General features: G+C 60.5%; 47 protein-coding genes and 1 pseudogene (1 of these 48 cut by a window edge). 22 read left to right on the top strand and 26 right to left on the bottom strand.

The window, feature by feature from the left end; all coding sequences use genetic code 11:
* From ALQ04_RS08345 to ALQ04_RS08315, 7 genes are all read right to left on the bottom strand, one after another.
* Nucleotides 1-710, bottom strand: partial view of an alkaline phosphatase family protein gene (locus ALQ04_RS08345; protein ID WP_122315284.1) — the 5' portion only. Its footprint begins 730 nt before the window's first position; only the first 710 of its 1440 coding nucleotides appear in the window; its start codon is at nt 708-710; its stop codon lies beyond the left edge, outside the window.
* Nucleotides 700-1926 carry a metabolite traffic protein EboE gene (gene eboE, locus ALQ04_RS08340; RefSeq protein WP_122315283.1) on the bottom strand — a complete coding sequence of 409 codons (1227 nt, stop codon included), beginning with the start codon at nt 1924-1926 and terminating at the stop codon, nt 700-702. Before eboE ends, ALQ04_RS08345 begins: the two co-directional genes overlap by 11 nt.
* Complete coding sequence (locus tag ALQ04_RS08335; RefSeq protein ID WP_122315282.1) at nt 1923-2807, bottom strand: TatD family hydrolase; 885 nt, start codon at nt 2805-2807, stop codon at nt 1923-1925. Before ALQ04_RS08335 ends, eboE begins: the two co-directional genes overlap by 4 nt.
* A 55-nt stretch (nt 2808-2862) precedes the next feature.
* Entirely contained in the window at nt 2863-3606 is a 744-nt protein-coding gene (locus ALQ04_RS08330; RefSeq protein ID WP_122315281.1) for an EboA domain-containing protein, read from the bottom strand.
* Nucleotides 3603-4487, bottom strand: a complete 885-nt coding sequence (locus ALQ04_RS08325) for a UbiA family prenyltransferase (protein WP_122315280.1) — start codon at nt 4485-4487, stop codon at nt 3603-3605. Before ALQ04_RS08325 ends, ALQ04_RS08330 begins: the two co-directional genes overlap by 4 nt.
* On the bottom strand, nt 4484-6367 hold the full coding sequence (locus ALQ04_RS08320; RefSeq protein ID WP_122315279.1) for a 3-dehydroquinate synthase: 1884 nt from the start codon (nt 6365-6367) through the stop codon (nt 4484-4486). Before ALQ04_RS08320 ends, ALQ04_RS08325 begins: the two co-directional genes overlap by 4 nt.
* A 395-nt stretch (nt 6368-6762) precedes the next feature.
* On the bottom strand, nt 6763-7497 hold the full coding sequence (locus ALQ04_RS08315; protein WP_122315278.1) for a nitroreductase family protein: 735 nt from the start codon (nt 7495-7497) through the stop codon (nt 6763-6765).
* 100 nt (nt 7498-7597) lie between these two features.
* On the opposite strand from ALQ04_RS08315, the gene ALQ04_RS08310 reads away from it, so the two are divergent.
* Nucleotides 7598-8230, top strand: a complete 633-nt coding sequence (locus ALQ04_RS08310; RefSeq protein ID WP_122315277.1) for a TetR/AcrR family transcriptional regulator — start codon at nt 7598-7600, stop codon at nt 8228-8230.
* Here the strand turns inward: ALQ04_RS08310 and ALQ04_RS08305 are convergent.
* The 3 genes from ALQ04_RS08305 to ALQ04_RS08295 form a co-directional block, all read right to left on the bottom strand.
* Entirely contained in the window at nt 8223-9143 is a 921-nt protein-coding gene (locus ALQ04_RS08305) for a sugar ABC transporter substrate-binding protein (protein ID WP_122315276.1), read from the bottom strand. The genes ALQ04_RS08310 and ALQ04_RS08305 overlap by 8 nt on opposite strands.
* A gap of 105 nt (nt 9144-9248) precedes the next feature.
* Nucleotides 9249-10040: a TIM barrel protein gene (locus tag ALQ04_RS08300; protein WP_122315275.1), complete on the bottom strand. Its 792-nt coding sequence runs from the start codon at nt 10038-10040 to the stop codon at nt 9249-9251.
* On the bottom strand, nt 10037-11059 hold the full coding sequence (locus ALQ04_RS08295; RefSeq protein WP_122315274.1) for a Gfo/Idh/MocA family oxidoreductase: 1023 nt from the start codon (nt 11057-11059) through the stop codon (nt 10037-10039). Before ALQ04_RS08295 ends, ALQ04_RS08300 begins: the two co-directional genes overlap by 4 nt.
* A gap of 191 nt (nt 11060-11250) precedes the next feature.
* On the opposite strand from ALQ04_RS08295, the gene ALQ04_RS08290 reads away from it, so the two are divergent.
* A complete protein-coding gene (locus ALQ04_RS08290; protein WP_122315273.1) occupies nt 11251-13242 on the top strand; it encodes a sigma-54-dependent Fis family transcriptional regulator in 1992 nt (663 codons plus the stop codon).
* Here ALQ04_RS08290 and ALQ04_RS08285 read toward each other — a convergent pair.
* Entirely contained in the window at nt 13220-14152 is a 933-nt protein-coding gene (locus tag ALQ04_RS08285) for a LysR family transcriptional regulator (protein WP_122315272.1), read from the bottom strand. The two genes, ALQ04_RS08290 and ALQ04_RS08285, sit on opposite strands and share 23 nt — an antisense overlap.
* Nucleotides 14153-14336: 184 nt before the next feature.
* On the opposite strand from ALQ04_RS08285, the gene ALQ04_RS08280 reads away from it, so the two are divergent.
* Nucleotides 14337-15674 (top strand): VCBS repeat-containing protein, encoded by a 1338-nt coding sequence (locus tag ALQ04_RS08280; RefSeq protein ID WP_122315271.1) that lies wholly within the window; start codon nt 14337-14339, stop codon nt 15672-15674.
* 26 nt (nt 15675-15700) lie between these two features.
* Here ALQ04_RS08280 and ALQ04_RS08275 read toward each other — a convergent pair whose 3' ends face one another.
* From ALQ04_RS08275 to ALQ04_RS08245, 7 genes are all read right to left on the bottom strand, one after another.
* The gene (locus ALQ04_RS08275; protein WP_122315270.1) at nt 15701-16324 is read right to left on the bottom strand and encodes a glutathione S-transferase family protein; all 624 of its coding nucleotides are present in this window, start codon (nt 16322-16324) and stop codon (nt 15701-15703) included.
* Between the two features lie 92 nt (nt 16325-16416).
* Nucleotides 16417-18072, bottom strand: a complete 1656-nt coding sequence (locus tag ALQ04_RS08270; RefSeq protein ID WP_122315269.1) for an ABC transporter ATP-binding protein — start codon at nt 18070-18072, stop codon at nt 16417-16419.
* The gene (locus ALQ04_RS08265; protein WP_122315268.1) at nt 18069-18977 is read right to left on the bottom strand and encodes an ABC transporter permease; all 909 of its coding nucleotides are present in this window, start codon (nt 18975-18977) and stop codon (nt 18069-18071) included. Before ALQ04_RS08265 ends, ALQ04_RS08270 begins: the two co-directional genes overlap by 4 nt.
* A gap of 4 nt (nt 18978-18981) precedes the next feature.
* The gene (locus ALQ04_RS08260) at nt 18982-19932 is read right to left on the bottom strand and encodes an ABC transporter permease (RefSeq protein ID WP_122315267.1); all 951 of its coding nucleotides are present in this window, start codon (nt 19930-19932) and stop codon (nt 18982-18984) included.
* The gene (locus ALQ04_RS08255) at nt 19929-21557 is read right to left on the bottom strand and encodes an ABC transporter substrate-binding protein (RefSeq protein ID WP_122315266.1); all 1629 of its coding nucleotides are present in this window, start codon (nt 21555-21557) and stop codon (nt 19929-19931) included. The genes ALQ04_RS08260 and ALQ04_RS08255 overlap by 4 nt, the downstream gene beginning before the upstream one ends.
* 290 nt (nt 21558-21847) lie before the next feature.
* Nucleotides 21848-24010 carry a TonB-dependent siderophore receptor gene (locus ALQ04_RS08250; RefSeq protein ID WP_122315265.1) on the bottom strand — a complete coding sequence of 721 codons (2163 nt, stop codon included), beginning with the start codon at nt 24008-24010 and terminating at the stop codon, nt 21848-21850.
* Between the two features lie 65 nt (nt 24011-24075).
* Nucleotides 24076-24486 (bottom strand): DUF2946 domain-containing protein, encoded by a 411-nt coding sequence (locus ALQ04_RS08245; protein ID WP_122315264.1) that lies wholly within the window; start codon nt 24484-24486, stop codon nt 24076-24078.
* Between the two features lie 243 nt (nt 24487-24729).
* Here ALQ04_RS08245 and ALQ04_RS08240 point away from each other — a divergent pair, with 243 nt between their 5' ends.
* The 7 genes from ALQ04_RS08240 to ALQ04_RS08210 all read left to right on the top strand — a co-directional run bounded on the left by ALQ04_RS08240 (nt 24730) and on the right by ALQ04_RS08210 (nt 35312).
* Nucleotides 24730-25254 carry a hypothetical protein gene (locus tag ALQ04_RS08240; protein ID WP_122315263.1) on the top strand — a complete coding sequence of 175 codons (525 nt, stop codon included), beginning with the start codon at nt 24730-24732 and terminating at the stop codon, nt 25252-25254.
* Between the two features lie 242 nt (nt 25255-25496).
* Nucleotides 25497-26288: a YfaP family protein gene (locus ALQ04_RS08235; protein WP_409077243.1), complete on the top strand. Its 792-nt coding sequence runs from the start codon at nt 25497-25499 to the stop codon at nt 26286-26288.
* Nucleotides 26289-26323: 35 nt separating this feature from the next.
* Entirely contained in the window at nt 26324-28090 is a 1767-nt protein-coding gene (locus ALQ04_RS08230) for a DUF2138 domain-containing protein (protein WP_122315262.1), read from the top strand.
* Between the two features lie 20 nt (nt 28091-28110).
* Complete coding sequence (locus tag ALQ04_RS08225) at nt 28111-28725, top strand: DUF1175 domain-containing protein (protein WP_259644973.1); 615 nt, start codon at nt 28111-28113, stop codon at nt 28723-28725.
* Nucleotides 28722-33296 carry an alpha-2-macroglobulin gene (locus ALQ04_RS08220; RefSeq protein WP_122315260.1) on the top strand — a complete coding sequence of 1525 codons (4575 nt, stop codon included), beginning with the start codon at nt 28722-28724 and terminating at the stop codon, nt 33294-33296. The genes ALQ04_RS08225 and ALQ04_RS08220 overlap by 4 nt, the downstream gene beginning before the upstream one ends.
* On the top strand, nt 33296-34912 hold the full coding sequence (locus ALQ04_RS08215; protein WP_122315259.1) for a DUF2300 domain-containing protein: 1617 nt from the start codon (nt 33296-33298) through the stop codon (nt 34910-34912). The genes ALQ04_RS08220 and ALQ04_RS08215 overlap by 1 nt, the downstream gene beginning before the upstream one ends.
* Before the next feature lie 19 nt (nt 34913-34931).
* Nucleotides 34932-35312 (top strand): hypothetical protein, encoded by a 381-nt coding sequence (locus tag ALQ04_RS08210; RefSeq protein WP_122315258.1) that lies wholly within the window; start codon nt 34932-34934, stop codon nt 35310-35312.
* A 21-nt stretch (nt 35313-35333) separates the two neighbouring features.
* Here ALQ04_RS08210 and ALQ04_RS08205 read toward each other — a convergent pair whose 3' ends face one another.
* From ALQ04_RS08205 to ALQ04_RS08185, 5 genes and pseudogenes are all read right to left on the bottom strand, one after another.
* Entirely contained in the window at nt 35334-35771 is a 438-nt protein-coding gene (locus ALQ04_RS08205) for a hypothetical protein (protein WP_122315257.1), read from the bottom strand.
* On the bottom strand, nt 35768-36166 hold the full coding sequence (locus ALQ04_RS08200) for a hypothetical protein (RefSeq protein WP_122315256.1): 399 nt from the start codon (nt 36164-36166) through the stop codon (nt 35768-35770). The genes ALQ04_RS08205 and ALQ04_RS08200 overlap by 4 nt, the downstream gene beginning before the upstream one ends.
* Nucleotides 36167-36214: 48 nt before the next feature.
* Complete coding sequence (locus tag ALQ04_RS08195) at nt 36215-36949, bottom strand: hypothetical protein (protein ID WP_122315255.1); 735 nt, start codon at nt 36947-36949, stop codon at nt 36215-36217.
* Nucleotides 36950-37505: 556 nt separating this feature from the next.
* Nucleotides 37506-38876 (bottom strand): annotated as a pseudogene (locus tag ALQ04_RS08190) (DUF3999 domain-containing protein); the annotation flags it as partial.
* Entirely contained in the window at nt 38873-41731 is a 2859-nt protein-coding gene (locus ALQ04_RS08185) for a DUF2339 domain-containing protein (protein WP_259644968.1), read from the bottom strand. The gene ALQ04_RS08185 and the pseudogene ALQ04_RS08190, both read right to left, overlap by 4 nt.
* A gap of 235 nt (nt 41732-41966) precedes the next feature.
* On the opposite strand from ALQ04_RS08185, the gene ALQ04_RS08180 reads away from it, so the two are divergent.
* From ALQ04_RS08180 to ALQ04_RS08135, 10 genes are all read left to right on the top strand, one after another.
* Nucleotides 41967-42353, top strand: a complete 387-nt coding sequence (locus tag ALQ04_RS08180; RefSeq protein ID WP_122315253.1) for a hypothetical protein — start codon at nt 41967-41969, stop codon at nt 42351-42353.
* Nucleotides 42354-42470: 117 nt separating this feature from the next.
* Entirely contained in the window at nt 42471-43502 is a 1032-nt protein-coding gene (locus tag ALQ04_RS08175) for a 3-oxoacyl-[acyl-carrier-protein] synthase III C-terminal domain-containing protein (protein WP_122315252.1), read from the top strand.
* Complete coding sequence (locus ALQ04_RS08170) at nt 43502-44509, top strand: NAD(P)-dependent oxidoreductase (protein ID WP_122315251.1); 1008 nt, start codon at nt 43502-43504, stop codon at nt 44507-44509. The genes ALQ04_RS08175 and ALQ04_RS08170 overlap by 1 nt, the downstream gene beginning before the upstream one ends.
* The gene (locus ALQ04_RS08165; RefSeq protein WP_122315250.1) at nt 44506-45360 is read left to right on the top strand and encodes an MBL fold metallo-hydrolase; all 855 of its coding nucleotides are present in this window, start codon (nt 44506-44508) and stop codon (nt 45358-45360) included. Before ALQ04_RS08170 ends, ALQ04_RS08165 begins: the two co-directional genes overlap by 4 nt.
* Nucleotides 45350-46708, top strand: coding sequence for a F390 synthetase-related protein (locus ALQ04_RS08160; RefSeq protein ID WP_122315249.1), 1359 nt, complete (start codon nt 45350-45352; stop codon nt 46706-46708). The genes ALQ04_RS08165 and ALQ04_RS08160 overlap by 11 nt, the downstream gene beginning before the upstream one ends.
* The gene (locus tag ALQ04_RS08155; protein WP_122315248.1) at nt 46696-47850 is read left to right on the top strand and encodes an ATP-grasp domain-containing protein; all 1155 of its coding nucleotides are present in this window, start codon (nt 46696-46698) and stop codon (nt 47848-47850) included. Before ALQ04_RS08160 ends, ALQ04_RS08155 begins: the two co-directional genes overlap by 13 nt.
* A complete protein-coding gene (locus ALQ04_RS08150) occupies nt 47847-48986 on the top strand; it encodes a hypothetical protein (RefSeq protein ID WP_122315247.1) in 1140 nt (379 codons plus the stop codon). Before ALQ04_RS08155 ends, ALQ04_RS08150 begins: the two co-directional genes overlap by 4 nt.
* The gene (locus ALQ04_RS08145; RefSeq protein WP_122315246.1) at nt 48983-49984 is read left to right on the top strand and encodes an aromatic ring-hydroxylating dioxygenase subunit alpha; all 1002 of its coding nucleotides are present in this window, start codon (nt 48983-48985) and stop codon (nt 49982-49984) included. Before ALQ04_RS08150 ends, ALQ04_RS08145 begins: the two co-directional genes overlap by 4 nt.
* A gap of 182 nt (nt 49985-50166) precedes the next feature.
* The gene (locus ALQ04_RS08140) at nt 50167-50751 is read left to right on the top strand and encodes a hypothetical protein (protein WP_122315245.1); all 585 of its coding nucleotides are present in this window, start codon (nt 50167-50169) and stop codon (nt 50749-50751) included.
* Between the two features lie 40 nt (nt 50752-50791).
* Nucleotides 50792-51199: a hypothetical protein gene (locus ALQ04_RS08135; protein WP_122315244.1), complete on the top strand. Its 408-nt coding sequence runs from the start codon at nt 50792-50794 to the stop codon at nt 51197-51199.
* A gap of 15 nt (nt 51200-51214) precedes the next feature.
* Here the strand turns inward: ALQ04_RS08135 and ALQ04_RS08130 are convergent, their stop codons facing one another.
* Complete coding sequence (locus ALQ04_RS08130) at nt 51215-51658, bottom strand: hypothetical protein (RefSeq protein WP_122315243.1); 444 nt, start codon at nt 51656-51658, stop codon at nt 51215-51217.
* Between the two features lie 146 nt (nt 51659-51804).
* On the opposite strand from ALQ04_RS08130, the gene ALQ04_RS08125 reads away from it, so the two are divergent.
* Together ALQ04_RS08125 and ALQ04_RS08120 are read left to right on the top strand one after the other, a co-directional pair.
* On the top strand, nt 51805-52185 hold the full coding sequence (locus ALQ04_RS08125) for a hypothetical protein (protein WP_122315242.1): 381 nt from the start codon (nt 51805-51807) through the stop codon (nt 52183-52185).
* Between the two features lie 540 nt (nt 52186-52725).
* On the top strand, nt 52726-53751 hold the full coding sequence (locus ALQ04_RS08120; RefSeq protein ID WP_122315241.1) for a hypothetical protein: 1026 nt from the start codon (nt 52726-52728) through the stop codon (nt 53749-53751).
* Between the two features lie 42 nt (nt 53752-53793).
* Here ALQ04_RS08120 and ALQ04_RS08115 read toward each other — a convergent pair whose 3' ends face one another.
* Together ALQ04_RS08115 and ALQ04_RS08110 are read right to left on the bottom strand one after the other, a co-directional pair.
* Nucleotides 53794-54177: a cupin domain-containing protein gene (locus ALQ04_RS08115; protein ID WP_122315240.1), complete on the bottom strand. Its 384-nt coding sequence runs from the start codon at nt 54175-54177 to the stop codon at nt 53794-53796.
* Nucleotides 54178-54251: 74 nt separating this feature from the next.
* Nucleotides 54252-57671: condensation domain-containing protein (locus ALQ04_RS08110; RefSeq protein ID WP_147466576.1), on the bottom strand; the 3420-nt coding region annotated here is incomplete at its 5' end.

Genomic DNA, 57671 nt, shown 5'->3' with positions numbered 1-57671 from the left:
CTGGCGCCTTGCTGTTCGGCGAACTCCAGCAGACGTCCGACTTCATGGTCGATGGCCCGCACTTCATCGGCAATCGACGGATGCTCCGGCCCCAGGCGTTGCAGGCTGTAGTCCAGATGTGGCAGGTAGACCAGTTGCAGGTTGGGCCGGTTGATGCGGAACTCGGCCATGGCGCAATCCACGATCCAGCGGCTGGAAGCGATGCCGGCAGCCGGTCCCCAGAAACCCGGAAAGGGGAACTCGCCAATCTGCTGCTCGATGACTTCGTGCAGGGATGCCGGCGAAGAGTACAGGCCGAACATCTTGCGCCCGTCAGCCGGATAGTGGGGGCGCGGGGTAATCGCGGCATCAACGTCGGCGTACATGTTGAACCACCAGAACAACTGGCTGCTGCGAAACTCCGGATGCTCGCGCTTGAGGGCATGCCAGACCTTGTCACCTTGTATCAGGTCATTGGGCTGCAGCCAGAAGCGCACTTCGGCCTGATCGCGGAAATACCAGCCATTGCCGACGATGCCATGCTTCGAGGGCGGTTGGCCGGTGAGAATGGAAGCCTGCACCGTCGAAGTCACCGCCGGAAACACCGGCTGCAGGCTGGCCATCTGCGCCTTTTCAAGCAAGGCATTGATCCGTGGCGTGGCCTCGCCAAGCAGGCCTGGCGTCAGCCCCACCACATTGATCAGCAGCACGGGTGGCAGGTCAGATCGCATCCGCATACGCCTTCTGTTGGTGGGCCTCGGCAAGCAGCAATCCTCGCTGGCGCAGTTGCGCTTCGACCCATTGCAGCTCCGCGGCAATGCCCAGCAGCAAGGCTTGCTCGGTCTGCGGGCGCAGGGCGGCAGGCAGGACGTTCCAGCTATAGGTTTCTGCTTCCAGCACCGGCCGGAAGTCGCTGTGGTCGGCCAGGAAGTCGAAAGTCTGGGACAGGGCAAGCTGGCTGCCGCTCAGTTCCGGCAGCAGCAACTGCTCGCTGAACAGCGGCACATGGAAATGAATCCGCAGTTCTTTGCTGTGCCCGGGGTTTTCAAGGGCCGCGGGCAGGTCGGCCCAGGCATGCAGTTGGCCTTGCTGATCCAGGCTTTTGACCTGATGCAGATAAGTGGCTTCGGCAAAGCCGCCCAGCGCTTCAAGCACCTGTTCGCGGTGCCTGGCGTCGTCGCTGGGCAGACGACAGATCATCGCGTTGGACAGCTGGATCTTGCCGACCGGTACGCCAGCCTTGTGCAGCCTTTCCAGGGATTCATAGCAATGCTCGAAGACCACCGCCTGATGGCAGACATCGAAACACAGCGCCAGATGTTCATGGTGCGGATCACGGGCTTGCAGCCGTTCAAAGAAGGCGATGGCCTGGGTGGTGTTTTCCAGCACGCAGTCCGGTTCCATTTCCAGGCAGATCACGATCTTCTTGCCGGTTTTCTGTTGCAGCCTGTCCAGCGCTGAGGTCAGTTGCGCCAGATACTCTTCGGCCCGTTGTTGCTTGTCGGCACTCCAGTGCGCGGCGTAACCCAGCGGCACACTGGAAATCACCCCCTGCTGGCAGTCGGCAGGCAGCGCCTCGGCCAGAATTTCCGCCAGTTGCAGGCTGTAGGCCAGGCGCTCGGGGTCGGCCCAGCTGGGCAGGTACACCTCGGCCTTGACCGCGCCCTTGTGAAACTGGCCGTACGGAAAGCCATTGAGTGAGGTCAGGCGCACCCCGCAGCGTTTCAGCAGCGCCACAAAGGCCTGGCGCGCCGGCTTGTCCTGCAGTTCCTGGGCCGCCTGGGCGCTGATCCACAGCCCGCTGTCCTGCTCGTTCAGCTTGCGCTGCTGGCGTACGCCACGAAAATGCTGTTCGATCGAAGCGCACAGCTCGCTCAGGCCGGGAGCCGGATGCACATTGCTGCAATAGCCGATCTGGGCGGCGCTCCAGCCAGTGGCGGCGCTCATTTGACCACCGGTTCCTGGCCGCGCAAGGCCGAGTTTTCCTGCCATTGCTTGCGTTGATCGATGGGCAGCGGGGTGCTCACCAGATCCTTGTCCAGTTGACCGCTCTGGGCGAAGAAGTCCACCGGATTATGGAACAGCACTTGTTCGACCTGAGCCTCGGTGAATCCGGCATCCAGCATTGCCTGACCGGTCTTGGGCACCTTGAGCGGGTCGCTGATGCCCCAGTCGGCAGCACTGTTGACCACCATTTTCTCGGTGCCATATTCCTTGAGCAGCGCCACCATGCGTTGCTCCGACATCTTGGTATTGGGATAGATCGAGTGGCCGCGCCAGCAGTCGCTGTCCAGCACCAGCGGCAGGGTCAGCTCGTTGAGGTGGTCGATGATCACCAGATTCTCGGCGATGCCGACTTCACGGATCACCGCCAGGGTGCGCTTGGTGCCACCAATCTTGTCGCGATGCGGGGTATGGACCAGCACCGGCAGGTTGAACTGTTTGGCCAGATCCAGTTGGGCGGCAAGGAAACGGTCTTCTTCGGGAGTGATGTCGTCGTAGCCGATCTCCCCGACGGCCACTACGCCGTCCTTGACCAAGTAGCGGGGCAGAATATCCAGCACTTCGAGGGCAATCGACAGGTTATTGGCTTCCTTGGGGTTGAGGCCGATGGTGCAGAAGTGATGAATGCCGAACATGCTGGCGCGAAAGCGTTCCCAGCCGAGCAGGGTGTCGAAGTAATCGACAAAGCTGCCGACGCTGGTACGCGCCTGGCCCTGCCAGAACGCCGGCTCAATGACCCCGGTGATCCCGGCGGCGGCCATGTTCTGATAGTCGTCGGTGGTACGGCTGACCATGTGGATGTGCGGATCGAAGTACTTGAGCATGAAGCATCCTCGCAGTGCAGAAAGTGGCGATCATTTGGGGAAAGCGTGTTTCGGGTTAACGAAAGTGTTCAGCCCATTCGGCGGGCAGGCGCTGTGCCTGATGCAGTTGCGCAAGCCGCTGGTGTTGCGTCTTGCTCAACAGGGCAAAGACAATGACGTGCACCAGTCCGATGGACACCGCACGTTCGGCGGCTAGCTGCTCTTCCAGCAGGTCCAGGGCCAATTGGTTGAGTGCGCTGCTGCGGCGCTCCGCAAGACCGAGCAGGCGCTGTACCTCAAGGCCCATTCCCAGCGCCTTGAGGACCAGTTGATGGAAAGCCCGTTCGTTGTAATGACTGGACGGATAAGGGTTATCCAGGGCAAGGGCGGCAAACACCTGGATGTTGTGGGTGCGACCGGCCTGCTGAGCCAGATCCAGGAGTTTTCCGCTGGCGTCGAACCAGTCCAGGGCCTTGAGAACGGCAACCTTTTCCTGATCGTCTCCCCAGGCAAAGAACTGGCGCAGCAGGGTCGCTCTGTCACCTGGGGCCTGATGCTTCAGCGCCTCGGCCAAAAGCAGCACGCGGGCTTTCTGCGCCTGTGCCCAACGCTCATGGCCAGTGTCCGGCAACTCGCTTAGCGAGCGTTTGCACTGGCTGCTCAGCAGCACCAGAGTGTTGGCGTCCGGCTTTTGCGCGACCTGTTGCAGCGCGCCTTGCCACCATTGCAGTTCGGCGATTGGCAGGTGTCGGGTGAAACGCTGCAACAGGTCGGCCAGCAGCTCTTCCCGGAGTTCAAGCAGGGCGATATCCATATTCATGTCGGCTTGATCCAGCGTTGGAAACGAGGCAGCAGGAAAAACACCAGCACACACAACAGGCTGCCCCAGGGTTGATCCGCCAGCGCCAGAACCATGGCATCGAACAGCGGCAGGGCGGCCAGGCCGGCGCCGATGAAGGCGCGTACCTGACGCTGCTGCGGGTTGGCCAGATGTCGCAAGTAATTGCGCCCCAGCCAGACCAGCCAGATCAGCAGCACCAGCCAGAACATGACGTTGCTGGCGTAGCTGACCAGCAGCAGCGGACTGAGCATCAGCAGCAGCGGGAAACGGCTGAGCAACTGGTTGCGGTGTTCCTGGCGAGCCAGGTAGGTCAGGCCGCTGATGTAGGCGCCCAGCAGCGCTGCGCAGAGCCAGATGGGTTCCGGTGGCACACTCAGGCTGGCCGCTGCTGTCAGGTAAAGGGCCGAGCGACAGGCGCCCATCAGCCAGACGCTGTGCGGGTATTTCTTGTGCAGAAGGTTGTAGGCCAGGATAAAACCGAGCAACAGGGCTGCGCTGCCCAGCAGCCAGTCCGGTTCTTCGATCAATTGGCTGAGCCCCAGTATCGAGACACCGGCTATCAGGATCAGCGCGCCGACTGCCAGGGCGACCTGTTGGCGGCTGACCAGCCCGAGAGTGATGGGGCGTGGATTGTCGTGTTTCTGGTCCCAGTCGGCATCCAGCAGATCGTTCAAGAGCATACCGAACAGATACAGCAGCGACAGCACCACCAGCAGCAGTCCCCATACCAGCAGCGAGGGCGGGGCCAGGGCGCCGGCGCTACTGGCCAGCAAGGCTGCGGCCAGGGTATTGGTCCACACCGTCGGTAGATTGGAGACACGGCCCAGGGTCATCCAGGTTTTCAGGGAAGTCTGGTTCATTCAGGGCAACTCTTGGTCCAGCCGAGGGGCGCTGCGCTGTAGCTCGACAAGCGCTGCAAGGCTTGCTCCATCAGGGCGAAATCGATCTCGTGGACATCCACGGATTCACCCAGGCTATTGAGCATCGGAATGGACAACTGGCCACCCAGGTGCTGCCTGAACTCTTCCAGGCCCTGCACGATCCGCGAGCGACCCTGGGCATCCCTGAGCAACAGTTCCGGCGGGTTGAGGCTGAAGCCGAGTTGCAGCAGCAGGTGCAACAGACGCTCGGTATCGGTCTCGGACAGCAGCCCGATGGCATTGGCGTACAACGCATCCAGTGCCATGCCCACGGCCACCGCTTCACCATGGCGCAAGCGGTGTTTGCTGAGATTTTCCAGCTTGTGGGCGGACCAGTGACCGTAATCCAGCGGTCGACCGTTGCCGCGCTCGAACGGGTCGCCCGCGCCGGTGATGTGCCCCAGATGCAACTCTGCGCAACGGCGGATCGCGTAGCGGCTGGCGTCGTGGTCAAACCCGGCCAAGGCCTGGGCGTGCTGCTCCATCCACTGGAAAAACGCGGAATCCTTGATGGCCGCCACTTTCACCGCTTCGGCCAACCCGGCGATACAGTCGCGGTGCGACAGGCTGAGCAGCATCTGGAAGTCGTTGATCACTGCATTGGCCGGGCAGAATGCGCCGAGCAGGTTTTTCTGGCCAAAGGCATTGATGCCGTTCTTGACCCCGATGCCCGCATCGTTTTGCGCCAGCACGGTGGTCGGGATGCGAATCAGGCGCATGCCACGATGGAAGGTGGCACAGGCATAACCCACCGCATCCAGCACGGCGCCTCCGCCCATTGCCAGGACATAACAATGCCTGTCCAACCCATGTTCCAGCATGTGTGCATAGAGTTGCTGCAGGACTTGCGGATCCTTGCTCAATTCACCTGCCGGCACCGCAATCGGCGCGGCCTGCAAACGCAAATCCCGACTATGGGCAGCAAAGTAGCCATCGATCTGCGGCAGCAGATGTGGCGCCGATTTCAGCAGTTGTTCGTCGGCGAAGATCAGCACGGTGACCTGGCCGGTCTGCTGAGCGGTGAGCTGTTTGCGCAGGCAGTCATTGCCCGGCTCGAACAGGTGATCGGTGAACACCACCGGATAGTTGTAACTGACCTCGAAGCGGCCTTGCAGAGGCGCAGCACTGTCTTTCGCCGTGCGGTTCCTTACGACCTTGAGCAGGCTGCGCCCGGCAATGAACAGACCGGGCAGCACCATACTGGCCAGGACAGTCGCCAGCAGTGCGTTCTGCTCCATCAGGTAAGTGCCGATGGCGCTGTAGGTCAGGGCCAGCCCGGCGTTGGCCAGGGTGGTGACCAGCAGGAACTGACGTAGCGGATAGCGCTGCATGCCCGCCGCGACTACCGAGGTTTCGGCCAGCACCGGGATGCCACGCAGACAGATCAGCGACAGGGTATTGAGCTGATAGGCCAGTTGCCCCGGTCGCCGGTTATTGACCGAGAGCCGCCGGGAGAGCAGCCGAAAGTAGCCAGCGCCGAGCGCATAGCCGATACCGGCTCCCAGGCACAGGCCAATGAAGATCACCAGATAGCCACCCAGGCTGCCCAGCAAAGCCACGGCCAACAGCGCTACTACGCTGGAAGGCACCGGCAGCACGACATCGAATGCCAGCAGCGCAATCAGCAGGAGGGCGAGATTGAATTGTTGTACCGGGTCTGAAGGAATACTCAGGCTCAAGCCTGTGAGAAATTGTTCGATCTGTTGACCAAACAACAGGAAACTGGCGATTACCAGAATCGAAAAACACAATAACGACAGCCACCAACTTCCTGCCGCTCCGGTTTTCGAGAGCGCACGATACAACTGGCCATGCTTCATTCAAGCATCCCTCTTGGTTGTTATGACTCAATGTCCTTGTCAGATATTTCAAACAGCATCCGGGGCGGGCATTACTCCTGTCGAGACAACCAAACGCAAGCGGGCAGGGCGCCTGAGACATATTCTCTGAGGGCTCAGGTCGCAATGAATAGCAATGTAGTTCAGTGCTAGCGTTTTGCAAGTATGTGAAATGACAGAATTTGCCGGGCAACTTGCGAGGTAGGGAAAGTGGTTTTTCGAGGTTGATAATCTTCATTAATAGAATGGTTTTTCATTTATCAATGAGACTTGTTATCGATTGTTTGTGAGGGCTAGCAGCCGATAGTGGGGAGGCTCGGCTGCTATTCAGCCAACCTTTCAGGCTCTGTACGAAAAGTCGGAGAGCAAAGGACTGTTTAAACCTGGTGGGTGACTACCAGCTCGCTCATGGGCTGGCGCCAGCGCTCTTCGATCCGGGCGTCCCCGGCGCGATAGCCCAGAGCAACAATCAGTGGAATCACCGAGCCGCGTGGTAATGCGAGAAGGCTGGCAACCCTGGAAGCCGAGAAGCCTTCCATAGGACAGGAATCGATTCCCTTGGCGGCAGCACCCAGCATGAGGGTCTGGGCGGCGAAAATGGCGTTGCGCGCCGCCCACTGACGACTGCCGATATGCCCGATGGGGATCAGCGACAAGCCAGGACGAACCAGTGCGGCAAGCAGCACAAGCGGTGACCATAGTGCGCAGGAACCAACCTGGAGGATTTTCCGGAACATCCCGATCTGCTTGCGGTAATAAGCTTTTGAGTCCTGTCCCAGCTTCGATGAGTTTTCAACGTATGTCAGTTGCGCCCTGGCGGTACGCAACCCCAGAGCTGGACTGGCGACAAACACGATGAAGTCTGCCGCCGATGCTGCGGCTTTCTGCCCATTGCAGGCTTTTGCCAGGCGGGCTTTCAAGGCCGGCTCGCGAATCCAGTGCAACTGGTAAGGCTGCATGTTGCCGCTGGAAGGTGCATAGATCGCCTCCGTTAGCAGTGCGTTGATCTCATCTTCGGCAATCGGCGTCGGGTTGAATTTGCGAATGGCCCGACGAAAGCGATTCGCCGCCTGGAAGCTGTCCCAGGCGCGCACAGTGTCTAGTGTTTTCATGGTTGAAATGTTCTCAAGGACATGAAGAACGTTGTGTTCTCACGCCTCAAAATCGTAAGTTAAAGCTTATATTTTAAAAACTCATGTTCTGGAGCTGCCCGTGAGCAGAAGCCGACCCTCCGTCAAGCCCCGCAAAGTCCCGGCTCAGGCGCGTTCCCGGGCAACGGTGGATGCGATTGTCCAGGCGGCAACTTACATTTTGACCCGAGTGGGCTGGGAAGGGCTGACGACCAACGCCATTGCCGAGCGTGCCGGCGTCAATATCGGCTCGCTGTACCAGTTCTTTCCGAACAAGGAGGCCGTGATTGCCGAATTGCAGCGGCGGCACGCGACGGCAACCCGCAGCGACTTGCTCAAGGCGCTGGTAATCGTGCCGCAACAGGCTTCCCTGCGCGAAGCCCTGACCTTGCTGGTCGAGATGGTTGTCAATGAGCACCGCATCGTGCCAGCGCTGCACAAGGCCATTTATGAAGAGCTGCCACGCACGGTGCGGCACATGGCAGACGATCAGGATCAATTGCGCAGACAGTTCTCGCAGGTGCTGACGCCGTTCATGCACAACGTCCCCGACCCGGAGCTTTCGATCTACCTGGTGAGTGTCGCGGCCCACGCAATCATCCATAACGTGACGGCCGACCGGCCCGAGGTGCTGGAGCATCCGGGCTTTGTTGTCGAGGTTGTCACGTTGCTTGAAAACTATCTTTATCGTGAGCCGCGTCCAGACGCTATTTGAAGTGCTGGGCGAACGTCGAAACCTGATCCGGTTTGATCAACTGATAGGGCACCCAGATATCGGACTCCACGGGTTCACCCTTGATCATCCGCACGGCCGCAGTCATGGCGCTGCTGGCTTGGGCCTGTGGGTCCTGAAACACCGAGGCTGCCAGCAGGCCGCGCTTGATGGCCGCCAGACCATCGGGCAGGCCGTCGATACCCACCACGGGTGTCGAACCTTGTCCGGCCTGTTTCAAGGCCATTGCGGCACCGATTGCCATTTCATCGTTGTTGGCGACTACGGCATCGATCTTGACGCCGGCCAGCAGCCAGTTGCTGGTCAGGTCCATGCCTTTGTCACGTTGCCACATGGCGCTCTGCTCACCGACCACCTTGATATCGGGGTAGTTCTTGAGAATTTGCTTGACCCCTTCGGTCCGGCCCTGAGTAGCGTTTTGCACCAGGTCGCCCATGATGATCGCCAGATTGCCCTTGCCCCCCATCTTCTCCGCCAGGTACTGCATTTGCAGCTGGCCGGCCTGGATGTCTTCCGAGGCTACGGCAACCACACCGGCGGGCAGGGTGCGCTGATCGGGGCGGCGATTGACGTAGACCAGCGGTATCCTGGCCGTAGTAGCGGCGCGGGTGATATTCACGGCGGCAGCGGTATCGACCGGCAGGACAATGATCGCATCCACTTTCTGGCTGATGAAACCTTCGACCTGGCTGAGCTGGCGCACTACGTCGCCCTGGGCATCCTCGAACTGGATCTGCAGGTTTTCTTTCTTCGCGGCATCGTTCAGACCGCTGCGCACATAGGTCATGAAGTTATCGTCGACCTTGGCGATACTCACGCCAATCCGGTAATCGGCAAAAACGCTGTGGCTGAACAGCAGGGCCAGAGAGGCTATTGCAAACAAGTAGCGACGCATGATGGTTTTCCTCTTGTTGTTATGAGTTGAAATTCATCAGGGGATCGATGCTCCCGGCTCTGTTCCGGACTCAACCGGTTACAGAGCCAGAAGGCTTTCGTACAGTCACGCCTGCAGAGTAAAAGCCTGGCGAAAGCGCTGCAGTGCAAGTTCGGAGTCGCCGGAAGCCCAGCCCTCCAGGCCCACGACGCCCGTATAACCCACCTGTTGCAGGGCCCGGGCGATTGCCGGGTAATGGATCTCGCCGGTGCCTGGCTCCATGCGCCCCGGCACATCGGCTACCTGGATTTCTCCGATGGCCGTTCCGGCACGCTGGATCAGTTCGATCAGGTTTCCTTCGCCGATCTGCGCGTGATAGAGGTCGAGGTTCATTTTCAGGTGCGGGCTGTCCACAGCTTCGATCAAGGCCAGTGTATCTTCGGCGCGGGCGAAGGGTGTGCCGGGATGATCGACCTGGGTATTGAGATTTTCCAGCAGGAACACTTTTCCATGTTCCTCGCCCAGGCGAGCAATTTTCTCCAGGGTCTTGCAGGCACTCAGCCACATCCGGCCATTGGCGTGGCTGACGGGTTTGACCGGCAGCCCCTTGTCGCCCAGGCCGGTGCCATGCAGGTTGAGGCTCGGGCAGTTCAGGCGCTCGGCCACCGCCAGCGATTCCCGCGCACTCTCCAGCAGGCGCTGAATATCCTCGGCATCGGTCAGGTTGCCGGAAATGTAGCCGGTCATGGACGTAAAGCTGGCGCCGGTGGCAATCAGCGCGGCGATATCCTTGCTGGTCCAGTCCCAGATTTCGGCACTGAACCCCAGTTGATGAATGCGCTGGACGCGCTCCACGAAAGGCAGTTCGAGAAATACCATTTCGGCACTGATGGCCAGGGTGAAAGGGCAGGCGCTCATGCCGATTCTCCTGATACCCGCACCGTCTTGCCCTGCTGGACCGACTCGATACAGGCGCGGGCAATCGCCAGTGCTGCGCGGGCATCCTCGCCACTGGCCAGTGGTTGTTCGCCTGTGCGCAGGCAGTCGACAAAATGGTTGAGTTCGGCCACGTAAGCGTCGCGCAACAGGTCGGTGTCCATGCGCTGGGTGTCGGCCTGGATGCCATCGGCCAGATAGCGCACCAGCTCGGACTGCGCCACGTTGCCCATGGTCAGCATGCCCGCACTGCCGAACACTTCGCCGCGCACATCGTAGCCATAGACCGCCTGGAAATTGGCCTCGGCAGTGGCGATTGCGCCGTTGTCGAAACGAATCGTCACCACGGCGGTGTCGAGCAGGCCCTTGTCCTTGTAGGCCGGGGCTACCAGGGCGTCAGCCATGACATTGACTTCCACGGCCCTGGCGCTCGGATTCAGGTAGCGCAGGGCGTCGAAATCGTGGATCAGCGTTTCCAGGAATATGACCCACTGGCCAATGCCTGCCGGGTTGTTCAGCGCCGGATCGCGAGTGACCGAGCGCAGCAGTTGCGGTGTGCCAATCCGGCCGCCAACCACATCCAGATGCGCCTGGCGAAAGCTTCTGGCAAAGCGCCGGTTGAAGCCTACCTGCAACGGCACCTGGGCATCGGCGGCTGCGGCGATGGCGCGGTCCGCTTCATCCAGGGTGATCGCCATGGGCTTTTCGCAAAAGATGCCTTTGCCGGCACGGGCCGCGGCGATCACCAGTTCGGCATGACTGCGGGCCGGAGCGGCAATCAGTACACCATCGATTTCGGGATCATCCAGCAATTGCTGCGGATCGGTGTAGACCCGTGGCACGTTGAGCTTTTCCGCCAGGCGAGCGGCCTGGCCGGGTGTCGGGTCGGCAATGGCTGCCAGGCAGGCTCCCGGAATGTGCAGCGCCGCAGTCTGACCGTGAAAACTGCCCATGCGGCCTGCACCGATGAGTCCCAGGCGAATGATCTTGCTCATATGCATGCGTTCCTTGTTGTTGTAGTCGAACGAGCGAGTGAGGTAGTGCGCTCTATCAGAGCAAGAGCAATCCCTGTGCCATTTGTTAACTTGTTGATATTTAATGAAAATTCGTTTTATTCAAAAAGCCGGAGTGTCTATTTTAAAGACATGTCTACAATGACATGTCAAAGATATGAACACTCTGTGAGCGTGACATGGCTGATCATTCGTTCCTGACCTTGCCTCAGGATGAGCTGGACTACATCACGGCCATTGGCCCGCTGGCCTTGAGCGCAGGACCGATGGTCGAGTTGTTGCAGGCCTGGCAGGAGTGCCAGCAGGGCCGCAGCGAGCCTCATCCCCTGGTCAGGCCGGTGATCTGGGCGTCATGGCGGCGCAGTATCGAAGCGGGCATTGACCCGGAAGATGCCGAATACCGCTTCGTCACGCCGACGGTCCTGGCTGAAAAACTGTCCCGTAACGCTTTATTGATCGACACTGCCGCAGAAGTGATGCGCGGTCTGCTTGCCTATAACCCCCGGGGCCATATCAACCTCACCGATCCTCATGGCACCACCTTGAGCTTCTGTGGGTTGGACATCACGCCGGTGGGCAGTCGCCTGTCAGAGTCGGTGCAGGGCACCAACTGCACCGGCCTGGCGATTGCCGAGGACCGGCTGGTCTACGTACTGGCCGAAGAGAACTTTGCCAATGGCCTGCGGCAACGGCGCATGCATTGCGCCGCAGCGCCGATCCGCAATGCCAATGGCGAGACGCTGGCGATCCTGACCCTGACCGCAGAGCCGGGATGGTTCCATTTTCATACCTTGGGCACCGTGCAGGCGGCTGCCGAAGCCGTCGCGCGGCAGATGGCGCTGCAAACCCTGCTCGACGAGCAACGCAGCGTGCTGGAGGTACTCAATGAAGGACTGGTGGTGCTGGACGCCAATGGCTGCATCAAGGCCCTCAATCGCTATGCCCGGCAACTGTTCCGGGTCGGCCCCGAACTGCTGGAATGTCCGTTCCAGCAACTGGGCCACAGTGACCTGAACGAGGCCATCATGCAGCGTCAGGGTGAAGCGCTGCGTGATCTGGACTGCACCTTTCAATTGCACGATGGCAGCCAGTTGGCATGCCTGGTTTCGGTATGCATGACCGGGCAGGGCGGGCGTATCGTGTCGCTGCGGGAAAACCGCCGCATCCGCGAAATTACCCGGCGCATCATGGGCACCCAGGCTCGCTATACCTTCGACAGCATCCAGGGCAACTCGCGGGTCATTCAGGACGCATTGCGCCTTGGCAGGATCGCGAGTCGCAGCGACTCCACCACCTTGATCCTCGGCGAAAGCGGCACCGGCAAGGAGCTGTTCGCTCAGGCCATCCATAACGCCAGCGCCCGTAGCAGCGGCCCTTTCGTGGCGGTCAACTGCGGTGCCATTCCCCGGGAACTGGTGCAGAGCGAACTGTTCGGCCACGTTGAGGGCGCGTTCACCGGCTCGGCTCGCGGGGGCTCGGCGGGCAAGTTCGAGCTGGCCGATGGCGGCACCATCTTTCTCGATGAGATTGGCGACATGTCGTTTGATGCCCAAGTCAGCCTGTTGCGGGTTTTGCAGGAGGGCGAGCTGACCCGGGTCGGTGCGAGCAAATCCCGGCAGGTCGATGTGCGCATCATCGCCGCCACCCACCGCAACCTGAGCCAGGCCGTGGCTGAAGGCGCGTTCCGGGAAGACCTCTATTACCGGCTCAATGTCCTCAACCTTACCGTACCGCCGTTGAGAATGCGCAGGGAAGACATTTCCTTGCTGGCGCAGCACTTCCTCGAACGCTGCGCACAGTCGCTGCGCAAGGCGGTGACGGGCATCTCCTCTGCGGCGCTGGAACTGCTTGTGGCCTATTCATGGCCGGGAAATGTGCGCGAACTGGAGAACACGCTTGAGCGGGCAACCAATCTGGCTTCGACCGGGTTGATCCAGCCGGGCGACCTGCCGCTGGAAATCATGCAGCTTGTGCACCGGCCACAGACGGCTTCACGCCCTGAATACAGCGACGCTCCAGACCTGCTGACTCAGGAAATGAATGCCATCATCGCCGCCCTTAAGCACACAAATGGAAACATTCGCCTGGCCGCTAGGCAGTTGAAGGTTTCGCGTGGCGGTTTGTATAACAAGATGGACAGGCTAGGGCTCAGCGCCGATGCCTTTCGCTAGGCTTTGCACGCAATGTATCCTCCCGATAACGCAGCGCCTCCACCAGAAGCTGGAAGGCCGGCGTATTCTGGCGGCGGCTGGGGTAGTACAGGTAATAGCCCGGAAACTGCGGGCTCCAGTCTTCCAGCACGCTGACCAGTGTTCCCTCCTTTAGATGATCGATCACCTGGGATTGCAGCAGGCAGCCCAGCCCGAAACCGGCAAGCGCGGCTTCACGGATCATTTCCGGGCGGTTGAACGCTAACTGCCCCGAGACGCGGACCTGCGTCTGACGGCCATCCTTCACGAATTGCCAGGGTGTGATCCCGCCAAGGGTTGGAAACTGGCGATTGATGCACTGATGCGCTGCGAGTTGTTCCGGTGTGACGGGGGCTGGATGGGTTGCCAGATAAACAGGTGAACCGACGACCACGCTGCGTTCGGCCGGGCCTATGGGGACAGCGATCATGTCCTTGTCCAGGTTGTTGCCCAGGCGGATACCCGCGTCATAGCGTTCGGCGACGATATCCACGAAACCGTTGTCGACATTCACCTCGATCTGAATATCCGGATAGTCGGGCAACAGCCGGTGCAGGGCAGGCCAGAGAATGCTTTCGGCAGCATGGTCCGCAGTGGTGATGCGCAGGCTTCCGGCAGGCTTGTCGCGTATGTCCGTCAGGGCGCCCAGTTGCGCCTCGATCTCTGCCAGCGCCGGGCGCAAGGTTGCCAGCAGTTTTTCACCGGCAACTGTCGGAGCGACACTGCGCGTTGTGCGCGTCAGGAGGCGAACTCCGAGACGGGCCTCCAGCCTGCGAATCTTGTGGCTCAGCGCCGACTGGGAAGTGCCGAGTCGCCCTGCTGCACGGGTAAAGCTGCAGGCCTCTGCGACAGCGGCGAAGGCGGCCAGGCTGCCCATTTCATCCTGAAGCATCAACGAATCCCCATCATCAGAGCCCGGCGGCGAATAGCCAGAGAGCTTATCTGCGTGATGGCAAGGCTGCGGACACAGATTGTTTCATGACGTTGCGTCATAAGCGCATGCACGACCGTGTGGCTAATCAAGCTCGATATCACGGCTGATAATGCCGACTCCGGCTTCGATAAAGGAAAGGTTCATGCCTCGTTACTTCAAGACGCAACTTGCCCTGGCCACTTCAGGCTTTGTGAGCGCTCTGATGGCAGGCGCACACGCCGCTGCTCAGGATGATGCGTTCAGTATCATTGCCGAAAAGCCGTCAAATGCCTTTGTAGACGCGACGGCTACTCATGTCCCGGTCGCTCCGGCCCTGCATGCAACCGACTCGTTCTTTATCGACGTCGACAAGGATGGTGATCTCGATGTGGTCGTATCGGTCGAGCACGGTGTCAATCGTCTTTACCTGAACGATGGCAAGGGCCGGCTCACCAGCAAACCGGGCGCTTTCGGCAGCGTGATGCACGACAGCGAACATGTTCGCGCAGCGGACTTCAATGCCGATGGCAACATGGATGTGGTGTTTGTCGCGGAGGCCGACGAAGTCCATCAATTATTCCTTGGCGACGGCAAGGGTGGTTTTACCGATGCAAGCCAGCGCTTGCCGGCCATGAGTCAGGGCAACGCCCTGGCCATCGCTGATGTCAACGGCGACCGGCTTGCGGACATCGTCGTCGGTAGCACCGGTGAACGGGATCATGCGCCGGATGCAGAGATTGTCCCGGCCCGAAACCTGCTGTTCCTGAATGATCCCAAACGCCCCGGCCACTTCATTGATGCGACACAGACCCACCTGCCACAGACCGACGACCAGACCGAAAGCATTGCCCTGGCGGATATGGACGCGGATGGGGATCTGGACATGGTTCTGGCAAGCCCGGCGCATCCCAATCGCCTGCTGATCAACGACGGCAAGGGACGATTCACCGATGCATCGGATCGGCTCGACCTGCGCGTGCCCATGGAAACCAGAGAAGTTCAGGTTGTCGATGTGAACCGGGATGGCTTCAATGACATCGTGTTTTTCAATATCACCAGCAATAACTTTGGCTGGGACAAGGACCCTCAGACCCGGCTGCTGATCAATGACCAGAAAGGCCGGTTCCGGGATGAAACAGCAGAGCGCTTGCCATCCCACACCTTTTCCAGCTGGGCAGGCACTGTCGTCGACTTCAACGGCGACGGTCACCCGGACCTGCTGGTGGGCGCCATTCAGGTGCCGGGCTTCGTCCCCCTGCAACTGCGCGCCTGGCAAAACGATGGGCAAGGTCATTTCAAGGACGTCACCCTCGATATAGTCCCCGGTATCACGGTGGGTCGTAGCTGGAACATGGGGCAGGGCGATCTGGACGGTGATGGCAAGGCGGATGTCTTGATCGGTGGCTGGGGAACGCAAGCCCGGCTGCTGCTCAGCGACAGGCAAGGCTACAAGGCTTCGCTCCCGCCTTTCAAACCCCTGACGCCAGTGCGCCGGAACTGAGGGGCCGGCGTTCCTGATGTGGCCGCTCAGGAAATCCTGGCGAACTCCACTTCACGGGCCTGGGCCTTTTTCCAGCTTTCGAGGTTTTTCAGGGTGGCCAGATAGCGCTGGATATTGGCGTAGGCTTCGGGCTTTTCCAGGCGCTCGACCAGCTCAGCGACGAACAGCATCATGAAGTCGGCACCGCTCAACCTGTCGCCGACCAGGAACGTCCGGTTTTCCAGTTGGCTGTCCAGATAGCCAAAGACTTTTCGGCATTCGACCTGCGCGTAACCGGGCAGAAAGGTCAGGGTAGCGGTTTCGCGCTGGGCAAAGATCTTCAGTAGCGGTGGGAGCATGGCGGAGCTTTCGGAGAAGTGCATCCACTGCAGATATTCCAGATACTCATCGCTGTTTCTTGCCGGGGCCAGATGCGGCGCGAAGCGTTCTACAAGGATTTCGGTGATGGCGCCCGACTCGGCAACGACTTTTCCATCAAGCTCGATGACCGGGGATTTGCCCAGCGGATGGATGGCTTTCAAGGATTCAGGCGCAAAATGGGTCTTGCTGTCGCGACGGTACAGCTCAATCTCGTACGGTACGCCGATTTCTTCCAGCAACCAGAGAACGCGGATGGAGCGAGACTGGTTCAGGTGATGCAGCCTTATCATTGTCTTTCCTTGCGGTCATGGGCGATGAGGCATCCTAGATGCCTCATCGCCCTGCGGCCAACAATGATATTTGCAGCGACTCATAAAATATTTTATGAGGCCTGATGCTGCGCTACTGCCTGCAGACCCAGGCGCTGCCCCGGAATCGCTGCGATCAGTTCTTGTGTGTAAGCCGCTTCCGGCCGCTCGAAGACGTCGTTGGCAAGGCCTTGCTCAACGGTTTTGCCGTGCTTGAGCACCAGCACCTGATGGGCGACGCTGGCGACCACCGCAAGGTCATGGGACACCAGCACGTAGGCGATGCCCAATTCGCCTTGCAGCTCGACCAGCAGGTCGAGGATCTGCGCCTGTACCGAAACATCGAGTGCCGAAACCGGTTCGTCGAGCAGCAGTAAGTCCGGTTGCAGGGCCAGCGCTCTGGCAATCGCCACCCGTTGCCGCTGGCCGCCCGAGAGTTCACGCGGCAGGCGGTCCAGATACGCGGTTGGCAAGTGCACCCGCTCAATCAACTGGCGTGCGGCCCGTTCCAGCTCGCGGCCCTTGAGCAAGCCGAATGAAACCAGCGGTTCGACGATACTTTCAAACAGGGTGAAGCGTGGGTCGAGAGCGGCGAACGGGTTCTGCTGGACCAGCTGGATACGCCGCCGCAGTGGCCTGAACTCGCGCCAGCCGAGGTCAGTGACATCGCGGTCTTCAAACAGCACCCGTCCGTGGCTCGGTTTCTCCAGGCCGAGGGCGATTCTTAGCGCGGTACTTTTACCCGAGCCGGACTCGCCGACAATCGCCAGCGTCTGCCCCGGATAAACCTTGAAATTGACGTCCTGCAAGGCCTGGAAGTCGGCGTCCTCGCCTTTTACGTAAGGCAGGCGATAAGTCTTGCCGATATTGCTCAGGGTCAGCAGGGGCGTGTCGTCCGGCAGAATCGGGCGCGGCGCTGCCGGGCTTTGCTGCTGGCCGAAAGCCGGTGCTGCGGCAATCAACGCACGGGTATAGCTGTGTGCCGGATGAATGAGAATCTGCTGTGGCGGGCCTTGCTCGACCAGTTCGCCGCTTTTCATCACCAGCACCCGGTCGGCGCGATCGGCTGCCACGCCAAGGTCGTGGGTGATGATCAGCAACGAAATATCACGTTCGCTCACCAGACGTTGCAAGTGGTCGAGAATCTTGCGCTGGACCGTGACATCCAGCGCGCTGGTCGGCTCGTCAGCAATGATCAGCCGTGGATTGCCCGCCAGGGCGATGGCGATCAGTACACGCTGGCGCATGCCGCCAGACAGTTCGTGTGGATATTGCCGGGCGCGCAGCACGGGCTTGTCCAGCCCGACCTGCTGCAGCAGTTCCAGCACATCGGCATCGATGGCCGGGTAGCGTCGGCCATGGGCCTGGATCAATGCTTCGGCAATCTGTTGACCGATGCGCAGGGTCGGATTGAGGCTGACCATCGGGTCCTGAGGCACCAGACCGATGGTGCTGCCGCGAATCCGGCGTTTTTCTCGCTCCGAAGCACGGCTCAGCTCGCTGCCGTTGACCCGCAGTTCACCTCGGGTAATGGTCGCGTTGTCCGGCAGCAGGCCGAGGATTGCGTTGGCGATGGTCGACTTGCCCGAACCGGACTCGCCAACAATCGCCACGGTTTCGCCCCTGGCTACCTGAAACGAAACGTCGCGCACGGCCTGATTGAGCTGTCCGTCGAAGCGATAGGTGACGGCCAGATGGCGGATATCGATCAATTGCGGCGTGTCGCTCATCGTTGAGTCTCTTCCAGAGTGCGGGCGATATGGTTGAAGCTGAACACCACAGCGACCACGAACAGGCCGGGCAACAGCGACACCCAGGGCGCGGTCATCAGGAAGTGTCGACCGTTGGCAATCAGCGTGCCCCATTCGGCGGCTGGTGGTTCGGCACCGAAGCCGAGAAAGCTCAGGCCGGCGGTGGCCAGAATCGCCGCGCCGAAGTCCAGGGTGGCGAGCACTGCAACCGGTCCCCAGGCGTTGGGCAGAATGTGTCGCAGCAGGGTTCGGGTCCAGCTGGCGCCGCCCAGCCGTGCCGCTTCGACGTAGGGCAGAGTCTTGACGCGCAACACTTCGGCGCGGGTGGTGCGGGCAAAGCCGGGAATGATGCCGACACCCACTGCGATGGCCACCGGAATGGTCCCGAAGCCGATGGCGGTCACGATTGCCAGGGCCAGCAACAGACCGGGCAAGGCCAGCAAAACGTCGATGAAGCGCATGATAACGGCATCGATGCGCCCGCCCGCGAAGCCGGAAATCACTCCCAGACTGAGGCCTCCGGCCATGGCGATGCCGACCGCCAGCAAGGCGGCCTGCACCGACAGGCTGGAGCCATGTACGACCCGGGTATAGAGATCACGGCCCAGTTCATCAGTGCCGAACCAGTGCACGGCATTGGGCGCAGTGAGCTTGTCGGCCGGTGAAGTGGCGTAGGGCGCGAAGCTGCTGAGCAGGCTGGGTGCCACGGCGGACAACAGCGCGAATGCGACGATGGCCACTGCCAGCAGGAAACCCGGCCGCCGCAGCAGCGGTTTGACGGCATCCACTGCGCGGCTCAGGCGGCTGCGCCGTTGCCATTGCGACACGGACGGGGTGCTGACAGCACGCGCCAGGCGCGCAAGACGGTTATCGAAGATAGTCATGGCGTCAGGAAACCTTTGGCGTGTGGGCGATGCGCGGATCCAGCGCAGGGTAGAGCAGGTCGACAATCAGGTTGACGACCACAAAGGCGGCAGCCGAGACGGCGACGATGGCCAGCACTACCGGAATGTCCTGGCGCAGCACCGCTTCCTGGGCAAGGCGGCCGACGCCGGCCCGGGCGAAGATGGTCTCCACCAGCACCGCACCGGAAACGGTGTTGCCCACCTGCAGGCCGATCAGGGTCAGCAATGGCAGGGCCGCATTCTTGAAGGCATGCCGTGCCTGGACTTGCGCGCGGCTCAGGCCCTTGGCGTAGGCGGTAACGATGTAGGGCTCTTTCCATACGCCCTGAAAGCCGCGTTGCAGGACCTGGGCGTAAACCGCTGCACTGGGAATCGCCAGCGTGACCGCAGGCAATATCAGGCTGGAAAAACCGTTATTGCCGGTTGCCGGAAACCAGCCGAGGCTGAAGGCAAACAGCTGGATCAGCAGCAGGCCCATCCAGAACACCGGCACCGAGAAGCCCAGCGAAGGCAGTCGTGACAGCGCCACCTTCAACGGCTGCCAGCGCACGTAAGCCGTGAGGTACGCCAGGCCGATCCCGCCGATCAGCGACAGGACAATCGCCAGACCCGCCAGCGCCAGGGTTTGCGGCAGCCGTTCGACCAGCAACTCGGAGACGGGCCGGTTGAGGGTCAGCGAATTGCCGAAGTCGCCATGGATCGCGCCCCATAACAGCTTGAGGTACTGCTCGAAAACGTTGCCCTCCAGTCCGTAATACTGCCGGGCCTGAGCGATGTCCTGTGCGGACAGGGCATCGATCTCGATGCCCGAAGCGCTGAGCATGATCGACAAGGTGTCGCCGGGCAGCATGTACAGAATGAAATAAGTGATGCTGTAGGCACCCCAGAGCACCAGCAACGCCTGGGCGATCCGGCCGAGGACGTAGCGGCTCATGGCGCAACGATCTCGATGTCGTTGAATAGCGCGAAACCTTCGGCAGTCCAGTGGAAGTTGCGCACCTTCCTGGCGGTGGCGGCCTGCCAGACTCGTTCATAGACCGGGAATGCCGAGCCTTCGTCGATCAGCAGGTCCTGCAGGTCACCATAGGCTTGCGCCCGTTGCTCGGCACGGGTTGCGGTCAGCCCGGCATCGAACAGCTCCAGGGCGCGGGGCAGGGTTTGCGGGGCGTAGAGGTTGGTCGCCAGGGTCGAACTGTTGGCGCTGCGCGGATCGATGATGGTCTGCAGGACGATCGGATCGGCGCGAGTCATGTAGGTGGACGTCAGGTCATAGTTGCCCGAGGCATTGGCTGCCGCCCATTCGGCGGTGGTCACGACATTGAGCTTGAACTCGATACCGATCTTGCGCAGTTGATCCTGGATCAGCACATCGCCAGCGCTTTCGGCGGGCGACAGGTTGTACACCAGCTTCAGGCGTTTACCGTCCTTGTAGCGATAGCCGTCGGCATTCTTCTGCCAGCCGGATTCTTCAAGCAGGCGCTCGGCGCCCTGTGGATCATAGGCCAGCTTGTCGCCCTGACTCTTGTAGTAGGGCGTAGTGACGTCGTAGACGCCGGAAACCACCGGGAGTTGCGGGTTATAGACGGTGGCGGCGTAAGTCTTGCGGTCGATGCCTTTCTGCAGGGCCAGACGCACGTTGCGGTCGGCGAGGATGCGCGTGCCGCGGGTGTTGGGGTACATGTTCAGGGCAGGACCGGGCAGGGAACGGCTCTGAATGGTGGCGCCCCTGGATTTGAACAGGTTCAGGTCGACTTCGGCGAACGGGTTGCGCGGCCAGAGAATATCCACCTGGCCCTGGACGAACTGGCCGTTGCGCACGCTTTCTTCCGGCACATAGCTGACTTCGACTGCATCCAGATGGGCTTCGCCCTTGTTCTGCGCATTGGCCGATGGCCAGGCATAACCCTTGCGCTTGCCCAGGCGCAGACCGCTTTCCGGGGTATAGCGCTCCAGAACGAAAGGCCCGGTGCCAATGATCGCGCCCAGCGAACGCTCCTTGACGCTGAGCTTGTAGGACTCTGGCGCAAGAATCGCGAGGTTGGTGGTGGAAGTGGCTTGCAGGAAACCGGCATTGGGTCTGGCCAGCACCAGCTTGACGGTGAAGTCGTCCAGCACTTCGGCGTGATCGTAGCCAGCCAGATAGGTCGCGCCAAAGGTGGTCGGCAACTGGGCAGCAAAGGATTTGTTGGCGTCGTAGGCGGTCTTGACCGCCTGGGCGTCGAAGCGCGTGCCGTTGCTGAAGGTCACATCCTTGCGCAGGTGGAAAGTGTATTCCAGTGCGTTGTCACTGACTTCCCAGCGCTCGGCCAGCCAGGGAATGATATTGCCGGTCTGCGGGTCCTGATCGGTCAAGGATTCGGCGACATTGCGCAGGACCACCCGATGTTCCAGCCAGTAGACCTGAAACGGATCAAGGCTGACCAGCGTGGTGTTGTCCCGGAAAAAAGCCACCTTGAGGGTCTTGTCCTGAGTGTCCTGACCCGCAGGCGAGCAGCCGAGCAGGGTGGCGGCAGTGGCTGCGGCGAACAGCAGGCGCGATAGCAGAGGGCGTTTGTTCATCGATGCATTCCCTGAGCTGCGGGGATGCCTGGCAATGCCGAGGGGAGGGTGGAGTGCATGAGGAATCCTTTTCAGTCGAACAGCGCTTCAGGCCGGTTTTTAAGACCTTATTCGTCTGAATGAACCCTGTAAAAGTCTTTTTGGTTTTAAGCTAATATTCGTTTTTATAATTTATTTTATTTTTATTATGCCTTATAGGCATTTTTATGGCGGCCCAGGCTACTGCCAACAGATTGCGCATTGCCAGAGTGAAAAAGCCCTCTAAAAGAGGGCTTTTTATCCAGCCTGGCCTAGAAACTTGTATCCAGGGCCACTTCCAGCGTACGTGGCGCGCCCATGTAATACAGCGTTCCATAGGCCTGCTGGGCGTAGATTTCATCGGTCAGGTTGCGCACTCTTGCCGTCACCGACGTAGCTTCGCTCACCCGATAACGGGCAAAGGCACCATATAGCGTGTAAGCCGGCGCCTTGAGGGTATTGGCGTTGTCGGCATACACCGACGCGACATGACGCGCATCCATACCGGCCTGCCAGTTGTGGGTAATATCGTAGGTCAGCCAGAGATTGGTCACGCTGTCTGGCACGTTGGTCGGCGTGTTGCCCTTGCGTGATACCGAAACGCCGTTTACCGCCTCGTTGAACTCATCGTATTCGGCCTTTACGTAGGCATGGTTGGCCTCGACCAGCAGCCTTGGCGTGACATGCAGCTTGCCAGCCAGTTCCAGGCCGCGCGAAGTCTGCTGCCCGGCCTGGACTGTCAGGTTGGGATTGACCGAGTCGCGCACGGTAAAGTCCCGGCGCACGATCTGGTACAACGCAACTGTTGCCGAGCCACGTCCGTCGAGGAAATCGAACTTGCTGCCCACTTCAACCTGTTCGCCGGTTGTCAGGTCATACAGGCCAACCTGCGAATAGGTCGCCGAGGCCAGCGAGCCTGCAGGCGGGTCAGCCGCGGTGCTGTATTGCACATAGACGTTGGCGGCTGGCGTCAGCGCATAGACCAGGCTCACCCGGCCGGTAACCGGCGTCCATGTTCTCTCGAAGCGTGCCGGGCTGGTCGGGGTTATCGCGCCGTAGTTGGTGACCTCCATATGCAAGCGGTCGTAGCGCAGCCCGGTCAGCAGGGAAAGCCGATCGGTCAGTTCCAGGCGGTTTTCCAGAAATGCGGCAAGCGTGGTGACTTCATGCTTGCGCATCTTTTGCAGGCCTCCATTCACACCGGGGATGTCGCTGAAACTGCCAGCGGTGAAGTTGTCCGGATCAATCGTATCGTAGGGGCTGGAAGTGAACTGGCTGGCGGGATGCAGTACCTGCCGGTTAAGCGAGTAATCCAGCCCTGCCGACCATTGGCTGGCGAACCCTGCAATCCGGGTATCGTGGCGCAACTCGAAACGATTGCCATCAACGCGCTGATCGTGACGTTGCAGGAACGCAGCAGAACGGTTCACCTGGCTGTTATCGGCGTTATAAACGTAGTTTTCCATGTTGCGGTAGTCACGCTGAGCATCGTAGTGATACAGCGTGTTCTGCAGGCTGGTGTTGTCATCGACCTGATAGTCAATGATCGAGCGTACCCAGCGGACGCGCTGTTCATAGCGCCCGTCGGTCATGTTGTAGTTTTCAAAGCGGCGACTTTTGTCGATTTTCATCGTATCGCCGACAGGGTTGAGGATCGGCGAACCCCAGTAAGGGCTGTCCTCCTGGTCTTCCTGATATTCCAGTGCCAGCGTATGGCTGAGGTTTGGTGTCAGGTCGCTGAGGATTGAAAACGCGGTGCTGGTCGATTCTCGCCGGTTGCGGTCCATGTAGCCGTCGCCAGCGGTGCGGCTTACGTCGAGCCTGGCGAAATGCCGGGCATCCGGGCCGCCCAGCGCTTGATTACCGCCTATGGATACTTCCGAGTTGTCGTAGCTGCCGTAACGCACTCGCCCTTGCAGGGCCTGCTCTTCGCGAGTGGCCAGTTTGGTGATGTAGTTGATCGAGCCGCCGACAGCGCCAGCGCCATACAGAAAGGTCGAAGGTCCGCCAATCAACTCCACCCGGTCATAGATCCAGGAATCGACCGGGCGATTGGCGCTGCTGTAGCTCATGCCGATACCGTTGTAGAGCTGGGTGATCTGTCCTGCAGTAAACCCCCGATACGAGACATAGCCGCCGTAGCCGGGGTTGGCCGAGGCATTGACGCCGGCCATGCTGTTGATCACGTCCTGGGTATTTTTGGCGCCACGCGACTCGATGATCGAACGATCGGCAACGCTTACCGAGGCGGGGGTCTCACGGGCTGTCAGGCCCAGTCGCGAGCCGGTCTTGATCGGTTGATCGAGAATCAGCCCCGATGGCTCTTCCCGGCCTGCGGTAATGCTGGTGCCTGGTAATTCAAGGGTGCCATCTTGCGCCCACACGCTGTTGCAGGCGCTGATCAGCAGCACCAGAGAGGTGTTTGTAGCTTTCATGAAAACAGTTTCCACGCGAAAAGTGACGGCTGAGCCCGCCTACGACAATCAGGTCGTGGCGCGGATCAGACTGATGAATTCACTGCGAGGACGTTGTGCGGAGGGGCGCGAGGATTCAGCGAGGGCCACACATAGCGTGGCGGCGGTTGGGCGCGGTACGGCGCGTTGAGCACTGCGCTCGCACTGACCGGTAGATAGTCCAGGCTCCATGCGTCGGCGTTGAGTGCCACCGCGACACCGAACAGGGAACACAGCGAACAACTGAACTGGGCGGCGGCTTGTCCGGTCTGGTCCGAACTGCCCAGATCGATACCGGCACCGCCCTGATTGCCCTCGGCGCAGAAACCGCCATTGAGCCCGCTGAGGTTCAGGCCGCTCATCTGCCCGTGATGAATACCGCAGCCGAACAGACTGAACAGGACGCTGAAATACAGCACCCAGGCAATCATCGAACGGTCATCACGAGACATTTTCATGGCCGCGATTCTAGCACCGGCCGTCGGGCCAATAGTGGATTTACTTGGCCACGGGAGCCTTGCGCCAGCCCTGGCCGGTTTTTGCCTTGCCTGACCTTCGCTTGCCGGCTTTTCTCGTACACTCGCTGGTCAGCGGCTGTGTACTGAGTTCAAGCCTTGTCCCACAGCGGCTAGTACATGCGTACTATTGGCGCAGACCTTTCCTGCCGTTAGATTCCACGCAATATCAATCAGGTAAATGCCATGAAGTGCTTGTTTCTGGGTGCCGTTCTGGGGGCGCTGTCCTGGAGTGCGTTTGCAATGAGCCCGGTCGAGAATTCATCGCCGCCGGGATCGCTTGAGGCCTATATCGGCAAGTATCCCTGGGAAAAGGTCAATGGCACGGCTTTTATCGAAGACCCTCGCGTGCAGGCTGCGGTCGCCAGGGCGGCGCCCACCGATACGATCAGGGAGGCAGTGCTGGGTGAAGACATGATCAGCCCGATCCTCAAGGTGGGTAACCGTTTGCTCGCCGCGGGCTGGGACAGCCGCAGTGGTGGTTCTACCAACTGGGCCATCCTGGCGACGCTTGACGGCCGCATCATGGCGCTGTGTTACTACCAGGAATTCGAGGACGAAAGGGCCTACTGGTATATCAATCGCGAGATCGTCGCGAGGTTTCCGGCCAGCGGTGGTTGCCCGTCGGAAGAGGGTGATATCAAGGACATGGGCACGTTCCCGGTCGACCCGATACCGGGTGAAGATACAGGCGGTGTTGTGCCGGGCTAGATACTTCCATTGCCCTTCGCGAAAAAGCCCGTATAAGGCTTCCTGCAAGGCTCATCCCTGAATATGGCAAACGGGATGATTTTGCGGATTTTTCGTCTATGTTTCAGACGTCATTTACTTTGATCGGTATGGATATCGTGCCTGACTTGCATGAAAACCAGGGTACCTCAATGCGTTTTATCAATGACAGGCAGGGTGAAAATCGAGGTGCCTTCAGGCGCCGCTCGAAAGGAAATGGTCCTGTGCGCTGTTTGCTCACTCTGCTGGCCACGTTTGCCTGGGCCAGCACGGCCTGGGCCGAGTCGTCGGCAGCGCTTTCCGAGCCGGTGGGTGGCTGGCGCTATAACGGCCTTCTGGATCGCAGTGAGCATCCGCAAGTCGCCTATCCGACACCGCCTATCGACCGTGGCGTACAGCGTAACCGCACAATGATCGAAGGCCAGATCAAGGCTATCGGCAACCGGCGCGGGCCGCACGTGCTGTCGGTAAACGGCAATCCACTGAATCTGTACACCGACAAGGAAGGGCGGTTTGCCCGGCCATATGCGTTTGGCGCGGGCTCCAACAGTGTCGAAGTGCGCAGTGTGGAAGGTAAATCCCTCAAGCGCGTGCAGTTCTATGAAGCCAACAGCCAGCGCACTCCGGCACAGATTCGGGTGGTGCTGGGCTGGGACGATCCGCAGGCCGAAATCGATCTGCATATCGTGACCCCGGACGGGCAGCATGCGTTTTTCGGCAATACCGCCTTGAGCAACGGTGGCGGCCTGGACCCCGATGGCGTCGATGGTCCCGGGCCGGAGATGTTCACCATGACCGCGCCCATGCATGGCACCTATCTGGTCTACGTGAACTACTGGGGCAATTTCGGCAACGGCGGCTACAACTTCGAGGAAACCAGCAACAGTCAGGAAGTGATCACTTCCCAGATCAATCTGGTGCTCAACGAAAATACCGTCAACGAAAAACGCGAGACATTCATCGTGCCCCTGCGCTCTATCGGTGACTTGCTGCTGGTCAAGACTTTCAACTATTGATAACTCGTAACACGGATGAGTGAGTGCTTGTAAACATGAGCGAGAAGTCCACATCAACAGCGGCTCCCCAGGCGCCGGTTGCCCAATCTCCCCGTCGCTGGCCAGTGCTTCTGGCCGGACTGTGCCTGGTGGCTGGCGGGGCGGTCGGGCTGGGCTGGTTCATGCACAAGCCCAAGGCGCCAATGGCCGAGATCGCCAGTGACAGGCTGGGCATGAGTCGTCCGGACGGTCTGCTGGAAACCAGCTCCTTGAGCCAGTTGCCCAAGGACATGCTGGCAGTGCCGTTCCTCAAGGAAACCCTGACCGAAGACTTCGTGTTCTATTACCAGACCCACGCTGATCGTCTTGGCCTGATCGGCAGTCTGCGCAGGATCATCTACGAATACGACCTCAAGTTGCAGGACAACCTGATCGAGCAGCTTTTCGATCAACCGGCAGACATCGCCTTGTGGCGCGGCAAGGACGGCCGGCTCAAGGACTTCCTGCTGGTCATGGATCGCGCAGGCCTGGCCAAGGTCCTGGAACCACTGCTGAAAGTGCTGTACGACAAGCAGTTGAACAGGATCGGTGAGCTGAAAGTCGGCAGCGATGAAGTACCGCTCTATCAACTGAGTTACAACGCCAGCAAGTCGCTGGTGTTCGCTTCCCATGGCGACAAACTGGTCGTGCTGTCCAACCCGGCCAAGCTCTCCGGCCCGGACACCGCGACCCACGAGATGGCCGATGCCAGCGCGAGCCAGCCTGACGACGCGCAAGACGAAACCTCGCAAGTTCCAGGCAGCGTCTCGACCCAGGCGATTGCCGCACTGCTGGGTGGTGAAAAGCTGTTTACCGAAGCCTTCGGCCTGCAAGCGCGAGCATCCGCCGTGAAGCATCGGCTGTCGGTCAATTCCAGCGTCCTGGCCATGGGATATCAGCGTTTCATCCCCAACTTCTCCGGGCTGCGTTTCGACATGGACGACAAGGGCTGGCACAGCTTTCTTGCCATGGACGAGCTGGAGAACCAGCCGGATTTCGATTTCAAGCCGATCTGGCAGGCCATGCCAATGGGCGCCAGCGCCTGTGTGACGTTGCCGCTGGCGGCAGCCCAGCAGAAGCCGTTGCTGGTGAAGCTCGGTGCTGAAGAGTCCGTGGCCCAGGGCCTGACCGAACACATCGCCGGTGCTGCAGGTTTGTGCTGGTATGCCGGCTCGCGGCTGTACACACCGCTGCTGGTCGCCAGCCTGAAACCGAACAGCAGCGCCACACTCGACGCCGAGCTGGGCAGCCTGTTTGGCTCGATGGTCGGTGCCTATGAAGGCAACGTCGCCGGGAAGATATTTCCGGTGGTCGAGAAGCAGGAGGGTGAAAGCCGCCAGTGGCAGCGCCAGGTCAGCAGCAACTTCGGTCCGTATCCGGCCAGGGATGCCGAGAATCCGGACGCAATCACCGGCAAGGCATTCATGAAAGTCAGCCTGGCGCGCCACGGCTCGACGCTGCTGTTTTCCCTCGACGACAAGCTGGTGGACAAGGCACTTGGCACCCTGGATAAACGCTTCCCTCCGTTGGCCGACGTATTGCCCGGGGACGTGCTGGTGCCGATCTACTTCAGTCCGGACTCCATGGCGCAGTTGATGCAACAGGAAACCCTCGGCAGCCTGCCCAGGGATATGGAACCGGTGTTCTATAACGCCGCGCAGACTCACCTGATTCCCAAATTGCGCAAGCTCGGCAGCTACGGCAAATATGCCCTCACGCTGCCGCAAGGCACTGAGCCCGATGGCCACTGGCAATGGTTGCCGCTGGAGTGGAAGGCCCTGTGAGAACGCTGGCCAGAAGCTTGATGGTGTTGGCGATGTTGCTGGGCAGTCGTGTATCGGTTGCCGAGACGCCGCCGCTCGACGCCCAGCAATCCCAGGTGTTTCGTGCCTGGTTCGTGCGTATCGCCCAGGAACAGCTGTCCCAGGGGCCCAGCCCGCGCTGGTACCAACAGGATTGTGCCGGGCTGGTGCGCTTTGCCAGCAACGAGGCGCTGAAGGTTCACGATGAAAAATGGCTGCGCAGCAATGGCCTGTCGAACCGTTACCTGCCACCGGAACTGCAACTGAGCGAGGCCCAGCGCGGGTTCGCCCAGCAATGGCAGCAAGGTGGTGGCAAGGTCGGGCCGTATGTCAACGCGATCAAGCTGATTCAGTTCAACAGCCATCTGGTGGGTCGCGACATGGCCCAGGCCAGGCCCGGCGACCTGATGTTCTTCGATCAGGGCGACGACCAGCACCTGATGATCTGGATGGGCCGCTACATCGCCTATCACACCGGCACCACCACCCCGACCGACAACGGCATGCGCTCCGCGAGCCTGCAGCAACTCATGACATGGAAGGACACCCGATGGATACCCGACGCTGCCAACCCCAACTTCATCGGCGTCTATCGACTCAACTTTCTCACCCAATGACCGGTGCCCGCATGCCGCGTATCTGCTCTCTGATTTCCTTGCTGGCGACGTTGCTGATCCCGTTGGCCCCCGTCAATGCCGAAGACAGCGTCGCGCCGAGCGGCTACAGCCCGGTGTCCGGCGAAAGCTTTTTCCTGCTGGCCGACAGCAGCTTTTCCAGCAATGAACAGGCGTTGGTACGCCTGGAGGCGCCTGGGCGCGACTATCGCCGCTTTCGCATGGAGCCTTATGGCGGCGCGGATATTCGCGTGTACCGTATCGACAAGCCGCTGGACTTCCTCAAGCGCCAGAAGAACCTGCACCGAGTCGTCAGTGAAGGGCAGTTCAAGGGCGAAGGCTTGTCCAATACCCTCGCTTACCTGTGGGACAACTGGTATCGCACCTCGCGCCGGGTCATGCAGCGGGCGTTTTCCTACGAGTCGCGCAAACAGGTGACTGAAGAGGTACCTGAACTGAAAATGGGCAACGCCATGGTTGCGCCGACTCCCTACGACGCTCAGCCCCAGTTCGCACTGATTCCGGGCTTGCCGGTGGTCAGCCAGTTCCGTTATCCGCTGTGGGAGGCAAAACCGATCCAGCCGCCGGCAGGGGTAGACCTGAGCGGTTCGTCCAGCAAGTTCGTCACCGTGGTGCCGGGCAATGTCTACATCCCGTTGGGCCAGTTGAAGCCGGGCCTGTATCTGGTGGAAGCGTTGATCGGCAAGTACCGCGCCACGACCATGGTTTTCGTCTCCAACACCGTTGCGGTAAGCAAGATCGCCGGTGACGAGCTGCTGGTCTGGGCTGCGGGTAAAAACGAAGGCCGCTCGGTGCCCAAGGCCAATGTGTTGTGGACCGATGGCCTGGGTGTGATGAGCAGCGGCCAGACGGATGAACAGGGTTTGCTGCGCCTGAAACACGTCAGCCCCGAGCGCTCGTTCGTGATCGGTGAAGACCAGGAAGGCGGCGTCTTCGTTTCGGAGAACTTCTATTACGACAGCGAAATCTACGACACCAAGCTGTATGCCTTTACCGACCGGCCGCTGTACCGGCCAGGGGATTGGGTGTCGCTGAAAATCGTCGGTCGCGAGTTCAAGAATGCCCGGGATTCAGTGGCGCCGGGTACTGCCGACGTCGAAGTGACGGTGCTCGACGCCACCGGCACCGCGCTGCAATCGCTGCCGTTGAAATTCGATGCCCAGTCGGGTGCCCAGGGCCGTTTCCAGTTGCCGGACAATGCGGTGGCGGGCGGTTATGAATTGCGTTTCAGCTACAAGGACCAGGCCTACAGCAGCGCCTTTCGTGTCGCCGAATATATCAAGCCGCACTTCGAGATTTCGCTGAATCTGGCCAAACAGGATTACGGCACCGGCGAACCGGTGAAGGGTAATCTGCTGCTGTTGTACCCGGACGGCAAACCGGTGGCCAATGCCAGGTTAAGCCTGAGCCTGCGTGCCCAGCAGCTGTCGACGGTCGACAACGAGCTGCAATACCTCGGGCAATTCCCGGTAGAGCTGACCAGCACTGAACTGACCACCGATGCCAAGGGCAGCGCGACCCTCGACCTGCCTGCCGCCGACAAGCCGAGCCGCTACATGCTCAGCGTGTTTGCCAGTGACGGCGCGGCGTATCGGGTCAAGACCACCAAGGAAATCCTCATCGACCGTGGCGCCGCCAGTTTCCGCCTGAGTGCTGTGCAGCGTTTCAGTGCGGTGGGCGAGAAAGTTGTATTCAGCTATCTGAATGAAGGTGGCAGCGAACAGGGCAAGACGCTTACGCCGAGCAGCTACAAGTGGTTGCGCCTGGAAGATCAGAGCAGTGGCGGCGGCAAGCTCGGTGCAGCAGACAAGGACTTCAGTCTGAGTTTCGAGCGTCCGGGTACCTACAACCTGACCTTGATGGACGAGCATGGGCGCCTGATCGGCGCCACCGGCCATTCGGTCACCGGAGATGGCGTCAAGGCCGTGCCGGGCACGGTGGAAATCGTCTTCGACAAGCCCGAATACCGGGTCGGCGACGAGGCCCTGGCGTTGATCACGTTCCCGGAGCCGGTCGGCGATGCCTTGCTGTCGCTGGAACGCGACAAGGTCGAGGCCACCGCCCTGCTGTCCAAAGGCGGCGACTGGCTGAACATGGAAAAGCTCAATGACACCCAATACCGTGCGCGGATTGCCGTCAAGGACAGCTTTGCGCCGAACCTGACTTTCTCGGTCCTCTACACCAAGGGCGGCCAATACAGCTTCCAGAACGCCGGGATCAAGGTCGTGGCGCCGCAGATCGATGTGGCCATCACTACCGACAAACAGGACTATCGGCCCGGTGACACCGTATCGGTGGACCTGAGCACCCAGTTCGCCGGCAAACCTGTGCCGGCGCACCTGACGGTCAGCGTGGTGGACGAGATGGTCTACGCACTGCAACCGGAAATTGCCCCGACCATCGACCAGTTCTTCTATCACCCACGGCGCAACAACGTGCGCACCAGCGCCAGCCTGTCGTTCATCAGCTATGACGTGGCGTTGCCGGGCAGCCCGACGGCGCCGGGCAAGGCCAACCGCAGCGAGCGCGGGGTCAAGGTGCTGGAGCGGCCGCGCCGTGAAGACGTGGACACTGCTGCCTGGGAGCCGGAACTGGTGACCGATGCCAATGGCAAGGTGCGCTTTACCTTCAAGATGCCGGACTCGCTGACCCGCTGGCGGATCACCGCCCGGGCCATCGATCAGAACGGACAGGTCGGCCAGAAGAAGCAGTTCGTGCGCTCGGAAAAACCGTTGTACCTGAAGTGGAGTGGCCCGACCCGTTTCCGTGCAGGCGACCAGCCTGATCTGGGGATATTCGCCTTCAGCCAGGCCGACAAGCCGCTCAAGGCCGAACTGCTGGTGCATTACGGCGGCGCCGAGCAACGTGTGCCGGTCACCCTGAACAACGGCATCAACTACATCGCGCTGCCGGCGTTTGCCCTGGCCAGTGGCGAGTGGCGTGCCGAGCTGCTTCAGGACGGAAAAGTCGCAGATGCCCTGGCCGTGAGCCTGAGCGCGACCGGGGAAGGCTGGCAGGTGACGCAAAGCCAGAGCCTGGACGCCGTCAGTGGCGAAAACCCGCTGACCTTGCCAGCGGATGCAACGGCTATCCGCCTGCGTCTGGATGACAGTCCGCAAGCGCTGTTCCGTTCGGCACTCGACGATTTGCTCAGCTATCCATATGGCGGGGTCGAACAGACTGCCAGCCGGCTGTTGCCGCTGGGCATTGCCTATCCGGTCCTGGCATCCAGCCCGCAAGTCCGTGATCGCCTGCGTCTGATCATGCAGAACAGCCGTTTGCGGCTGGTGCAGATGGCCGGTCCTTCGGCGAGCTTTACCTGGTGGGGGCAGGATCTGAAACCGGATGCGTTCCTCACCGCGTATGCCTATTACGCCGACTGGCATGCCAGCAAGGCACTGGAGCTGAGCCTGCCGCCGGAGCACTGGCAACGGGTGCTGGATGTGTATGCGACGCAGGCGAAAGACACGCCGCTGTTGCAGCGGGCGCTGATCCTGTCGTTCGCCAGACAGATGCAGTTGCCGGTCAATACATTGCTCAGTGGCTTGATGGAGGATTTGGCCAAGGCAGGCGAGGGTGCCCAGGCCAACCTGATGGACAGTGGCGAAGACAGTCTGGTCATGAGCGATCCGGATTCGGCCTTGGGACTGGCGGCGGCGCGTGCCTTGACCGCTTCCCTGGCTCGACAGTCGAAGGTGCCACTGACGGATGGGTTCAGTCGTCAATTGCCAGAAGCGCAACAGCGTCTGGCGGTCAGTTCCCAACCGTTTGCCGAAGCCCTGAACCTGTCGCTGCAAGGCTTCGATCAGGCCCGTGCGCAAGCGCTGCTGCAACGCCTGTTGCCCCAGCAATCGACCCTGGAACGCGCGCTGGCCTTGAGCTGGTTGCAGAACAGTATCCAGCAGGCTTCGCCGACCATCGCGCTGGCACCGGGTGAGGGCTGGAAGAAACGATACGGCGATAGCGGTGAAATGTACTGGATCTGGCAGGGCGCTGGCCCGGTACCTGCCGTGTTGTCGCTGTCGGGAACCCAGGAGCGCCCGTTGCGCGCCTTGCTCAGCTACCAGACCCGGCAGCCGCCAGTCGATCCGCTGCCCGTGACTGTCACGCGGCGTCTGTCGCGACTGGTGCCTGGAACCGAAGCGTTCACGTTCAGCCTTGAAGCGGTCGATGGCAAGGCCTTGTCCAGCGACAGCCTGTACCTCGACGAAGTGATCATCACCAGCAAGGCGGCCAGGCCGCTGCGCTACGGGATGATCGAAGTTCCGCTGCCAGCCGGCGCCGATGTCGAACGCACCACCTGGGGCATCAAGTTGACGGGCAAGGCCGGTACCCAACCGAGCGCGCTGGAGAAAGCCCGCTTCGAGCCGGGACAAATGGCCTATGCGATTCCGGTGGATACCCTCAATGGCGAACTGCGTGTACGGCATCTGGTGCGCTTCTCGCAGAAAGGCCAGTTCAAACTGCCGCCGGTGCGCTTCACCCAGGTCTACGCGCCACAGCATCAGGCCCTGGAAACCAAACCCGCCTTTGGCCAGATCAAGGTCAACTGATGCTCCGTGCTCTGGGGTTGCTCCTGCTGTTACTTCCTGCGCTGGTTACGGCGCAGGAGGAACCGCTGCATCTGGGGTTCAAGGGCGAACTGCTGTCCTTGAACCGCATTGGCCTGCAGGCGCGCGAGCCATTGCCGACTGATCTGCAGGCCCCTCTGGGCAGCCTGTGGAAGTTGTTTGTCTATGCATGGCTGGTGGACACCGGTGCCCGCGAACCGGCATATCAATGTCGGGGTCAGTCCAGGGAAGAGGTGTATTGCTGCACGGCGGGCGGCAGCATCGAGCGCGATCAGGCGTTGGTGAAGTCCTGTGGACTGTACTTCGAGCCTCAGCGCCTGGCGATTTCCGAGCCAGAGTGGCGTGGCTACTGGCAGGCGCGCAACGCGCCGCAATGGTTGCTTGGCCTGGCGTCGCTGCAACCTTCTACACAAGTTTCCGTGGCTGAACTGCTCAAGGTGCTGGCCACGCTGCCCGCCCAGGATCAGGCGCGCCGGGTATTGCTGGATGTGCTGTTGAATGCGGCTGACGGCAATGTCGTCGGTGAGCTTGGCGGCCGGTTACGGGTAAAAACCTGGAGCTGGTTCGAGGGGCAGGATAGCGAGGCGCGTCAGGGCGGTTTCGCTGGCTGGACGGCAGACGGCACGCCTGTCTGGGCGCAAGGGCGCGGAACCAGCCAGACGGTGCTGCGCAATTACAGCGAAGCACTGGCAGCGGTGTTGCCCGTGAGCTGGCCAGCGGAGCAGGGGCGTTGCGTCGAGGTGAATCTGTTTTCCCGTTACCCGCTCGAACGGGTGCTTGCCGGGGAACGAATCGTGGAATCCGGCCCCTTGTCAGGCAACTATCGCGTCGAGTTCACCAATGGCAATCAACTGGATATACACAGCGACGGCGAACTGTTTCTGCACAAGAACCAACTGATCGCCCGCCTGGACCGGGAAGAGTACGTTGCTCGTGTGTTGCAGCGCGAAGCCAGCGCCAATCCGCCGGAAGCCGCCAAGGCCCTGGCCGTCGCCATTCGCACTTACCTGCTGCAGAATGCCAGCCGAAAAGGTGACTGCCTGAGCATTGATGACAGCAGCAATCGCCAGCGCGTGGCTCCGCGTCCGGCCAGCACCGAGTCACGCAATATCGCGGCCTGGACCAGTGATCTGGTGCTGGCGGGCAGTACTGTCACCTACCATTCCAGCCAGTCCGGCACGGACAAACTGTCCTGGCAGCAGGCGGTGGAACAGGCCGAAACCGGCCTGCGCTATGACGCAATCCTGCTCCATGCCTACCCACGCGCCAGCCTCAGTCGCTGGGACAATCCGGTGGCGTCCTGCACCGCCTTGCCCGCCGCCCAGAAGTGGCTGCTGAACCAGCGCCGCGCTTGGCGGCAACGGCTCGAAGGAGAAGTCGGGTATAACGAAGTCAGCACCTTTGGCGTCTGCCAGCTGGCATTCGGCAACCCTTACGTCGATCGCGAACGCAAACGGATCTACGTGCGTGGCGTTCTATCGCTCCAGGATCGTCTCGACCTGACCCATGAATACCTGCATCTGGCTTTTGAGGCACACCCCAATGGTCAGGATGAAAACTATATCGAAGATCTTGCCCGGCGTTTGATGCTGGAATAGACCCTGTTTGAGTACGGCAATGAATAAAACCATCCCGTTGTTGATGTGTCTGTCTGTGTTGTTGGTGGCATGCGGCCCTGACACAAGCCTCTCCAGCCTGCCTTCGCCTAACGGCCAGTATCATGTCGAAGTGCGCAAGTGTCCCGAAGCGGGATCGATTGCCTGGAGCGAAAAACTGCAGGTTTCCGTGCTTGCCTCAGGCGTATCGGCCAAATGCCAGGACGCCACCCATGCCCTGGTGCAATTCGACGCACTGGTGCAGGAAGATCAACTGCAACTGGCCTGGATGACGGACACCCAGCTCAGGGCCTGGTATCCGGGTATCAATCCCGACTACGGGCCGGATCGTATAACTCGCAAGGCCAATGTCCCGGTCGAAGTGGTCTTTACCGAGCATTGAGCGAGTGCAGCGAGCGGCCTGTTACAGGGAATCGTCCTGAATCCGGTACAGCATCCAGCAAGCCTCGCGCTTGAAGAACAATGACAGCTGATAGCCGGTGTCGGCCTTGCGCAGGGTAATCGATGCGTGTTTCGGGTCTTGCAGCGTTTTATTGAGGGTCAGTCCTTGATTGCGCTGCTGTTGTTCGCTGGGCATCAGCGGAAAATCGAGCTGTGCCTTGTCCAGTCGGCGGGAAACCTGACGAGGTTCCGGCTCGGCTTCGGGGTCGATGAAATCGCTTTGCAGGGGTGTGCTGACAAAGGCTTTCTGCACTGAGATATCGTTGGCGAAGTGCTGCAGAAAGTTTTCAAAATCCTGAGAGGGACAAACCGCTGTGGTGCTTGCGGCGGCTTGCAAGGGCTGGATGGCCCCTAAGGCTGCACACAGAGCCAGGGCATGGAAGGTTACGAAAGTCTTCATTGCAATGCTTCTGCCCATTGTCTGTGAATGGCTTCGATGCGCGCCGTGTAGGCCGCCGACAGGCAGGCTACCTCGCTGCACTTGCCGGCTTGCTCGTTACGCCACTGGTTCTGTTGTTGACCGATCGGGTTTATCTGCTCGCCGGTCTCGCCATCGACGCCACCGGTTTCCAGGCTGACCGCCTGCACCAGATCGAGCATGGCTCGCTCCTGTGTCCGCAGTTTTTCGTTGGCACAGGCAATGATTTCGAGACGGGTCAAGGTTGTATTCGGTTCATCACAGCGCTCGGCAAAACCATAACCTGGTGCACCGCCTTCGGCCATGACCGACATAGGCAGCAGCGTTGCAGAAAGCAGCAGGGTGGCTGCGGTGTAGAGGGCAATTCCATGTTTCATTCGAGGATCCGGCGAGCAATCTACGCATGGTGGTGAGTAGCGGGGCGGCTACAAGGGTGATAGTTCCTTCGGCACGTTGTACTGGCTGCCGTCATAGTCGAGAGTGAATCTGGCGCTGGCAGGCTTGCCCTTGATTCTCTGGCAATCCTCGCCCTTGCGCAGGTTTTGCGTGCCGATGATCTTCTGATCGATAGTGAGGCTGGCAAAGCCATGCTGGCCTTTGTCTGCAATGGACAGGGTGCGCTCTGATCTGCTGAAGTCTCCGGCGCACATGCCATCCCATTCACCGCTGCTACTGATGACTTCCAGGGCTTTGAGCACCGGACGCAATGTCGAACCCTCGAGTACGTAAAGATTCAAGGCCGTACTGCCGAAAGGGTTGACCCTCGATGATCCTTCATGGCTGATCCGTACGCCAAACGCGCGGATTTTCGCTGCAAGCTGATAGCGTGCGGTGTCCAGGCTGAGGCTTTCAAAGCGGAAGGCATCCGAACTGATCGCTGCACGCTGATACTGCCGGGCAATAATCTCACCGTTGGCTGCGCTGGCCACCAGCACGCCGAGTCCATAGTCACCTTGGCCGTCGGCGTCGACTGTCTCGGCAAACGGCAGCGCTGCCAGCACTTGACCGGGGTTGGCCGGGTTGACCTTGCATACGGCGCGTGCGCTGTCGAACTTCAGGTCGGGTTGCAGGGTGCTGGCCCAGGTCTGCAAATGTTCCGTGCAATCGGCAAAGGCGATAAGCGGGAAGAACAGCAGCGGCAGAACGGCGATTTTATGCATGGAGGAGTCGTATTCCCTTGCGATTCAATTGTCTGGTTGTTGACGGATCAATACGAACAGGCGATATGTCACGATACCTGCGAATAACTTGATCAAGGCGCCAATGATAGAGATCAACAGCATCATGTGCAGGCGATTTTCCTGATCCTCCGCAAGAAGTTCTGCACCATGGTCGGGCTGCAGAAAAACGACCTCACGGCCCCCAGCGATTTGAAATCGTGTTTTCTATAGTCGGATCAAAAAGCACGACAACAGCGTCCGGCTCATCGTGGGCCCGGAAAAAAGCCTCGAGCAGGGTCGCGCAGGTTTGGTTGCCCAGTATCGTGTGGCCTGCCGCAGGATCTGCGCCAAGCGTCCAGGTGTATGTGATAGTTCCGGCTTCATGGCTTCTCTCGGACCAGGCGTAGAACGATGCTGCAGGCTTGCCTTGTACGTGAAGGGTAACGCTCTGTCCGGTACGTCTGCCCTCAAGGGTTACGCTGTACTGCCCATCGGGCGTTTCCCAGGCGCCTGACGGGGTTTTCCTGAATTGCAGCGAGCTGCGAGGCTTGGGGGGCGAGGCGCGCAGGGTGCCCAGGGCCATCCAGCCGAGCAGCGCCACTCCCAGCACCAGCACGGCCCACAAACCGATACGTTTCCAGTCCATGCTGCTGGCCGCGGTTTGGGTGGGTGACGCGATTCTGAGCGGTTCGCTGGCCGGTTCGGCGCGACTCAGGCTATCCATTTTCTGTGCGCTGTAATCCGGTATCAGCGTCGCCAGTGGCAGGTTGGCGGGCCGCGCGCCGGGGTTGCCGATAGCCAGTGAAAACGGGCCAGTGCCACGTGCCAGGAACACTAGCTGAGGGGCGTGCACGGCAAAGCGCAAGGTGGGTGCCTGAGTGCCCAGGCCGCCACCGCGTTCATCCACTTCCAGTTTCAGTTCGCGCACGATACTGCCGGAGGCCGGTATTTCATCCTGCACCACGTCCTGGCCGTTTTGCGTCAGACGGTACAGCAGACCGCTGCCGAGGCGCTGCCATGGCGACTTGTTGTCCATGCGGCCGTACAAGGTGCCGGGGGCCAGGCTGTTGGGCTGGGCAAGGTCGACTTTCAGGCGTTGGACGGGCAGGCCGGTCGGCAATTGCCAGAGGTAGCTGCCCGGTTTTTCCAGGTTGCCATCCAGCGGCTGCGACCAGCTCAACGGTCGTTGCGGCTTGTCGCCAGGGGCGCTGAACAGTTGCGCCGAGGTCAGCTCTGGCGCGGTGTGTGGCGTATTCCACAGCAGCCGCAGATAACGCGCCGGGCGACCGGGCAGGGCGACTTCGCGTTGCTGCACCACGTCGTTGGCAAATGACACCCGCGCTACCTGGCCTTCGCCCCAGGCCTGCCAGTGCTGCAAGTCATCACTGGCTTCGATGCTGAAACGCTGGAAGCCTTCCTGCTCGTTGCTCCAGTCGATGACCAGTTGTTCAAGAGGCTGTTTGATTGCGCTGGTGTCCAGCAGCCAGCCGCGCAGTACCTTGTCGCCAGCCTCGCTGGCAGTTTGTGGCTGCACCTCAATCAGCGTGCCATTGGCGCTACGCTCGACGCGAATGCCCGGTGCGCTGTCGGGCGCATCGGCGTTGGTGTAGAGCGGAAACCATTTGACTGCAATCGGTGCCTGTTGCGTCTTGGACTGGATCGGTTCATTGGCCAGGGCATATGCCTGAGCCTGGCCTTCGGCATTGAACACGCGCAAGTCGCCAAGATCCTGCTGACGCGAATTGAGCTGTACGGCCAGTGGCAGTTCGAGGCGATACCAGGGACCGTCGCCCGTGAGTTTCAAGGGGGTCTGGCTGGCAAAATCGGCAGGGTTGTCCTGGGCTGCGGCAAACGGCGAGCCCAGCAGGGCCAGGCTGTACAGGACCATTCCGAATAGCGGCTGATGATTCAAGAATACGTTCCTCATAGACTTTGTGTTTCGCGGGTTGCTGCCGTTTTTTTCGGCGGCAGCGGAGCGAAATACCCCACGACCAGCAGCAATATGCCGACCCCGATGAACGAGACGATGCGTGCCAGGCCGCCGTGGTTGCTCAGTTCGACCAGGAACAGTTTGGCGACCACCACGCCGATCAGTACGGCGCCGGCAATCCAGGCTTTACGCCAGGCGCGAACGTGGCCGCCGATCATCAAGGCCAGTGCCATCAGCGTCCAGACGATGGACAGTGCAGCCTGAGTCAGCATGGAATCGAGCGGAGCCCGTTCGTACCATTCGAGTCCCATCCAGTGGCGGGTACTGCGCACGACCATGGCGGTGATCAGGGCAAACAGCGACGAGCCGCCGATGATCAGCGCCATGCGCTGGGCATTGCGCAGGCTCATACCCAGTTGTGGCAGACCATTGCGGGTCCAGCTGACGATGCCCAGCAGGGCGAACAGCAAGCCCAGCTCCACAGGGTTGAGCACGGGAAGGTAAGGCAAGGGTTCTGCGTTGCCTGTGCTGTCGATGTTGGTCGTCCAGAACCACGTCAGCAGCCACATCCAGACCGGCGCTGCGGCCCAGCCGCGATAGGCGACGGGATAAGCGGCCACCGGCCATTTCCATTGCCGCGACGAGGCCATTGCCCACAGATACAGACTTGGCAGCAATGCCCCTGCCAGTGAAGCCCAGGTATTGCGCGGCGTCATCTGGACGACCAGCTCGCTTGCGCCGTAGAACAGCTCAAGGCTCAGCACGACAAGAGCCAGCCAGCAGCCCGATACGTGGGCGAACGTCAGCGCCCTGGCGGGTAGCATTCCTGCCAGGCGTTGCAGTGACCACAGGTGCACGATCAACAACGCGGCCCAACTCAACCATGCCCAGTGGGAAAACAGGTGTTGATAGTCGAACATTGTAAGGGCCAGCGCGATCCAGCTGGCAGGCGTCAGCCCCACGCACAAACGCGCCAGGCCTGGCCAGTTCAAGCGCAAAGCCAGCACGCTCCACAGCGCAACGCTGAGGGCAATCGACAGCAATAGCAGGGTTGCCAGAATTGTCGGGGGTGTCAGGCGCATGAGCGCGATGATCAAGGCCAGTGCCCACCACAGGCCGCCCCAGGCCAGCAGCACGCCAGACAGCAGCGTATCGCTGACGTAACGCAGAACCTTGATGCGCTGCACCATCAAGGCACTGAGCAAGCCGGCGAGGGCGATGATCATCGGTGTCCAGAAATCACCCACTTCGCGCAGCCGGAAATACCAGTCATCCATCTGCTCAATGAACGCCAGCCCCGCCGCGGCCTGTAGCAGCAAGCCAAAGCCGCGGGCCAGCAAGCGGTTCTGACGCATACCCAGCCAGAAGATCGCGGCCCCTTCGATGGCCCAGGCGCTGGTGGTCCATTGCGCACCCAGTCCCAGCGGGATCGCCAGGGTGGCGAACATTACGCCCAGTGCCAGGCAGGTTTCCACCAGCAACAAGGCGCGTCCCGGTGCGCGCCCGGCCAGCAGACGGGCGATGCCCATGTACAGCAGGCCCAGCGCCAGCGCACTGAAGGCTGCGCCAAATTCGGTATTTGCAGTAAGCGCATATTGCAAGCCGAAGCCCGCGATGGGTGTGCCGAACAACAGGGTGCCGTCGACATAATCTCCCTGGCGACCGGACCAGCGCAGCATCGCTTCGCGGCTGCCATGGTCGGGCGCGTCGCTGGGTTGCTGCAGTTTCTTGCGGGCGAACAACAGGCCGATGGCCAGGTACATCAGGAAGAACAGGATCAGGAATGGCTCGACGCTCCAGAACAAGTCCGCCGTATAGGCGCGCAGGCCCCAGGCGAAGCCGATACCAAAGGTGCCGATAAAACCGATCAGGTTCAGCAGGCGCCAGGTCTTGAACCAGGCGATGGCAAAAATACCGGCATTGAGCAGGGCAAAGTAGCTGAACAGGGTGACATGGCTGCCCTGACCGGTAGACGCCATGATCGGTGCGGCGAAGCCTCCCAGCGTCGCGGCACAGGCCAGCGCCAGTGAGTTCTGGGTTACCGCCAGCATTGCCGAGAACAGCGTGACGGCAATCAGCAGTACAAAGCCCATGCTCGGGTCCAGCAGCTCATGCATCCGCATGGCGCCGAGTACGGTCAGATACAAGACGCCGATCCCGGTACCTTGCATCATCAGGGCAAAGGTCGTGTTGCGTCGGCGCAGCCACCAGCCCAGGCCGAGCAAGGCCATTGCGCTGCCCGCGACACCGGCATAGCGGGCTTCGATGGGCACCACCACGCCTTCGGTGGCATAGCGCAACAGAAAGGCCAGGCCCAGAAACAGCAACACCGCGCCGACTCGCAGCACGGTATTGCCGCCCAACAGCCAGTCCTTGGCGCTTTGCAACGGGTTTGGCCGGGACGGTGGCGGGGTGACAGCTGGAGAGTCCGGCTTTTCTTCGGGCGCGGTTGCCGTGGCGGCGGGCAGTTCCTCCGGCAGGTCCCAGCTCAGTTCCGGTTCATTGTTCTGGTTGATGGCATCCTGGACAGCCGTATCCCGTGCGGCTGTATCCAGGGTTGTGACTATCAGTGCATCGTCAGGCTGCGGCGCAGCGGTCCGGGCCGCGTCAGGTGTGTCTGACGGCGTTTCCAGAACGGCAAGGCGCTGCTGCAGGGATTCGATCCGTTGCCGGGCCTGTTCCAGTTGCCGGTCCTGTCTGGCCGCCTCGGTGCGCAGTCTTGCAACTTGCCGCTGCAGCCATATGCCCAGCGCCAGCAGGATCAGGGGCGCGCCAATGACCCAAATATAAAACGGGTTTTCGGCCAGGTATTCGAGTGTTCCCAGAACCATTTCCAGAACAATCCACAGCACGTGGCGACATCCTTTTTCAGGGTGGGTATTGGCAGATGATTGAAATGATAGTGGGCAACCGTCGACCCGAATCGACGGCATGTCCATTCGCTAACTTAAGTCTCTTTCGATATGGGTTGAATAGCACACCTGTACTATTTTCCGGCCTGCCAACAAGCCCGTATAACGGCTTGCGCCCTTACAGCGCCTCACAGGTTTGTCGCTCTTGCACATATCAATCAATGGAGTTTGGATAATGAGATTCCTGGCAGTCGTCCTGGCGGCTCTGGCACTTCAAGGCTGTAGCAATACCCCTTTGGGAAACCTGCTGAATAACGAGCGTTTCCAGACGACCAGAGATGTCCAGGCATCCTGGGTAGGCTCGTCCGCCGATGAACTGGTCATGTCATGGGGCACGCCGAAAAGCAGCTATGCCATGGCGGGGGGCGCCAACATGCTTTCCTATGAATACCTCTGGCTGGAAGGCGCAGGCGATTACAACCCCCAATATGTCTGGTGTGTACAAAGGTTCCTGGTCGAAAATGGCATCATCACCCGATGGGGGTTGAGCGGTGGTTGTCCGAAGAGGCCCAAGAATGCCAAATCGATCCCGGATACACCGGTTCCGCAACCGACGTTGTAAGGAAGCCTGCCTGAACAACTTCTTCAGAGCATTTCCCGGCGTATCCGCGTCGCTAACCTGTTAGCCTATTCCGTTATTTCAGCAAACAACGCTTTATCTTCGTCAAACGGAATTTGAATGCAGACTTCACCGCTTCTGTCGCTCCCATCACGACCTGTAAGTATTCTGGGTTCCGGGCATGCTTTGCCGGAGCGGGTGGTCACCAGCGCAGAGCTTGATGTTGAGCTGGGTCTGCAGACGGGTAGCGTGGCGCGGATCAGTGGTGTGCTGCAGCGGCATGTCGCCAGTCGCAGTGAAACTGCCGCCAGCCTTGGTGCGCTTGCGGCGCGCCAGGCCTTGCACGCAGCCGGTGTCGAACTGGAACAGATCGACCTGATCGCTTGCGCCAGCGGCACCATGGATCAGGGCCTGCCATGCAATGCCGCATTGCTGCAGCGTGAACTGGGTGCAGGCCAGTCGGGTATTGCTGCCATGGATATCAACGCCAGTTGCCTGGGTTTCATTGCCGCCCTCGATACTCTGTCGTGGCCACTGATTGCCGGACGCTACCGGCGCATCCTGCTGGTCTGCTCGGATATCGCTTCGTGCGGCCTGGACTGGCAGCAGGTGGAAGTCAGCGGGATTTTCGGTGACGGCGCAGCCGCCGTGGTGCTGGGTGTCAGTGACTGCACGTCGAAAACAGCGCCGAAAATCCTGGCTTCCAGCCTCAAGACCTTTGCCGAAGGTGCACATCTCTGTCAGATCCCGGCCGGTGGCTCGCGTTTTCACCCGCGGCGTATCGACATTCCGTTCGAGCCACTGACCAGTTTTTCCATGCAGGGCAAGGAAGTCTACCGCCTTGCGGTCAGGCACCTGCCGACGCTGAAGGATGAACTGCTGGTCCAGGCCGGCCTGACTCAAGATCAGATCGACTGGGTCATTCCGCATCAGGCCAGCCAGCAGGCATTGCAGCATGCTGCCAGGCGACTGGGCTTTGCCGAGGGCCAGGTCATCGATATCTTTGCCTGTCACGGCAATCAGGTGGCCGCTTCGCTGCCCACCGCACTGGACATTGCCATCCGCGACCAGCGCATCCAGCGCGGGCAGACTCTGATGTTGATTGGCACCGGTGCCGGTCTTTCGCTGGGCGGCATGGTTCTGGAGTACTGATGAAAGTTCTGGTTACCGGCGGTACGGGATTCATTGGCCGGCATATTGTCTGGCGCCTTGCCTCTCAGGGCTGCGAGGTGCAGTTCAGCGGGCGCAATCCACAGGCCGCAGCCGAAGTCCTGCAGTACAGTCCTGCGCCAGTCAACTGGCTGCCGGTGGAGCACGGCACGCCCGAGGCCACTTCTACACTGATCGCGGCCACACGGGGTTGTGATGCGATAGTGCATTGCGCTGCGTTGTCTTCGCCGTGGGGTACGCCGCAGGCGTTTGCCCGGGCCAATCTGGATTCCACCGACGAAGTGCTGCAGGCCTGTGAGGCCAATGCAGTGAAACGTCTGCTGCATCTGTCGACGCCAAGTCTGTATTTTGCTTTCCGGGATCGTCTCGACATCCGCGAAAGCGAACCGCTGCCAACCCCGGTCAACGAGTACGCCCGCAGCAAGGCGCTGGCCGAAAAACGGGTACATGCAGCAGGTCTGGACGCTGCAGTGATCCTGCGTCCCCGTGCGGTATTCGGCCCCTGGGACGGCACACTGTTGCCGCGCCTGCTGCGGGTCATGCAGCGTGGCCGGATCCCGCTGATGCGCGGTGGTCGCGCCCAACTGGACCTGACCTGTATCGAGAATCTGCTGCACGCTGTGGAACTGAGCCTGCACCAACCGCTGCCACGAAGCCTGTGCACCTATAATGTCAGCAACGGCACGCCGCTGGCTTTCGATGATCTGCTGCACAGCATCGCCACGCAATTTCGCCTCAACCTGCGTACCCGTCGCCTGCCGTGGCGGCTGGTCGATGCCGTGGCCCGGATCCTGGAAACCCGCGCCCGGCTGAGCGACAGCGGCGAACCGTTGTTGACCCGCTATGGTGCTGGCGTGTTGGCTTTCAGTCAGACCCTGAACCTCGATGCCATCCGCAACGAATTGGGCTACCGCCCGGTGATGACTCAGGAGCAGGGGATTCGCCAGCATGCGCAATGGTGGCTGGCCCGCCAGGGAGCGCAAGCATGAGCCGGACGGTCAGCCTCAACGTGTTGCGCGCCGGTTGGTGCCGACACCTGGAATGCATGGCCGATAGCGGCGGGCGCTGGGCGCTGACGCGCTTCCCGGCGCTCTGTGGCCTGATCCGTCATCCCGAGGCGGGATGGATTCTCTACGACACCGGTTATGCCGAACACTTTTTCAAGGCCACCCAGGCGCTGCCGGAACGTCTGTATCGTGGCGCGGTGCCGGTGCAATTGCCGGTGCAGGAACAACTGATCGCCCAGTTGAAGGCTTTGGGCATTGATCCGGACGATATCCGTACGGTGATCATTTCGCATTTTCACAGCGATCACATTGCCGGTTTGCGGGACTTTCCCAAGGCTTCGCTGATTGCCCTGGATGCCGATCGCCGGCATATCGAAAGCCTGCGTGGTTTGCGCTGGCGTGCGACGCTGGGCGGTCATCTGCCCGCGTTGCTGCCGGACGATTTCGCGACGCGGCTGCGCCTTGCCGATGCGTGCAAAAGCATCGAGCTGCCGCCGTGGATGGCCCCTTTCAGCCAGGGCCTCGATCTGCTCGGCGACGGCAGCCTGATCGGCGTGCCGCTGCCGGGCCACAGCGAAGGCCAGCTTGGCCTGTTTATCCCGGATGCCCAGGGTCGCCCGGTATTTCTGGTGGCCGATGCCTGCTGGTCGGTGCCTGCCTGTCGTGCCGAGCGTCTGCCGGCCTGGCCGGCATTGCACCTTGTCAGCCACGACGCCCGACAGTATCGCCAGACCTACAGCGGCCTTGGCAGTCTGATCCGTCGCGAACCGGCGGTCGCGGTGCTGCCGTCCCATTGCACACAGGCCTGGGAGGCGTTCGACAATGAGCAGTGAACGACTCATCGGAGCGCTGCGCTCGGCACTGAGCTTTCTCGATAGTCGCTACCGGCTGCGCTTCACCCGGCGTGAAAAGCTGGAGGCCTGGCAGGCCCGGCAGTTGCAGCACTTCCTGCACCATGTGCTGCCCAGGGCCCCGCGCTTCAAGGATCAGACCTTCACCCGGCTGGCGGACCTGCCACTGATGGACAAGGCGCTGTTGATGCAAGACTTCGCGGGTTTCAATACCCGTGGCCTGAGCCTTGAGGAAGTGTTGCCCGTCGCACGTCAGGCAGAAGAGTCCCGCGACTTCAGCCCGATGCTGGGTGATATGACGGTCGGGCTTTCCAGCGGCACCTCGGGCAATCAAGGGGTGTTTCTGGTCAGTTCCCTGGAGCGCCAGCGCTGGGCCGGCATTCTTCTGGCGCGTACCTTGCCGCGACGTTTCCTGCCACGCTTGCTGTGCTTTTGGCAGGCACCGTTGCGGATCGCGTTTTTCCTGCGCGCCAACAGTCGCCTCTATACCACCTTGTCCAGCCGTCGCATCGACTTCGCCTTTCATGACCTGACCCTTGGGCTTGAAGCCGCGTTTGCACGCCTCAATGCCCAGAATCCCGATGTGCTGGTGGCTCCGGCCACTGTACTGCGCGGTCTGGCTGAGGCCCGCATGCAAGAGCTCTTGACGATAACCCCGAGTCATATCCTGTCGGTGGCCGAAGTCCTCGAAAGCACCGATGCGGATGCCGTGTGCATGGCATTTGGTGTTGCCGCGCAGCAGATCTATCAGGCCAGTGAAGGTTTTCTCGGCTACACCTGCGAACAGGGCACCCTGCACCTCAACGAAAGCCATCTGCATATCGAGCCGCAATGGCTGGACGCCGAACAGACACGCTTCCAGCCGATCATCACCGACTTCTCCCGGCGCACACAGATGATCGTGCGTTACCGTCTCAACGATATCCTGCGGGTCAGCGAAACGTCTTGTGCCTGCGGGCGCGCCGAACGGGCGATTGCGGCGGTCGAAGGTCGGGCGGATGACATTCTCTGGTTGCCGAATCTGGCAGGTCGGCAACTGCTGGCGCTTTATCCCGATGTAATGCGCCGTGCCTTGCTGATGCACGGCGCCGAGTTGCAGGAGTATGAAATCCATCAGCAGGGCCTGCACTGGCAGATCAACCTGCGTACCAGCGGCGATCATGCCCGTGTCTGCCAGGCCCTCGTTGCCAGCCTGCATACGCTGTGTGAAGACCTTGGCGTTCAACCTCCGGCGTTGAGCTTTGGCCATTGGCAGGCGCCGCCAGCCCACGCCAAGCGCCGTCGCCTGAAACTCTTGCAAATGCCTGAGGGCCTGCCATGCGCGTACTGATTCTCGGGGCCCGCGCACCAGCCTGTCTGGAATGGGCGCGGGCTTTTAGCGAGGCCGGCTGGGAGGTCAGCGTGGCGGATTCACTGAGTCAGCCGCTCAGCCGTTTCAGTCGTTCGGCGCAGCATTTCGTGCGCCTGCCGGAGCCCAGACAAGACCCGGCGGTCTGGATCGAAGCGCTGGCCAGAGTAATCGAAGCGCAGCAGATCGACCTGTTGTTGCCGACCTGCGAAGAAGTGTTTTACCTGGCCCATGGCCTGGAGCGGCTGGCAGCGCTGTGCCGGGTGTTGATCAGTGACTTTGCGCTGCTGCACCGCCTGCATCACAAAGGCCAATTTGCCGCCATGACCCAGGGCTGGGCATTGTCGGCTCCCGAAACCCGCCTGCTGACTGATCGCCAGGCAGTGCTGGCGCTGAGCGTCGATGCCGGGCAGTGGGTCTTCAAGCCAGCGTACTCGCGCTTCGCTTCGCAGACCCTGATTCGTCCGTCCATCCGGCAATTGGCCGTCGTACAGCCAACCATCCAGGCACCCTGGGTAGCGCAACGCTTTATTGAAGGGCAGGAGTTCTGCAGTTTCAGCGTGCTGATCGAGGGCGAGCTGCGTGCCCATAGCTGTTACCAGCCGCGCTATCGGGTAGGGCGTGGCTCGGGTATCTACTTCCAGCCAGGTGCGCCGCAAGCCGTGCGCCGGTTTATCGAGCAGTTCGGTCGTGAAACCGGCTATACCGGGCAAGTGGGTTTCGACTTTATCGAGGATCGTGCCGGTAACTTTCATGTGCTGGAGTGCAATCCACGGGCTACCAGTGGCGTGCACCTGTTCGACGATCAGCGCCGCTTGCTGGTCAGCACGCTGAGCGAGTCGTGCGGACATTTGCTGGAGCCGACAGGCGAGCCGCGCATGATCGCGCTGGCCATGCTTCTGCTGGCGGCACCACAACGCGCCTTGAGCAGGGCGTTCTGGCGCGACTACCGAGCGGCGCGTGATGTCATCGTCCAGCAAGGCGACTTCAGGCCGCTGGCTGCGCAAGTGTTGAGCCTTGCCGAAATCATCGCCCGTGCTGCCTCCCGGCGTTGCGGGTTGCTGGCTGCGTCCACGGCGGATATCGAGTGGAACGGTCAGGCGCTGGGCGAGCCGCCGCGATGAAGCTGCTGTACGCGGAGCAACTCATCAACGAGCCTGCCAGCCCGGACGACAGCCACGCCCGGCAGTACGTTCGCGCCTGTGCTGGCGATGGGCTGATCGGTAATGTCAGCACGCGCATGGCGCTGCTCGACACTGGCACCCAGCAGTTTGTGCTGAGCATCAACGAAGGCCGCGAACCTGCCGACAACTGTTACGTGGTATCGCCCCGAACCGCCTATAGCGGTTATGCCCGCGAAGAACTCAAGCGCCTTGGCCGGCCCTGGCTGACCTGGCCATTGGCATTGCTGACCCAGGGTGTCGATCTGCTGTTGAGCGCGGCCAGGGTCGACAAGCTGGTGCAGGTCAATAACTGGCTGTTGTCGACCAATCTGTACCCGGAGCACTGGAACCTCGCCGAACTGCCGGCAATCACTGCTTTCCTGCAGCAGACTTTTCCCGATCACAGCATCTGTTTTCGCTCGATCAATGACTTCAGCAACCGGGAACTGCGCCAGCATCTGCAAGCTCTTGGCTACCTGAGCATGCCCAGTCGCCAGGTGTATCTGTTCGACGCTCGGGCAGGGGACGAGGCGCCGTTTCTCCAGCATCACAACGTGCGAATGGACCGCACGCTGGTTCGGCGCAGCCCCTATGCCGTGGTGACAGGCTCTACGTTGCATGACGCCGACTTTCAACGTATCGAACAGCTTTATAACCTGCTGTACCTGGACAAGTACTGCACGCTGAACCCGCACTACAGCGCTGGCTGGGTACAGCGTGGCCAGCGTGAAGGCTGGCTCGATATTTGTGTCCTGCGCAGTCGCGAAGGGCGCATCGATGGTGCGCTGGGCTGGTTTGCCAATGATGCGACGCTAAGCGCGCCAATCGTCGGTTATGACACCGCGCTGCCGCAAAAGGTCGGGTTGTATCGGCAACTGACCTGCCTGTGCCTGCTGGAGGCCGTAAAACGCCGCCAGGTATTGAATTTCAGCTCTGGCGCTGCCGGTTTCAAACGCTTGCGTGGCGGCCAGCCGCAGATCGAATACAGCCTGATCGATGTCTCACATCTGTTCTGGGGGCGTCGGCTGGTGTGGAAGGTGCTCAGCCGTCTGCTGCATGGCATCGCGGTGCCCATGATGAGGAAACTCAAACTGTGAATCCTGTTGCCCGTTGGTGGCCGGTGGCTCTGAGCCATGAGCTGAAGGCTGCGCCATTGGCGTGCCAGCTCGATGATTTGCCACTGGTACTTTTCCGTGACGAAGACGGGCGCGCCGCGGCATTGCCGGATCGCTGCCCGCACCGTTTTGCGCCGTTGAGCGCGGGCAAGGTCCGCGATGGACAGATCGAATGCCCTTATCACGGCTGGCGCTTTGCAGCAGACGGACGCTGTACCCGCGTGCCCGGCATCGAGTATGTCGCGGGTTGCAAGCCGCTGCTCGACAGCCTGGCCTGCTGTGAAGCCCATGGCCTGGTGTGGGTCTGTCTGAGCGGGCAAAGCCCGGCATCGCCACCCGTTGCGCCCGCCGGACAACGGCAGAAGCTCGACACGTTCTGGATCACCGATCAAGTGCAGTGTTCGTTGCAGGATGCTGCGGAAAACTTCCTCGACGGCTTTCATACCCATTTCGTGCATGCCGGCTGGATTCGACATGACAGGCAACGTCAGCAGATAACGGCCCGGGTTCGTCCGCTTGCCGATGGCATCGAGGCTGAGTACAGCGAAGAAGGCAAGCAGTCAGGCCTGATTTCGCGGCTGTTCGAGGGCGAGCGGGGCAGCAGCATGGGACGTTTCCGGCTGCCGGGGCTGGCGGAAATCGAGTATCGCGACCGTGGTGACGGCCTCAATCTGCTGGTCAGTGCCTGGATGACACCATGCGGCGATGGCCGTTTACAGGTGTTTGCCCGGGTTGCCACTGCCCGGGGCTGGTTGCCTGCGCTACTCAAGCGCAGCGTCTTGCGCCGGGCATTTGGGGTCATCCTGCGCCAGGACCGGCAGATACTCGAAAAAGTCAGCGCCAATCATCGACGCTTTCATGCTGTTGCAGCTCTGCCACTGGATGGCCCGCAGGATCTGCTCGGGCCGGGTATCCGACAGTTGCTGGAGCAGGGCCGGCCGCTGGTTTTTGACGAGCGCGAAGTGAATATCCGGCTTTGAGTGTCAATGGCGTGAACTGCAATGAGTGTCGTCCAGTGCACAGCTAGCACATCTGTTCTATTGCTGTGCCTTGTTCCAGACCTTACTTTTTACGGTGAAGTAACCCCTGCAGAAACAAGCCATCCTGTCGCCCTGTTCTGAGCGGTGGAGTTACGGTGGACCGTGAATAAGGAAAGTTATAAATGAATCGCCAATGTACTGTCTGGGGCCTTAGTGCTGCATTGCTCGGTATTTCTGGAGTCGCGAATGCCGATGTGGAATGGTGGTTGATTTTCGGTGGTGGTGAACAGCCGAACAGAGAAATGTTCTACGCGGACGCCAGTTCAGTCGTCGAACTCAAGAAAGAAAGCGGCATGAAGGAATTTCCAAAAACCGTCGACGTGCTGCAGATTCATGAAGCAGCCTCAGGCCCGGAGTATGTCAACTACCAATTTCAATTTCAGTGCGAGAGCAAGTTGATGCGCGTTGTCATTGCAACCGCGCACATGCGCTCAGGCACCAACGTCATGGCGCCCGCGCCACCTGGCTGGTTCCCTTTACGGTACAACTGGACACAGCAGCCTTACCAGTTTGCTTGCCACCCTGAGAACCGTACAAAGAACGGCATGTTCAATGTGAATGCGCGTGGTGCCGATGTTGCGCAGATGTGCGAAATCACCCGCAGGATGATCTGGAAAAACCCGCCTGTCGATTCAGCGGTAAAGGAACGTCCGTCCGCCAGTGTCATGAGAGACATACAAACGCTGTTGGGTGCGCCCGGGCAGTAAACTTCGCAGAGCCTGAGAACAGTTATGGCAGAACTAACTCATGAATAAGAACTGGATAATATTGGCGGCCGCACTGTCCACCGGTTGCGCACAGATGGACAGTATTCCTGAAGTCTATGCGCGCAGTCAGTGGAAAGGCCTGCCTGCCGAACAGGCGGTGGAGTTCTTTGGTAAACCCAATCAGCTCGTTCCCTCACCAGAGTTCAATACGGTGAAGATGCGCTGGTTGCGCGACACTTCGGTCGTTCGTGAAGAGGTCGTAGGCCGCAGTTCCGAGATGCAAGGCAATGTCATGGTGCACACCAATCACATGGGCAATGTGGGGTACTCGAAAAGCTGCACCATTACCGTGACGGTCGATAAGCAAATGAAGATTATAGATTTCGATGTGGAGTCGGGCACGCTGTTGTCACAAGGCTGTGCCGGTATCGACATGGGGCCGCCGTAGACTTTGTGCCCAGCCTCAATCGGGCATCGCTTCATAGCCATCCAGCGCATAACCGCTGGTGCCCGTGCCGCTGAGGTGACGTCCTGCGCAATGGTAACTGCGCCGCTCGTAACTGTAGGCGGTACGAATCTGGCGAATATCCGCAAGCGGGCTGCGAAACTGCCAGCCTTCTTCCACTTCATAGCTTGCGTGACTGGCATCGGTGGCCACCACGCCCTGGCTGTAGATCAATGTCTGTCTGCTGCCGTTTTCTTCGGGGATCGGTTGCGGATCGGCCTTGGCCTGGTCCACACGCCAGGTCTCTTCGAGAAACGCCCGGCATGCGGCAAAGTTTGGCAACTGACTATTCTCGATGGTCGAGGGCGGCAATTGACCGCTGGCCTGTAACTGAACTGGACACGCCAGGAACACGGCCCATAGCCCCAAGGCTGATGCTGTGTTGCAGGATGCATTGCTCATGGTTTTTCACAAGACCTCACTTTCAGTGTCAAGAGTGACAGTCTCAAGCATCATCCCGATGCAGAAGAATAGTACGTGTGTGCTATTGAAGGCCGCGGCGCAATCGTCAGTAATTGCGCAATAGTCGTTGAATGGATGGTCTGCGCATGTTCAAGCCACCCGGCAAGAGTATTGCCTTGTTCGCAACAGGAATAACGGTTGGCGTTGTTTTTACGTTTTGCTGGATAACGGCACAACCCTCGGCAGCGCTGACCCAAGGCTTGCCCTCCGAATGGAAGGCCGCCTCCGCGCAATTCGATCTGCGTATTCGCGAGCGCTTTGTTATTGGTATCCCGACCTGGCAACTCATCGAGCAACTCAAGGCGCAAGGGTTCACGCCAACCTGGTATGAAGTCGACGGTGAGTATGGCGCCATGCGCAGCGAGGACCGTTTCGTATGCAGGATCGTTGCGCGAGTCTACTGGCGTCCGGGGCCGAGCGGGACAGTGGTGGCCATTCGTGGGCAGTATCGGGAGGAGGGTTGTTAGGCTTTGTACGAAAAGTGGCTGTGCTCGGTGATGCTGCGTTAAAAACAGGCTCGGAATGCTCATTTACAATTCGTAAAGTCGAGCGCGACTCCGACCGTTCCTCGCCTGTTTTGCCTTGCCTGACCTTCGCTCGCCGACTTTTCGTACAAAGCCTGGGTTCTGTATGTAGACGGGGTGAGGCAAAAACAGGAAAGAGCTTGTTTTTATGCGTAATTATTAAGCGATGGCGATAATGCGCTGACGTTCAATGATGGTGCAAAGGATTACAAGGTTTTGAGTTACGACAAGATTACACATAGTGAAGTTGATAACTTTCTGATACCACCAGATAGGCGTGGATAATCGTGGAATTGGGGAGAGCAGAGCGGCTGTGTCATAAGTGAGTCGCTCTGTTTTTTCATATGAAACACCTGCTGTAACGTTTAATTCAGATTGACTGATTATTCGACAGAAAGCACTAAACTTCCCGAGGAATACTTCGGTCACTGCTCTAGACGCCAGACTTTCTGCGTGTTGTGCAACTGACCAAGGACTTCCATCATGATTCGCGATGACCGTAGCATCCCGGGCGCTGATCCCGCCTATGTCCATCAAGACACTCACGCCATTGCGCCAGTGCTCAAACGTATTTCCTGGAGTGCGGTACTGGCCGGCGTGGTGCTTGCCATGGTTGTTTCATTACTCTTGAACCTGCTGGGCACGGCGATAGGCAGTGCCAGTATCGACCCGATACAGGAGGCCAATCCCATGTCGGGGATCGGGACCGGTGCCGGTATCTGGCTGGTCGCCAGCTCGATGATCTCGCTGTTTATCGGTGGCTGGGCGGCAGGGCGTCTGGCGCAACGTGAAGGCGCGTTCCACGGCCTGCTGGTCTGGGCCAGCGTTTCGCTGATCACGATGTATCTGGTGACCAGCGCGGTAACCGGCGTGGTACGCGGCGGTCTGAATCTGGCGGGCAGCGGCATGTCGGCACTGGGCAGCGGCATCGCTCAGGTCGCACCTGCGCTGGGCAGCAAGATTCAGGAGCAGATGCGCGAGCAGGGCATCGACTTCAATCTGGACGATATTCAGGGCGAAATCGAAACCGCCATGCGTCAGACCGGCAAGCCTGAACTTAACCCGGACACCATCCAGCAGGAAGCTCAGTCAACTCAACAGGACGCGCAGAATACCGCCAGGCAAGGCGCGGAAAACCCTCAACAGGCCGATGAAAAACTCGCTGGCCTGATGGACCGTATCAAGGCCAAGGGTGATCAGGCCTGGGATGCTGCCGACCGTCAGGCGCTGGTCAACCTGATCAAGGCCCGCGGCAACAAGACCGATGAAGAAGCCAACCGCATCGTCGATCAGGCTCAGGCCAGTTATCGCGAGGCTTATGCCAGGTATCAGGAATTGATGGCCCAGGCCGAGCAGAAAGCCCGGGAAGCTGCGGAGGTGACGGCCAAACGTGTTTCGCAAGCCGCTTGGATACTGCTGATCACACTGGTGATCTCCGGTCTGGTGGCTGCGGGTGCCGGTGTACTGGGACGTCGTACCCAGCCGCCGGCCAAGGTGGTTGCTGTCTGATTCAGTGCCGTATGAGTGCTCCCGCGCAATGCGCGGGATCGCTCAGATCCAGCGGTCATTCTCGGCAGTCAGGTCGCCGGTATGCTCTCCGGTGTTGATGACGCCACAGGGCTCGACCAACAGAATCTTCGCCTCCTGCGCTGCAAACGGCTTGTGCTCGACGCCTTTGCCGACCACATACATTTCTCCCGCACCCAGAATCACCTTGCCGTCACGCAAGTGAATCTCCAGCTCGCCCTCCAGCACGATAAAGACTTCATCAGTATCGGCATGGCTATGCCAGATGAACTCGCCTTCGACCTTGACCAGCTTGAACTGGTAGTCGTTCATCCGGGCAATCACCTTGGGCGTCCAGTGCTCGGAAAACAGGGAGAACTTGTCGGCAAAATTGATTGCCGTGCCAGATGGAACGGGTGGTCCACTCACGAATGAAACCTCGCTGTTGTCCAGTAAATGGCGATCTGGCGCTTGCCGTGCCAGATCGCCGATGCTGCTGGAAGTTATAGACGCTTCAAAGCCAGGCTGACAGCCTCGGCCAATGCCCGCACATGCGGCTCCATCACTAGTGTATTGTGCTCGCCGCGCAGCGCAGTGATCTGCAGACGCTCGCCTTGCAGGTCACTCCAGCCCAGGGTCGGATCGACACGCGGCTGATCCATGGCGGTAAACAGCGATACGTGTACGTCGGTGACCGGGCTGACATAGGCATCGACCGCCTGGCGAATGGCATAGGCAACCGTCAGGTGGGTGCGTAGCGACCGGGCGTCGATGTCCTTGCCCAGTTCCTGTGGCAGCAGGTCGTTGGCCAGGCACAGCTCCAGCATCTGTTCGATGCGATTGTCGGCGGCATATGCATTCAGCTGGTTTCTGACGCCTGGCTCAATGCTTTCCGGCAGCCACTCCAGCAGGAACTGCTCTTCGCTGATGGGCTGTTCGGCAGGTGCGACCTTGTGCACCGACGTGTCGATAATGCCCAGAAACTCCACCGTTTCTCCTGCTGCAAGCGCCTGATGGGCCATTTCGTGGGCGATCAGGCCGCCGGCCGACCAGCCAGCGATACGGTAAGGTCCCTTGGGTTGTAGTGCACGGATCGCCGTCAGATAACTCGCGGCCAGGGCCGGGATGGTGTTCGGGGTCTTTTCCCCGGCGTTGAAACCACTGGCCGCCAGCCCATAGACCGGCAGGTCGCTGTCCAGCAAGGGAGCCAGATCCCGGGCGTATTGCACTTCGCCGCCCAACGGGTGAACCAGGAACAACGGTCGCTGGCTTCCGTTGCGCCGGATCGGCACCAGATTGCTGCGTGTCGCCTGACCAGCCTGCTGCTCCAGGGTCCGGGCGAAACCGGCCACGGTGGGTTCGACAAACAGATCACGCACCGCGATTGGCTTGCCCAGTACCTTGCGCAGTCGGGAGGTCATCTGCACCGCCATCAGCGAGATGCCACCCAGCTTGAAGAAGTCATCATGGCGGCTGATCTGCTCGGTCTTGAACAACTCCTGCCAGATGCGCGCAATCGCCAGCTCGGTATCGCCTTGCGGGGCTGCAAAAGGCAACGCTTGCTCTTCGACATCCTGCGCCGGGGCGGACAGTTGCGGCGCGGATTCGCCACGCACCAGCGGCGGCAACTGTGCCAGCAGTGCGTCGACCGGCTGTTGTGCGTCGGCGACCAGATGCTCCAGGTTCAGGCTGAACAGATCGAGAATGTTCTGCACCGTTGTCTTGTCGAACAGGTCGCTGGCGTACTGCATGCTGCCGTACAGGCTGCCTTGATCTTCGGTGAGCGACAGCGACAGATCGAACTGGGTGGTGTGATGAGCACTTTCCAGCGCTTCGATCTGCAGATCGGGCAGGGTCAGCGGTGCAGGCGGCGTGTTGTTCAGGCTGAACATCACCTGGAACAGCGGGCTATGGCTCATGCTGCGGGTCGGTTGCAGTGCGCTGACCACCTGCTCGAAGGGCAGGTCCTGATGATTGAACGCGGCCAGGCTGAGATCCTTGATGCCGATCAGCAGGCGAGCGACGCTGGCCTTGCGCTCGGCCTTGACGCGCAAGGCCAGGGTATTGGCGAAGAAACCGATCAAAGGCTCCAGCTCGGCACGCTGCCGGTTGGCGACCGGTGTCCCGACCACCACATCGTCCTGGCCGCTGAGATGGGTCATCAGGGTCGACCAGCCAGCCAGCAGGGTCATGAACAGCGTGCTGCCCTGAGCCTGGCTGAAGGTGCGCAACTGCTCGCTCAATGCAGCCGGCAGGGCGAAGTCGATGATGCCGCCGGCATAGCTTTGCAGCGCCGGACGTGGCCGGTCCAGTGGCAGGTTCAACAAGGCCGGTGCGCCTTGCAGGTGGTTGCGCCAGAAGTCGGTCTGCGCTTGCAGGGCCGCGCCCTGCAACCACTGCCGTTGCCAGACGGCGTAGTCGGCGTATTGCAGCGGCAACGCCGGCAACGGGTCTTTTTTGCCCTGGCTGCAGGCGCTGTACAGCACGCTGATCTCATGGGCCAGAACGCTGTTGGACCAGCCGTCCGAGATGATGTGGTGCAGAGTGATGAACAGCACATGCTCGGTATCGCCGGTCTGGATCAGACAGCCTCTGAGCAGTGGCCCGTTACCCAGGTCGAACAGCGTGCTGGCATTGCTTTCGCCAAGCTGCTCGATGATCTGTTGACGTTCCGCGTTCGACCGCTCACGCAGATCGTGCCTGGACAGCGCGAAACCACGGTCGGCAGCGGCGATTCGCTGTTCGGGCTGACCATCGACCAGGGCAAACGCGGTGCGCAGGATTTCGTGACGTGCCACCAGACGGTCAAGGGCTGCCTGCAAGGCATCGGCGTCCAGTTGCCCGTTCAGGCGCAGGGCCACGGGCAAGTGGTAGGCGGCGCCCGCTGCCGGGTCCAGATGATCCAGGAACCACAGGCGTTGCTGCGAGAACGACAGGGCGAGCTTTTCCTTGCGGTTGGCCAGCGGAATGTTCTGGCTTTGCTCGGGTGAGGACGACTCCACCCGTGCAGCGAGGCCGCGCACGGTCGGAGCATCGAACAGCTCGCGCAAGGTCAGGCGGGTGCCGAGCTTGCGGCGCAGCCGCGACAGCAACTGCACGGCCAGCAGCGAATGACCGCCCAGCTCCAGGAACCCGTCATTGCGGCCGACCCGCTCGACATGCAGCAGGTCCTGCCAGATTTGGGCAATCGCCTGTTCCACCTCGCCTTGCGGCGCTTCATACGTGCGGCTGGCCAGTGCCTCCTGACCTGGAGCGGGCAGGGCGCGACGGTCCAGCTTGCCGTTGGCGGTCAGCGGCATGGCTTCCAGTTGCACGAAGGCGCTGGGGATCATGTATTCCGGCAGCCGATTGAGCAGCAGGGCGCGCAGTTCTTCGGCGGATGTAGATTCACCACAGACGTAGGCCACCAGGCGGTTTTCGCCCGGGTTGTCCTCACGGGCAATCACCACCGCTTCACGGACTGCCGGGCAGGCCAGCAGCGCGCTTTCGATCTCGCCCAGTTCGATACGGAAACCACGAATCTTGACCTGAAAGTCATTGCGCCCGGCGTATTCCAGGCTGCCGTCGGCTTTCCAGCGACCCAGGTCGCCGGTCTTGTACAGGCGGGCCTGGGGATCATCGGAGAACGGGTTGGCAAAGAACCGCTCGGCAGTCATTTGCGGATTGTTGAGGTAACCGCGAGCGACCCCGGCACCGCCGATATGCAGCTCGCCGGTCACGCCCACCGGCACCGGCTGGCCACGACGGTCGAGGACCAGCACCTGCATATTCGCCAAAGGCTTGCCGATACTCGGACGTTCGCCCAGTTCGCTGATCAGGCCAAGGGATGCATCGACCGTACATTCGGTCGGACCGTACATATTGTAGAAATGGATATTCCGGCTCTGGCGCAGTTTGTCCCAGGTGGCGGCATTCAAGGCTTC

This window comes from Pseudomonas cichorii (genome assembly GCF_003700275.1).
Taxonomy (GTDB): domain Bacteria; phylum Pseudomonadota; class Gammaproteobacteria; order Pseudomonadales; family Pseudomonadaceae; genus Aquipseudomonas; species Aquipseudomonas cichorii_B.
The sequence above is the reverse complement of the archived record's forward strand: the minus strand, read 5'-3'. Positions and strand labels throughout refer to the sequence as shown.

What these genes read in the sequence shown, in the direction of transcription:
- ALQ04_RS08315 (WP_122315278.1), bottom strand. Translation starts at nt 7,497, where the DNA reads ATGAAAACACTAGACACTGTGCGCGCCTGGGACAGCTTCCAGGCGGCG.
- eboE (WP_122315283.1), bottom strand. Translation starts at nt 1,926, where the DNA reads ATGAGCGCCGCCACTGGCTGGAGCGCCGCCCAGATCGGCTATTGCAGC.
- ALQ04_RS08230 (WP_122315262.1), top strand. Translation starts at nt 26,324, where the DNA reads ATGAGCGAGAAGTCCACATCAACAGCGGCTCCCCAGGCGCCGGTTGCC.
- ALQ04_RS08285 (WP_122315272.1), bottom strand. Translation starts at nt 14,152, where the DNA reads ATGCTTCAGGATGAAATGGGCAGCCTGGCCGCCTTCGCCGCTGTCGCA.
- ALQ04_RS08320 (WP_122315279.1), bottom strand. Translation starts at nt 6,367, where the DNA reads ATGAAGCATGGCCAGTTGTATCGTGCGCTCTCGAAAACCGGAGCGGCA.
- ALQ04_RS08220 (WP_122315260.1), top strand. Translation starts at nt 28,722, where the DNA reads ATGACCGGTGCCCGCATGCCGCGTATCTGCTCTCTGATTTCCTTGCTG.
- ALQ04_RS08305 (WP_122315276.1), bottom strand. Translation starts at nt 9,143, where the DNA reads ATGCGTCGCTACTTGTTTGCAATAGCCTCTCTGGCCCTGCTGTTCAGC.
- ALQ04_RS08335 (WP_122315282.1), bottom strand. Translation starts at nt 2,807, where the DNA reads ATGCTCAAGTACTTCGATCCGCACATCCACATGGTCAGCCGTACCACC.
- ALQ04_RS08295 (WP_122315274.1), bottom strand. Translation starts at nt 11,059, where the DNA reads ATGCATATGAGCAAGATCATTCGCCTGGGACTCATCGGTGCAGGCCGC.
- ALQ04_RS08215 (WP_122315259.1), top strand. Translation starts at nt 33,296, where the DNA reads ATGCTCCGTGCTCTGGGGTTGCTCCTGCTGTTACTTCCTGCGCTGGTT.
- ALQ04_RS08130 (WP_122315243.1), bottom strand. Translation starts at nt 51,658, where the DNA reads ATGAGCAATGCATCCTGCAACACAGCATCAGCCTTGGGGCTATGGGCC.
- ALQ04_RS08330 (WP_122315281.1), bottom strand. Translation starts at nt 3,606, where the DNA reads ATGAATATGGATATCGCCCTGCTTGAACTCCGGGAAGAGCTGCTGGCC.
- ALQ04_RS08300 (WP_122315275.1), bottom strand. Translation starts at nt 10,040, where the DNA reads ATGAGCGCCTGCCCTTTCACCCTGGCCATCAGTGCCGAAATGGTATTT.
- ALQ04_RS08155 (WP_122315248.1), top strand. Translation starts at nt 46,696, where the DNA reads ATGCGCGTACTGATTCTCGGGGCCCGCGCACCAGCCTGTCTGGAATGG.
- ALQ04_RS08265 (WP_122315268.1), bottom strand. Translation starts at nt 18,977, where the DNA reads ATGACTATCTTCGATAACCGTCTTGCGCGCCTGGCGCGTGCTGTCAGC.
- ALQ04_RS08140 (WP_122315245.1), top strand. Translation starts at nt 50,167, where the DNA reads ATGAATCGCCAATGTACTGTCTGGGGCCTTAGTGCTGCATTGCTCGGT.
- ALQ04_RS08180 (WP_122315253.1), top strand. Translation starts at nt 41,967, where the DNA reads ATGAGATTCCTGGCAGTCGTCCTGGCGGCTCTGGCACTTCAAGGCTGT.
- ALQ04_RS08275 (WP_122315270.1), bottom strand. Translation starts at nt 16,324, where the DNA reads ATGATAAGGCTGCATCACCTGAACCAGTCTCGCTCCATCCGCGTTCTC.
- ALQ04_RS08225 (WP_259644973.1), top strand. Translation starts at nt 28,111, where the DNA reads ATGGTGTTGGCGATGTTGCTGGGCAGTCGTGTATCGGTTGCCGAGACG.
- ALQ04_RS08170 (WP_122315251.1), top strand. Translation starts at nt 43,502, where the DNA reads ATGAAAGTTCTGGTTACCGGCGGTACGGGATTCATTGGCCGGCATATT.
- ALQ04_RS08175 (WP_122315252.1), top strand. Translation starts at nt 42,471, where the DNA reads ATGCAGACTTCACCGCTTCTGTCGCTCCCATCACGACCTGTAAGTATT.
- ALQ04_RS08195 (WP_122315255.1), bottom strand. Translation starts at nt 36,949, where the DNA reads ATGCATAAAATCGCCGTTCTGCCGCTGCTGTTCTTCCCGCTTATCGCC.
- ALQ04_RS08205 (WP_122315257.1), bottom strand. Translation starts at nt 35,771, where the DNA reads ATGAAGACTTTCGTAACCTTCCATGCCCTGGCTCTGTGTGCAGCCTTA.
- ALQ04_RS08210 (WP_122315258.1), top strand. Translation starts at nt 34,932, where the DNA reads ATGAATAAAACCATCCCGTTGTTGATGTGTCTGTCTGTGTTGTTGGTG.
- ALQ04_RS08290 (WP_122315273.1), top strand. Translation starts at nt 11,251, where the DNA reads ATGGCTGATCATTCGTTCCTGACCTTGCCTCAGGATGAGCTGGACTAC.
- ALQ04_RS08165 (WP_122315250.1), top strand. Translation starts at nt 44,506, where the DNA reads ATGAGCCGGACGGTCAGCCTCAACGTGTTGCGCGCCGGTTGGTGCCGA.
- ALQ04_RS08160 (WP_122315249.1), top strand. Translation starts at nt 45,350, where the DNA reads ATGAGCAGTGAACGACTCATCGGAGCGCTGCGCTCGGCACTGAGCTTT.
- ALQ04_RS08325 (WP_122315280.1), bottom strand. Translation starts at nt 4,487, where the DNA reads ATGAACCAGACTTCCCTGAAAACCTGGATGACCCTGGGCCGTGTCTCC.
- ALQ04_RS08255 (WP_122315266.1), bottom strand. Translation starts at nt 21,557, where the DNA reads ATGAACAAACGCCCTCTGCTATCGCGCCTGCTGTTCGCCGCAGCCACT.
- ALQ04_RS08270 (WP_122315269.1), bottom strand. Translation starts at nt 18,072, where the DNA reads ATGAGCGACACGCCGCAATTGATCGATATCCGCCATCTGGCCGTCACC.
- ALQ04_RS08240 (WP_122315263.1), top strand. Translation starts at nt 24,730, where the DNA reads ATGAAGTGCTTGTTTCTGGGTGCCGTTCTGGGGGCGCTGTCCTGGAGT.
- ALQ04_RS08250 (WP_122315265.1), bottom strand. Translation starts at nt 24,010, where the DNA reads ATGAAAGCTACAAACACCTCTCTGGTGCTGCTGATCAGCGCCTGCAAC.
- ALQ04_RS08280 (WP_122315271.1), top strand. Translation starts at nt 14,337, where the DNA reads ATGCCTCGTTACTTCAAGACGCAACTTGCCCTGGCCACTTCAGGCTTT.
- ALQ04_RS08150 (WP_122315247.1), top strand. Translation starts at nt 47,847, where the DNA reads ATGAAGCTGCTGTACGCGGAGCAACTCATCAACGAGCCTGCCAGCCCG.
- ALQ04_RS08260 (WP_122315267.1), bottom strand. Translation starts at nt 19,932, where the DNA reads ATGAGCCGCTACGTCCTCGGCCGGATCGCCCAGGCGTTGCTGGTGCTC.
- ALQ04_RS08245 (WP_122315264.1), bottom strand. Translation starts at nt 24,486, where the DNA reads ATGAAAATGTCTCGTGATGACCGTTCGATGATTGCCTGGGTGCTGTAT.
- ALQ04_RS08120 (WP_122315241.1), top strand. Translation starts at nt 52,726, where the DNA reads ATGATTCGCGATGACCGTAGCATCCCGGGCGCTGATCCCGCCTATGTC.
- ALQ04_RS08200 (WP_122315256.1), bottom strand. Translation starts at nt 36,166, where the DNA reads ATGAAACATGGAATTGCCCTCTACACCGCAGCCACCCTGCTGCTTTCT.
- ALQ04_RS08135 (WP_122315244.1), top strand. Translation starts at nt 50,792, where the DNA reads ATGAATAAGAACTGGATAATATTGGCGGCCGCACTGTCCACCGGTTGC.
- ALQ04_RS08125 (WP_122315242.1), top strand. Translation starts at nt 51,805, where the DNA reads ATGTTCAAGCCACCCGGCAAGAGTATTGCCTTGTTCGCAACAGGAATA.